The sequence below is a fragment of the Hymenobacter armeniacus genome, assembly GCF_014699055.1.
Classification (GTDB): Bacteria; Bacteroidota; Bacteroidia; order Cytophagales; family Hymenobacteraceae; genus Hymenobacter; species Hymenobacter armeniacus.
The window spans coordinates 227,948-285,618 of the sequence record NZ_JACXAC010000004.1 but is presented as its reverse complement, the minus strand read 5'-3'; the positions used below and the strand labels follow the sequence as shown (position 1 = coordinate 285,618).

At 64.3% G+C, this 57,671-nt stretch carries 45 protein-coding genes and 1 riboswitch (2 of these 46 running past the window's edge); of the genes, 23 read left to right on the top strand and 22 right to left on the bottom strand.

Going from position 1 to position 57,671, the window contains the following annotated elements:
• Together IC234_RS12750 and IC234_RS12745 are read left to right on the top strand one after the other, a co-directional pair.
• Positions 1-423: the end of a glycoside hydrolase family 3 C-terminal domain-containing protein gene (locus tag IC234_RS12750; RefSeq protein WP_190925167.1), read on the top strand. It extends 1,998 nt beyond the left edge of the window; only the last 423 of its 2,421 coding nucleotides appear in the window; its start codon lies off the left edge, out of view; the stop codon is at positions 421-423.
• Positions 424-647: 224 nt separating this feature from the next.
• Positions 648-3,971 carry a cyclic nucleotide-binding domain-containing protein gene (locus IC234_RS12745; RefSeq protein ID WP_190925165.1) on the top strand — a complete coding sequence of 1,108 codons (3,324 nt, stop codon included), beginning with the start codon at positions 648-650 and terminating at the stop codon, positions 3,969-3,971.
• 55 nt (positions 3,972-4,026) lie between these two features.
• Here the strand turns inward: IC234_RS12745 and IC234_RS12740 are convergent, their stop codons facing one another.
• From IC234_RS12740 to IC234_RS21840, 8 genes are all read right to left on the bottom strand, one after another.
• A complete protein-coding gene (locus IC234_RS12740) occupies positions 4,027-5,073 on the bottom strand; it encodes an adenylate/guanylate cyclase domain-containing protein (protein WP_190925163.1) in 1,047 nt (348 codons plus the stop codon).
• A 34-nt stretch (positions 5,074-5,107) separates the two neighbouring features.
• A complete protein-coding gene (locus IC234_RS12735) occupies positions 5,108-5,488 on the bottom strand; it encodes a response regulator (RefSeq protein ID WP_190925161.1) in 381 nt (126 codons plus the stop codon).
• Between the two features lie 52 nt (positions 5,489-5,540).
• Complete coding sequence (locus IC234_RS12730; RefSeq protein WP_190925159.1) at positions 5,541-7,478, bottom strand: ATP-binding protein; 1,938 nt, start codon at positions 7,476-7,478, stop codon at positions 5,541-5,543.
• A 205-nt stretch (positions 7,479-7,683) separates the two neighbouring features.
• Positions 7,684-9,834, bottom strand: coding sequence for a sensor histidine kinase (locus IC234_RS12725; RefSeq protein WP_223827662.1), 2,151 nt, complete (start codon positions 9,832-9,834; stop codon positions 7,684-7,686).
• Positions 9,835-9,851: 17 nt separating this feature from the next.
• On the bottom strand, positions 9,852-12,221 hold the full coding sequence (locus IC234_RS12720; RefSeq protein WP_223827661.1) for an ATP-binding protein: 2,370 nt from the start codon (positions 12,219-12,221) through the stop codon (positions 9,852-9,854).
• A 13-nt stretch (positions 12,222-12,234) separates the two neighbouring features.
• The gene (locus tag IC234_RS21845; RefSeq protein WP_223827660.1) at positions 12,235-14,394 is read right to left on the bottom strand and encodes a sensor histidine kinase; all 2,160 of its coding nucleotides are present in this window, start codon (positions 14,392-14,394) and stop codon (positions 12,235-12,237) included.
• Between the two features lie 69 nt (positions 14,395-14,463).
• Entirely contained in the window at positions 14,464-15,846 is a 1,383-nt protein-coding gene (locus IC234_RS12710) for a sensor histidine kinase (RefSeq protein ID WP_190925157.1), read from the bottom strand.
• Between the two features lie 102 nt (positions 15,847-15,948).
• The gene (locus IC234_RS21840) at positions 15,949-18,174 is read right to left on the bottom strand and encodes an ATP-binding protein (RefSeq protein ID WP_223827659.1); all 2,226 of its coding nucleotides are present in this window, start codon (positions 18,172-18,174) and stop codon (positions 15,949-15,951) included.
• Positions 18,175-18,535: 361 nt separating this feature from the next.
• On the opposite strand from IC234_RS21840, the gene IC234_RS12700 reads away from it, so the two are divergent.
• Positions 18,536-19,144, top strand: a complete 609-nt coding sequence (locus tag IC234_RS12700; protein ID WP_190925154.1) for an HD domain-containing protein — start codon at positions 18,536-18,538, stop codon at positions 19,142-19,144.
• A gap of 20 nt (positions 19,145-19,164) precedes the next feature.
• A complete protein-coding gene (locus IC234_RS12695; RefSeq protein WP_190925152.1) occupies positions 19,165-19,770 on the top strand; it encodes a thiamine phosphate synthase in 606 nt (201 codons plus the stop codon).
• Here the strand turns inward: IC234_RS12695 and moeB are convergent.
• From moeB to thiS, 7 genes are all read right to left on the bottom strand, one after another.
• The gene (moeB, locus tag IC234_RS12690; protein WP_190925150.1) at positions 19,756-20,859 is read right to left on the bottom strand and encodes a molybdopterin-synthase adenylyltransferase MoeB; all 1,104 of its coding nucleotides are present in this window, start codon (positions 20,857-20,859) and stop codon (positions 19,756-19,758) included. The two genes, IC234_RS12695 and moeB, sit on opposite strands and share 15 nt — an antisense overlap.
• Before the next feature lie 124 nt (positions 20,860-20,983).
• On the bottom strand, positions 20,984-22,105 hold the full coding sequence (gene thiH, locus IC234_RS12685) for a 2-iminoacetate synthase ThiH (protein WP_190925147.1): 1,122 nt from the start codon (positions 22,103-22,105) through the stop codon (positions 20,984-20,986).
• A gap of 99 nt (positions 22,106-22,204) precedes the next feature.
• The gene (locus tag IC234_RS12680) at positions 22,205-22,984 is read right to left on the bottom strand and encodes a thiazole synthase (RefSeq protein ID WP_190925145.1); all 780 of its coding nucleotides are present in this window, start codon (positions 22,982-22,984) and stop codon (positions 22,205-22,207) included.
• A 5-nt stretch (positions 22,985-22,989) separates the two neighbouring features.
• Positions 22,990-23,613 carry a thiamine phosphate synthase gene (locus tag IC234_RS12675; RefSeq protein WP_190925143.1) on the bottom strand — a complete coding sequence of 208 codons (624 nt, stop codon included), beginning with the start codon at positions 23,611-23,613 and terminating at the stop codon, positions 22,990-22,992.
• Between the two features lie 6 nt (positions 23,614-23,619).
• Positions 23,620-24,381 carry a bifunctional hydroxymethylpyrimidine kinase/phosphomethylpyrimidine kinase gene (gene thiD, locus IC234_RS12670; protein ID WP_190925141.1) on the bottom strand — a complete coding sequence of 254 codons (762 nt, stop codon included), beginning with the start codon at positions 24,379-24,381 and terminating at the stop codon, positions 23,620-23,622.
• A 118-nt stretch (positions 24,382-24,499) separates the two neighbouring features.
• Positions 24,500-26,377: a phosphomethylpyrimidine synthase ThiC gene (gene thiC / locus IC234_RS12665; RefSeq protein WP_190925139.1), complete on the bottom strand. Its 1,878-nt coding sequence runs from the start codon at positions 26,375-26,377 to the stop codon at positions 24,500-24,502.
• 126 nt (positions 26,378-26,503) lie between these two features.
• Positions 26,504-26,707, bottom strand: coding sequence for a sulfur carrier protein ThiS (thiS, locus tag IC234_RS12660; RefSeq protein ID WP_190925136.1), 204 nt, complete (start codon positions 26,705-26,707; stop codon positions 26,504-26,506).
• 80 nt (positions 26,708-26,787) lie between these two features.
• Positions 26,788-26,885, bottom strand: a riboswitch (TPP riboswitch).
• 94 nt (positions 26,886-26,979) lie between these two features.
• Here thiS and IC234_RS12655 point away from each other — a divergent pair.
• From IC234_RS12655 to IC234_RS12630, 6 genes are all read left to right on the top strand, one after another.
• Positions 26,980-28,047 (top strand): acetamidase/formamidase family protein, encoded by a 1,068-nt coding sequence (locus IC234_RS12655; protein WP_190925134.1) that lies wholly within the window; start codon positions 26,980-26,982, stop codon positions 28,045-28,047.
• Positions 28,048-28,235: 188 nt separating this feature from the next.
• Positions 28,236-29,309, top strand: coding sequence for a tetratricopeptide repeat protein (locus IC234_RS12650; protein WP_190925132.1), 1,074 nt, complete (start codon positions 28,236-28,238; stop codon positions 29,307-29,309).
• 190 nt (positions 29,310-29,499) lie between these two features.
• Positions 29,500-31,554, top strand: coding sequence for an OmpA family protein (locus IC234_RS12645; protein ID WP_190925130.1), 2,055 nt, complete (start codon positions 29,500-29,502; stop codon positions 31,552-31,554).
• Positions 31,555-31,699: 145 nt separating this feature from the next.
• Positions 31,700-35,341 (top strand): hybrid sensor histidine kinase/response regulator, encoded by a 3,642-nt coding sequence (locus tag IC234_RS12640; protein WP_190925128.1) that lies wholly within the window; start codon positions 31,700-31,702, stop codon positions 35,339-35,341.
• A gap of 55 nt (positions 35,342-35,396) precedes the next feature.
• Positions 35,397-36,122 carry a LytR/AlgR family response regulator transcription factor gene (locus IC234_RS12635; RefSeq protein WP_190925126.1) on the top strand — a complete coding sequence of 242 codons (726 nt, stop codon included), beginning with the start codon at positions 35,397-35,399 and terminating at the stop codon, positions 36,120-36,122.
• A 20-nt stretch (positions 36,123-36,142) separates the two neighbouring features.
• Positions 36,143-36,766, top strand: coding sequence for a PKD domain-containing protein (locus IC234_RS12630; RefSeq protein ID WP_190925124.1), 624 nt, complete (start codon positions 36,143-36,145; stop codon positions 36,764-36,766).
• Positions 36,767-36,866: 100 nt separating this feature from the next.
• Here the strand turns inward: IC234_RS12630 and IC234_RS12625 are convergent, their stop codons facing one another.
• Positions 36,867-38,282 (bottom strand): hypothetical protein, encoded by a 1,416-nt coding sequence (locus tag IC234_RS12625; RefSeq protein ID WP_190925122.1) that lies wholly within the window; start codon positions 38,280-38,282, stop codon positions 36,867-36,869.
• 476 nt (positions 38,283-38,758) lie between these two features.
• On the opposite strand from IC234_RS12625, the gene IC234_RS12620 reads away from it, so the two are divergent.
• The 5 genes from IC234_RS12620 to IC234_RS12600 all read left to right on the top strand — a co-directional run bounded on the left by IC234_RS12620 (position 38,759) and on the right by IC234_RS12600 (position 43,677).
• Positions 38,759-39,250 carry a hypothetical protein gene (locus IC234_RS12620; protein WP_190925120.1) on the top strand — a complete coding sequence of 164 codons (492 nt, stop codon included), beginning with the start codon at positions 38,759-38,761 and terminating at the stop codon, positions 39,248-39,250.
• 76 nt (positions 39,251-39,326) lie between these two features.
• A complete protein-coding gene (locus tag IC234_RS12615) occupies positions 39,327-41,075 on the top strand; it encodes an ABC transporter substrate-binding protein (RefSeq protein WP_317173375.1) in 1,749 nt (582 codons plus the stop codon).
• 3 nt (positions 41,076-41,078) lie between these two features.
• A complete protein-coding gene (locus tag IC234_RS12610) occupies positions 41,079-42,137 on the top strand; it encodes an ABC transporter permease subunit (protein ID WP_190925116.1) in 1,059 nt (352 codons plus the stop codon).
• The gene (locus IC234_RS12605; RefSeq protein WP_190925114.1) at positions 42,125-43,108 is read left to right on the top strand and encodes an ABC transporter permease; all 984 of its coding nucleotides are present in this window, start codon (positions 42,125-42,127) and stop codon (positions 43,106-43,108) included. The genes IC234_RS12610 and IC234_RS12605 overlap by 13 nt, the downstream gene beginning before the upstream one ends.
• Before the next feature lie 365 nt (positions 43,109-43,473).
• Complete coding sequence (locus IC234_RS12600) at positions 43,474-43,677, top strand: hypothetical protein (RefSeq protein ID WP_190925112.1); 204 nt, start codon at positions 43,474-43,476, stop codon at positions 43,675-43,677.
• 178 nt (positions 43,678-43,855) lie between these two features.
• Here the strand turns inward: IC234_RS12600 and IC234_RS12595 are convergent, their stop codons facing one another.
• From IC234_RS12595 to IC234_RS12570, 6 genes are all read right to left on the bottom strand, one after another.
• A complete protein-coding gene (locus tag IC234_RS12595) occupies positions 43,856-44,761 on the bottom strand; it encodes an SDR family oxidoreductase (RefSeq protein WP_190925110.1) in 906 nt (301 codons plus the stop codon).
• 24 nt (positions 44,762-44,785) lie between these two features.
• Entirely contained in the window at positions 44,786-45,433 is a 648-nt protein-coding gene (locus tag IC234_RS12590; protein ID WP_190925108.1) for a peptidylprolyl isomerase, read from the bottom strand.
• 47 nt (positions 45,434-45,480) lie between these two features.
• A complete protein-coding gene (gene hemC / locus IC234_RS12585; protein WP_190925106.1) occupies positions 45,481-46,407 on the bottom strand; it encodes a hydroxymethylbilane synthase in 927 nt (308 codons plus the stop codon).
• A 65-nt stretch (positions 46,408-46,472) separates the two neighbouring features.
• Positions 46,473-47,603: a DNA polymerase III subunit gene (locus IC234_RS12580; RefSeq protein ID WP_190925104.1), complete on the bottom strand. Its 1,131-nt coding sequence runs from the start codon at positions 47,601-47,603 to the stop codon at positions 46,473-46,475.
• Positions 47,600-48,811, bottom strand: a complete 1,212-nt coding sequence (locus IC234_RS12575; protein WP_190925102.1) for a GlmU family protein — start codon at positions 48,809-48,811, stop codon at positions 47,600-47,602. The genes IC234_RS12580 and IC234_RS12575 overlap by 4 nt, the downstream gene beginning before the upstream one ends.
• Before the next feature lie 182 nt (positions 48,812-48,993).
• Positions 48,994-49,263 carry a type B 50S ribosomal protein L31 gene (locus IC234_RS12570; protein WP_190925099.1) on the bottom strand — a complete coding sequence of 90 codons (270 nt, stop codon included), beginning with the start codon at positions 49,261-49,263 and terminating at the stop codon, positions 48,994-48,996.
• Positions 49,264-49,464: 201 nt separating this feature from the next.
• Between IC234_RS12570 and IC234_RS12565 the strand changes: the two genes are divergently transcribed.
• The 8 genes from IC234_RS12565 to secDF form a co-directional block, all read left to right on the top strand.
• Positions 49,465-49,923, top strand: coding sequence for a hypothetical protein (locus IC234_RS12565; RefSeq protein WP_190925097.1), 459 nt, complete (start codon positions 49,465-49,467; stop codon positions 49,921-49,923).
• 140 nt (positions 49,924-50,063) lie between these two features.
• Positions 50,064-50,651 carry an RdgB/HAM1 family non-canonical purine NTP pyrophosphatase gene (gene rdgB / locus IC234_RS12560; protein WP_190925095.1) on the top strand — a complete coding sequence of 196 codons (588 nt, stop codon included), beginning with the start codon at positions 50,064-50,066 and terminating at the stop codon, positions 50,649-50,651.
• Between the two features lie 121 nt (positions 50,652-50,772).
• Positions 50,773-51,399 carry a uridine kinase family protein gene (locus IC234_RS12555; protein WP_190925093.1) on the top strand — a complete coding sequence of 209 codons (627 nt, stop codon included), beginning with the start codon at positions 50,773-50,775 and terminating at the stop codon, positions 51,397-51,399.
• A gap of 202 nt (positions 51,400-51,601) precedes the next feature.
• A complete protein-coding gene (locus tag IC234_RS12550; RefSeq protein ID WP_190925091.1) occupies positions 51,602-52,009 on the top strand; it encodes a hypothetical protein in 408 nt (135 codons plus the stop codon).
• Between the two features lie 201 nt (positions 52,010-52,210).
• A complete protein-coding gene (locus tag IC234_RS12545; RefSeq protein WP_190925089.1) occupies positions 52,211-52,672 on the top strand; it encodes a DUF4268 domain-containing protein in 462 nt (153 codons plus the stop codon).
• A gap of 457 nt (positions 52,673-53,129) precedes the next feature.
• The gene (locus IC234_RS12540) at positions 53,130-54,305 is read left to right on the top strand and encodes a hypothetical protein (protein ID WP_190925087.1); all 1,176 of its coding nucleotides are present in this window, start codon (positions 53,130-53,132) and stop codon (positions 54,303-54,305) included.
• Entirely contained in the window at positions 54,224-54,595 is a 372-nt protein-coding gene (locus IC234_RS12535) for a hypothetical protein (protein ID WP_190925085.1), read from the top strand. Before IC234_RS12540 ends, IC234_RS12535 begins: the two co-directional genes overlap by 82 nt.
• 134 nt (positions 54,596-54,729) lie before the next feature.
• Positions 54,730-57,671, top strand: the 5' portion of a protein-coding gene (gene secDF / locus IC234_RS12530) for a protein translocase subunit SecDF (RefSeq protein WP_190925083.1). Its footprint extends 40 nt past the window's final position; 2,942 of the gene's 2,982 nt are visible here — the first part of the coding sequence; it begins with the start codon at positions 54,730-54,732; its stop codon lies off the right edge, out of view.

Here is a 57,671-nt window from a genome sequence, read left to right as displayed (position 1 = left end):
TACGCTTTCAACGTGGGCAGCGCCTCCGATAAACTGCCCCTGGGCGGCGCCTTCACGCTGCAGGCTGGCGCCACCAAGCCCGACCTAAAGGTGACGCAGGTGTTCACCGTGCCCCGCTTCCCCAAGCCGGGCCAGGCGGTGACGTTCTACGCCATGGTGAAAAACATGGGCACCGCGCCGGTGGCTACCGGCAGCAAGCTGGGCGTGAATTTCACCATCGACAAAGCCGTGGTGGGCAGCCTGCAGGGCTTGCCGCAGCCGCTGCAGCCCGGCCAGGCCCGCCTGCTGGCCGCCACCACCAACAACTGGAAACCCACCGCCCGCGGCACCTTCACGGTGGGCGCCGTGGTAGATGGCACCAACGCCATTGCCGAGTGGCTGGAAAGCAACAACAGCTTCAGCCGGCCCATTCGGGTGTACTAGGGCCGACTGCTTTCTCGGTTTAAAATAGAACGTCATGCTGAGCGCAGCCGAAGCATCTCGCGTGGGGTAGTAATCATTTACTCTTGCACGCGAGATGCTTCGGCTGCGCTCAGCATGACGTTCTTCTTTTCTTCCCCTGCCTTACTCCTGTTGCCCCGCATAGCTTCCCGCGGCCCGTATCTTTGGCAACGGCCGTGCCCGGTGGTGCCGGCCGCCCTTTCCTCATGCTCTCGGCCACCTCTCTTCAACGCCTGTTCGGCATCAAAGCCGGCGAAGCCCGCACCGTGGGGCTGTTTTCGCTGCACAACTTTCTGCTCGGCATCGGCTCGGTGCTGGTGTACGTGGCGGCCAACGTGCTGCTGCTGGAGCACGACCCCGCCCAAAGCCTGCCGCTGGGCTACGTAGCCGGTGCCCTGGCCATGATGGCCGTGGGCAAAATCTACACCCACTTCGAGCACCACTTGCTACTGCGCAAGCTGGCCGTGCGCGTGCTGCTGGCCGTGGTGGCGCTGGCGGCCGTACTGGGCGTGCTGGTGTACGTGGGGCATTCCGTAGCGGCCGCGGTGGCCATCATGGCGGGCTACCGGGTCATCTACCTGCTCACCAACCTGGAGTTCTGGGGCGTGTCGGCGGTGGTATTTGATGTGCGGCAGAGCAAGCGCCTGTTCAGCGTCATCAGCTCCGGCGACATGCCGGCCAAGGCGCTGGGCGCCATCTTGGCGGCCCTCATTCACGGCGACGCGCAGCTGCCGGTGCTGCTGGGGCTGTCGTTTGTGGCGTACCTCGGGGCGCTGTTCACGCTGCGGGCCACCCTTAGCTCGCACGTGGTGGAAGCCACGGCGCGGGCGGTGCGGCGGGTGCGGCGGCCGCCGGGCCGGCTGGTGCAGCAGCTTTTCGGGGGCAGCGAGCTGGTGCAGGCCATGTGCCTGAGCTTGGTGGCCATAGCGGGCGTCGTCACGGGCGTGGAATACATGTTTTTCCTGAACGTGAAGCACAAGTTTCACGCCTCGGCCGACGTCATGCAGTCGGTGGGCTGGGTGCTGGCTGCTACCTACGGCGCCGCTACGTTTTTCAAGCTTTTGGTGAGCCGGCAAGCCCTGGAGCGCTACGGTGTGCAGTGGTCGTTGCGGCTGCTGCCGGTGGTGGCGCTGGTGGCGCTGGCCATTTTTGGCGGCCTGCAGGTGGCCGGCGGCTACAGCCAGACCGGGCAGCTGGCCTTTTTCTGCGGCCTCTACCTGTTGCTCGAAGTGCTGCGCCGCACCGTGTTCGACCCCGTTTTTCTGGTGCTGTTTCAGCCGCTGGCGCCCACGCAGCGCCTAGCCGCGCACACGCTGGCCAAGGGCTTTTACGAGCCGCTGGGCATGGGCCTCACCGGCTTGCTGTTTTTCGTGCTGGGCTACCTGGGCCGCCTCGACGGCGGCCTGCCCTTTGCCTGGATGGGCGCGCTGCTGCTGCTGGCGCTGCTGGCGCTGGCCCGCACCTACCGCAGCTACCTGGCCGAGCTGAAGGAAGGCCTGGGCCGCCGTTTCGCCGAAACGGCCGAGCTGGCCCTGCCCGATGCCGCGCGCCACGTGGTGCTGGCCCAGCTGCGCAGCCCCCACCCCACCGAAGTGCTGAATGCCGTGGCATGGCTGCGCCAGCGCGAGCCCGCCACCTTGGCCAGCCACGCGCCCACCCTGCTCGAACACGCCGACGAGCGGGTGCGCCTGGCCTTGCTGGCGTCGGCCGAAGCCGCGACGCTGCCCGTAGCAGCCCTGCAGGCCCTGGCCCTGCGCGACCCCGTCCCGGCCGTGCGCGCCGCCGCCGCCCAGCAGCTGGCCGCCACTGCGCCGGATGCGCCGGAGGTGGGCCTGCTGCTGGCCGGCCATGACTGGGACGCGCGCCAGGGTGCCATCCGGGGCAGCCTGAGCGCGGTGCCGCAGCACGCGGCGGCCCAGTCCAGCCTATTGCAATTACTGCCGGGCTCCAATGCCCCGTCAACAGCCATCGAAGTGGCATTGCGCCTGTTGGCGTTTTTCCCGCCCGATGTGCAGGCCCAGCTCGTGGAGCGCGGGCTGGCCAGTCCCGACGCCGACATTGTCCGGGCCACCCTCACGGCCCTGGGCACGGTGGGCCATTTGCAGCTGGCGGAGCACCTGCTCACGGCCCTCAACGACAAGCACCTCTGGGAGCCGGCCGCCGACAGCCTGGTGGCCCTGGGCCCGGCCGTGGTGCCGCTGCTGCGCGAGGCCCTGCGCCGCGAGCCCGAGCCGCTACACCCGCAGCGCACGGCCCTGGTGCTGGAGCGCCTCAACACCGGCGCCAGCCGCGCCGCCCTGGTCGAGCTGGCCCAGCACCCGCACCTGTTCACCCGCGGCGTGGCGTTGCGCTCGTTGCGCCGCTTCCCGGCCCGGCCGGCCGACCGGGCCGTGTTTGAGCACCTGCTGCGCGAAGAATTTGCCCTGGCCACGCACTTGCTGCAAGGCTTGGTGGCCGATGGCCGAAGTGTGTTCCAGGCCACCATCGACTACGAGCTGAGCCTGCTGCACCAGCGCGTGTTTGGGCTGCTGGCCCAGCTCTACGACGCCGAATCGGTGGCCACGGCCCAGCGCAACGTGGCCCACGCCGCCCGCGAACGCCAAGCCAACGCCCTCGAAATCCTCGACAACCTCATTCCCCGCCCGGTGTACCAGGGCCTGCAGGCGCTGCTCGACGACTCGCCCTTGGCCGAAAAAGCCGCGCTGTTTGCCCGCCTCACGGCCCCGGCGCAGCCCGCCCGGGCCCACGTGCTCACGCCGGCCGGTCCGGCCGCGGTGGCCGGCAGCGACACAGTAGCCCCGCCCCACCCCGCGGCCGTCGCCGCCCCGCCCGCCGAGCCGCTGCCCACGCTGCTGTTGCGGCGCGGCCACATGGCCTTTACTTCCTGGACGCTGGGCTTGGCTCTGCGCCACTGGCTTCCCGCCGAGCCTGATGCCGCCGACATTCTGCGGCCTTACCTCACTTCGCCCTACCAGCTGCTGCGCGAAAGCGCACGGGTGGCCGCAGCGGCGCTGGCCGCCACTCAGCGCCAGCCCATTTCTTCTCTCGCTTTGCCCGACATGAGCCAGCATTCCTCTCATCAGCCCGAAGCCCGCGTCTCGTCTCTGGAGCGGGTGATGATACTCAAAAGCACCGCCCTGTTTGCCCAAACGCCCGAAAACGTGCTCAGCAGCATCGTGCCCATCATGAAGGAGGTGACGTTCCGCGAAGGCGAGGAGATTTTCGCCCAAGGCGATATCGGCACCTCGCTCTTCATTCTGCACGATGGACAGGTGGGCATCTTCACGGGCACCCAACAGCTGGCCACCTTTGGCCCCGGCGATTTCTTCGGCGAGCTGGCCCTGCTCGATGCCGAGCCGCGCTCGGCCACGGCCGCTGCGCTGAGCGAAGTGCTGGCCTTCCGCATCGACCAGGAAGACTTCTACGACGTGATGGAGGAGCGCGGCGAGGTGCTGCGCAACATCCTGCGCATTCTCTGCCAGCGCATTCGCCTGCAGAACGAGAAAATGCGCGGGCTGACGGCAGGGTAGTTTATCTGTCATCCTTCGCTGCGCGGACGCCAGATGAGGATGACAGGCAGAGGGTTTACTCCACCACCTCGTAAATCTTCACCGGCAGCGCCTTGTTTTTCAGCATGACTTCGCTCACGAACTGGCACTGAAAGGACTCTTTCACCTTCAAATAGACGGCTTCGCTGATGATAATCTGGTCGGGCTTGGCGGCCGACTGCAGGCGCTGCGACATGTTCACCACGTCGCCGATAACGGTGTAATCCAGGCGCTTGAGCGAGGCCGAGCCGATGTTGCCCGACACCACTTCGCCGGTGTTGACGCCGATGCTGACCTGTGGGCGGTACTCGAAGCCGGGGGGCAGCGGGGCGTCGCTCTGCTGCAGGGCCTGGCGGGCCGAAAGCGCCGCGTCGATGGCCCGGTCGAGGTGGTGCTCGCCGCGAAACACGACCATCACGGCGTCGCCCATGAACTTGTCGACGTGGCCGCCCTGGGCAATGAACTCCTTCACCACCAAGTCGAAGTACGTGTTGAGCAGGCTCACCACGTCGGTGGGCGCCAGCTTTTCGGCCAGCGCCGTGAAGCCGCACACGTCCAGAAAAACTACGGTGGCTTCCACGGTTTCGGAAGCGGTGAGGCGGTTTTCGAAGTCGGGCCGCGTCATGAAGTTGAGCACGGTCTCGTCGACGTACATCTTCAGGATGTTATTTTCCTGAATGGCCTTAAGGGTTTCGCGCAGCTGGCGCACCTGGTCGGCGGTTTTCTCGATGGTGACTTCCAGGTCGGTGAAATCAACGGGCTTCACCACGAAGTCGAAGGCGCCGCGGTTCATGGCGGTGCGCAGGTTGCCCAGGTCGCCGTAGGCCGACACGATGACCGTTTTCATGGCCGGGTGCTGGGCGTGGGTGTGGCTGAGCAGCGTGAGGCCGTCCATCACCGGCATGTTGATGTCGGACAGAATCACGTCCGTATCGGGGTGCTCGTTGATGCGCGTCAGGGCCTCCTCGCCGTTGGTGGCGAACACAAATTCGTAGGTGGCCTCCCGAATCTTGCGCCGAAACTTCTGCTTGATGAGCAGTTCGAGGTCGGTTTCGTCGTCGACCACCAGAATTTTCGTTTTCATGACACGGGTTGTGGTAGAACGGTTGGCTACGCGCTTAGGAAGGTAGCAAATGTGCTAATTTATCTTTGAGCACCGCAAAATCCACCGGCTTGGTGAGGAAATCGTGGGCGCCCAGGGCCAGCGCTTTCTGGTGGCTTTCATCGTCGCCGTACGCCGTTATCATCATCATGGTGGTGGGCGGCATTTCAAATTCCTCCTTCACGTGCCCCAGCAGGTCGAGCCCGCTCATGCCGGGCATGTTGATGTCGGAGAGAATGATGAGCACTTCGGAGTGGTGCGCCCGCAGAAATTCCAGAGCCTCCTCACCCGAGAAGGCAAAGCTGAAGGTCCACTGGCCGCTGCGGATTTCGCGCCGGAAACGCTGTTGAAACAAGTCGCGCACATCGGTTTCGTCGTCAACTACCAGAATTTGCATAGGGTCAATTTTGCAGCGTAAAAGTCGGGCCCAAAGGTAGGCCCGGGCCAACTTAAGCCGGCAGGCGCACCACAAATTCGGTGCCCTCGCCTTCGCGGCTTTCCACGGTGAGGGTGCCGCCGTGGCTCGTGGTCACGATGTCGTGGCTCAGGCTCAGGCCCAGGCCCGTGCCCTCGCCCACGGGCTTGGTGGTGAAGAAGGGCTGGAAGATTTTCGCCTGCACGCTTTCCGACATCCCCGTGCCGTTGTCCTTCACCCGGATTTCGACCGCGCCCGGCACGGCATGGGTGCTCACGGTCACGGTGGGCCGATAGCCTGAGCCCGGGCTTTGCCGCTGGCGCTGCTGCACGGCATGGAAAGCGTTGGTAAACAAGTTTATCAGCACGCGGCCCAGGTCCTGCGACATGGCCTCGATGTGGGGCAGCTCGGGGGCTAGTTCGGTCACAAGCTCGGCCGTAAATTCCTTGTCTTTGGTGCGCAAGCCTTGGTAGGCCAGGCGCAGGCTGTCTTCCACCACGGCATTCAGGTTGGTGGGCACGCGCTGGCTGGTGCCGGCGCGCGAGTGCTCCAGCATGCCCTTGATGATGGACGTGGCCCGCTGGCCGTGCTGGCTGATTTGCTGCAGATTCTGCTTCAGGCCGGTCAGGATTTCCTGCTCCAGGCCGGTGCTGCGGGTGGGGTCGCGGTGCTCGCCGGTGATTTCGTCCACCAGGTCGGTGCTGACTTCGGCGAAGTTTTTCACGAAGTTGAGCGGGTTCTGCAGCTCGTGGGCAATGCCGGCCGTGAGCTCGCCCAAGAAGGCCATCTTCTCGCGCTGCACCAGCTGGTCCTGAGCAGTTTTGAGCTCGGCCAGCGACTGCTCCAGGGCTTCGCGAGCGCGCTCCTGCTGGCGGGCGTGGCGAGCCAGCAGCAGGGCCAGCGCCAGCAGCCCCACCAGGCCCACCACCAGCGCGTAGGTCCGGTAGCGCGCTTTGAGGCGGGCCTGGCCGGCGGCGGCCTCCTGGGCGCGCTGCTGCTCGCGGTAGTTGAGGTTTTGCAAGCGCATCACCTTTTCCTGCCCAAACAGGGTGTCCTTCATCACCAGCATCAGGCTTTGGTACTTGAGGGCGCTGTCGGCGTTGCGGCGGGTTTTGTAGTCCTGGGTGAGCAGGGTGCTGGCGTTGAGCACGCCGCGCAGGAAGCCGTTGGTCTGGGCGGCCTGGCAGCCCAGCCGGGCGTAGTAAACACTGGAGTCGAGGCGGCCCTGCTGCTGGTAGAGCGTGGCCAGGCCCACGTAGGCAAAGTTGAGGCTGCGCAGGTGCTGCACCTTCTTCGACTCCGTGATGCTGGCCCGGTAAAACGCCTTGGCCTGCGCCGTGCGGCCCTGCTTGCGGGCCACGTTGCCCAGCCCGTAGAGAATGTAGTTGGTGGGCGTGCGCAGGCGGCGGGCCAGCGCGTAGGCCCGCTCTTGGAAGATGCGCGACGAGTCGAGCTGGTTGAACAGGTCGTAGGCTAGGCCAATGTTGCTGAGCTCAATCACCACGCGGCGCTCGTCGCGCAGCTCCTCGCCAATTTTCAGCGCCCGGAAGTAGTAGGCCAAGCCCTGGCGCTGGTCGCGCAGGTACACGTAGATGATGCCGATGCTGCGCAAGTTTTGGGCAGCCAGGGCGCGGTCGTGGGTGACTTCGGCAATGCGCAACGACTTCTGAAACACCTCCAGCGCACGGGCCAGGTTGCTTTCGCGCAGGGCGGCGCCCAGGCGGTTCAGGGCCTCGCCTTCGCCGTGGCGGTAGTGCACGCGGCGGGCCAACGCCAGGGCCTTGTAGGCATACACGGCGGCCGAGTCGGTGCGCTGGGTCCAGAGCTGGTCGCTGAGCTGGCACAGCAGCACCACGCGGCTGGTGTCGGGCAGCGGGCGGGCCAGCAGGTGGCGCAGGCTGTCCACGGCGCGGCTGGGCGGCGGCACCACCCGGCCTTGCCCCGCCCGCGGCACGGCCAACAGCGCTGCCACGACCACCCATGCCAACCAAACCGCCCTGACCCGAAAAAGAGAAATAAATGTGCGCAATAGAGAAGGTACCAAGCCGGGGGTAAAATTCAGCGAATTCCGAATCGGGGACGCATTTCGATGGAAGCGGACTGGGGGTTTCCCTACCAGCAACCGCTCGTGCGCCCCTGAGCAAACGAACTCGTAAGCTGGCCGTTAGCTGGCTTACTCAATTAATCGGCAAGCTAATCAGAAACTCGGTGAATTTCCCCTCCTGAGACGCCACCGTGAGCGCGCCGCCGTGGCCCTGGGCGATGATGTCGTGGCTGAGCGACAAGCCCAGGCCCGTGCCCTCGCCCGTGGGCTTGGTGGTGAAAAAGGGCTGGAAGATTTTCGCTTTGATGTCGTCCGGGATGCCCGTGCCGTTGTCCGCCACCCGGATTTCCACCCGACCATCAATCTGCCTGGTGCTCACCAAAACGGTGGGCTGGTAGCCGGCTTCGCTCGACTGCTGGCGCTGGCGCACGGCGTAAAAGGCGTTGCCCAGCAGGTTGAGCAGCACCCGGCCCACGTCCGCCCCCACCGCTTCGACCAGCGGCAGGCCCGGCGCGAAATCCGTTTCCAAAGCTGCGTTGAAACTTTTGTCCTTAGCCCGCAGGCCCTGGTAGGTCAGGCGTAGGTACTCGTCGCAAAGGGCGTTGAGGTCGGCGGGCGTCCGCTCGCCGGTGCTCGTGCGCGAGTGTTCGAGCATGCCCTTCACGATGGCCGCCGCCCGTTTGCCGTGCTCGGTGATTTTGCCCAGGTTCTGCGTCACGTCGTCGGCCAACGCCCTCACCTCTTCCGTGTCGCCGGCAGCCTGCGCTTCCCGCAGTTCCGCCATCAGCTCGGCGCTCACTTCCGAGAAATTGTTGACGAAATTGAGCGGGTTCTGAATCTCGTGGGCGATGCCGGCTGTGAGCTCGCCCAGGCTGGCCATCTTCTCCTTCTGGATGAGCTGCGCCTGCGTAGCCCGCAGGTCGGTGAGGGAGCGCTGCAGCTCGCCGGTGCGCTCGGCTACTTGGTGTTCCAGCGTCTCGTTCTGGCCCTCCAGCAGGGCTTGCTTTTCCTGCTCCTGGGCCAGGGTTTGGGCCGAGAGGCGTTCGACCTCACCCAGCTTCACCAGCAGCAGCTCGGCCCCGAGGGCAAACTCGCGGGCCAAGAAAAAAGAGATGCCCAGCGGCGGCAGCAGGATGGCGGGCACGAACAATAAGTTGCTGCCTATACCGTCCAGGGGCACGCCCAACACCAACAGCGTCAAATTAAGCAAGATGAAGAGCAGGCCCCCACCAAAGCCGGCCGCAATGATGGGTGCCCCGCGCCGACGCGCACGTAGCGCCCGCCCCGTCAGGCGCAACGACTCGGCCAGCACCAAAACCGCGAAAACCAGGTAGGGAATCAGATACCAGGGCGAAAGCAGCGTGAGCCACTGCGCCAGCAGCAGCAACCCGCCGCTCAGCGCCAGTCCCCGGTATACCCGGCCGGGCGCGAAGCCGAATAAGGTGTAGAGCGCCCGCACCCCCCACAAGCCGCCCAGCGTCAGCAGTCCGTACGACACCACGGCAATGGCAACGCTCCAGGCCCAGGACGGAAATTCGACGCTCCCCGTGATGGCGTACGGCACGCTGGCCATAAACAGGCAATACGCCAGGGAATAAAGGGCAAAGTAGCGGTTGGCGCGCTGCGTGGGGTTGTAGCGGTAAAAGACCCAGTGCAGCAGGGCCAGCAGCAGAAACATCGCCGCCATTACCCGCCAGAGCGCGACCTCATCAGCCCAGCCACGCTCTATCTGCACCAGCTGCGCCATGGGCCGCAGCCGCAGTTGGAGGGCAGTAAGCCGGTCGGCGCCCAGCAGCAGCGGCGCGGGGTGCCAGGGAGCCACGCGCAGGGCCAGCACCTGTTCGGCCGGCCCGTTGGCGGGCACTTCCAGCACCCCCGGCGCGATGCGCGAGCCGCGCACCCGCGCCCGGTGGGTGCTGTCGCTGAGCAGGCGGCCGTTGAGGTACACGTCGGCCGTGCCCCGCCGCCAGAATTGCAGGGCCAAGGTGCGCGAGCGCAGCGAGTCACTGAGGTGAAAGCGCAGCCGCAGCCAGTACACGCCCGTTTGGGTGGCGCGCGGCATTTCGCGTCCGGTTAGGCGCAGGGCGAGCGTGTCCCAGGCGCGGTCGTCGAAGTTGGGGCGGGCCCGAGCGGAATCGTCGCCGGGGCGGTAGCGCCAGCCTTTTTGCAGCAGCAGGCCGTCGGCGGGCAGGCGGTTGATTTGCAGCACGGTCGCGTCGGGGGCTTGGGCGCGGCCGGGAGTTCCCAGCAGCAAGGCCAACAGCAGAAGTAGCGCGTGTTTCATGGGCAAAGGGCGTTGAGCTAGCGGGGGAGCGTGATGGTAAATTCGGTGCCCTCGCCCTCGCGGCTTTCCACGGCCAGGCTGCCGCCGTGGCCCTGGGCGATGATGTCGTGGCTGAGCGACAAGCCCAGGCCCGTGCCTTCGCCCGTAGGCTTGGTGGTGAAAAAGGGCTGGAAGATTTTTTGCTGGATTTCTGGGGATATCCCGCCGCCATTGTCGCGCACCTGCAGGTGCACATGGTTGTTGGCCACGTGCGTGCTCACCCCCACAATGGGCTGGTAGCTGGCCTCCCCGGTCTGCTGCCGCTTGTGCACGGCGTAAAACGCGTTGCTGAACAGGTTGAGCAGCACCCGGCCCACGTCGGGCCCCACTGCCGACACCAACGGCAGGTCGGCGGCGAATTCCGTTTCCAGGGCGGCGTTGAAGCTTTTGTCTTTGGCGCGCAGGCCCTGGTAGGCCAGGCGCAGGTACTCGTCACACAACTGGTTCAGGTCCGTGGGCGCCCGCTCGCCGGTGCTCGTGCGGCTGTGTTCGAGCATGCCGCGCACGATGGCCGCCGCCCGCCGCCCGTGCTCGGTGATTTTGCCTAAGTTTTGCGTCACATCCCCGGCCAACGCCGTCACTTCTTCCGCGTCGCCGGCGGCCTGCGCTTCCCGCAATTCCGCCATCAGCTCGGTGCTCACTTCGGCGAAGTTGTTGACGAAGTTGAGCGGGTTCTGAATCTCGTGGGCGATGCCGGCCGTGAGCTCGCCCAGGCTGGCCATTTTCTCCCGCTGAATCAGTTGGGCCTGCGTGGCCCGCAGCTCGGTGAGGGAAGTATTGAGCTGGTCGCGCTGGGTTTGCAGCTCCTGCTTCTGCTGCGTCACGGCTTCGTTGAGGCGGTTGAGGGCGGTGTTGGCTTGCCGCTGGCGGCGGTTGCCGCGCCAGAGCACAAAGCCCAGCCCGGCCAGCAGGGCCAGCACGGCCAGCGTGGAAAACAGCAGCAGGCGCTGGCGCCGGGCGCGGGCGGCCGCCTGCACCTGGGCCAGGCGCAGGCCCTGGATGCGGGCCTGCTGGGCCTGCTCGGCGCGCTCGGCCTCATAGCCGGCCACCTGAAACGCGCCCTGCACGGCCCGGAGCGAATCGGCCAGCACTAGTCCGGCGCGAGCGTAGCGGCCGGCCAGCTCCGTTTGCCCCTGCTGGGCATAGAAGTTGGCCAGCGCGCGCAGGTAGGCCAGACGCAACGGCACGGACTTGATTTGGCGGGCCTGCTGCAAGGCTATAAGCCAGGCCTGTTCGGCGCGGGCTGGTTCGTGGCGGGCGGCGTAGTAGCGGGCCCAAGTCGCCTCCAAGTCAAGGTACCCGCCCCCTTGGTTATGGAGTTTAAGTCCGAGCGAGTCGGCCAGCTGCCGCGCCCGCACCAGCGGGGGGTCTGCTTCGGCCTCGCGGCCCATGTCGAGCAGCACGGCGCTTTTCAGCGTCAGGCCATAGGCTTGCACTCTCGGCACATCGGCGGCGTAGCGGCGGGTGGTATCAGTAGGGATGCCGGCCAGGGCCAGCGTGGCGTAGCGCAAAGCAGCAGGGTAGTTGTGCAGCTGGCGGTAGGCCAACGTCATGCCCCGGTAGGTGTAGGCGTACCAGTCGTAGCCATTGCGCCGGGGCAGTGCAGCGTGCACGGCCAACGACTGGCGCAGGTAATACAGGGCCTTGGTGGGGTTGCCCCAGTCGGCGTAGGTATACCCGACTACTTTCAGCTGGTTCTCCTGCGAATAGCGGTTGTAAGCGCGGGCCAAATCGGCCGAGCGCAGGTAGTGACTGATGCCCTGGTTGTAGTCGCCCTGAATCACGCAAGGCGCACCCATCGCAAAGTGGCACTGGGCGATGTTCACCTGCGCCCCGCGCGCCTGGTACTGGGCCAGTTTGGCTCGCAGATAGGCCAGCTGGGCAGCCGGACCTTTTTGTTGTCTAAGCAGCCGGATGACGCTCGGCAATGGCAATGCCGGCCACCCCACGCGGTCGAACGCCTCCACGGCCGCCCGCGTGCTGTCGAGGGCGCGGGCCGGCTCTTTGCCGGTTTTGTCGAGCTGCGACGCGGCGTACCACAACCGAAAAGCGCCGGCCTCGGGGCGCCGTAACCGGCGCGTAAGCTGCACCAACTCCCGAAAGCTGGCTTCCTGGTCGGCCGCCGAATAAAAGCCAATGCCCCCTAAGTCGGTCAAGTGCAGCAGGGTGCGCAAGCGGGCGGTGTCGGCGTGCTGGTTATTAAGCACCTGGCGCAGCGAGTCGGGGTTGGCTTCCCAGTAGCGGCGGCTGGGCGTAGTTTGGGCCCGCACTGGGCCCACTCGCAGAAACAGCAAGGCCAGCAAGACCACCAGCAAACCAGACCGTTTTAGCAATATAAACGTCAGCATAAGCACTGAGGGATTAACTAGTGGGCAGAGAGATGATGAACGTGCTGCCCGCTCCGGGCTGGCTTTCCACGGCGAGCGTACCACCGTGGCCCTGGGCAATGATGTCGTGAGAGAGCGAAAGACCCAGGCCCGTGCCCTCGCCCGTGGGCTTGGTGGTGAAAAAGGGCTGGAATATCTTGGCCTGCACCGCGGTCGGCATGCCCGTGCCGTTGTCCGTCACCCGGATTTCGACATGGCCGTTCACGCGCGCAGTGGCCACACTGACCGTGGGCGCGTAGCCCGCCTCGCCGGTTTGCTGGCGCTTTTGCACGGCGTAGAAGGCGTTGCCGAATAGATTCAGCAGCACCCGCCCCACATCGGCCCCTACCGCCTCGACCAGCGGCAGACCCGGCGCGAAATCGGTTTCCAGCGCGGCATTGAAGGACTTGTCCTTGGCGCGCAGGCCCTGGTAGGCCAGGCGCAGGTACTCGTCGGCCAATTGGTTCAGGTCCGTGGGGGCGCGCTCGCCGGTGCTCGTGCGCGAGTGTTCCAGCATGCCCTTCACGATGGCCGCCGCCCGCCGGCCGTGGTGGCTGATTTTGCCCAGGTTCTGCCGCAGGTCGCCCACCAACTCGGCTTCCAATTCGGCGTCGCGAATGAGTTTGGCCTGCTCTTCTTCCAGCTCCTCCAGCAGTTCGGTGCTCACTTCCGAGAAGTTGTTGACGAAGTTGAGCGGGTTTTGAATCTCGTGAGCAATGCCGGCCGTCAGTTCGCCCAGGCTGGCCATCTTTTCCTTCTGAATCAGCTGCGCCTGCGTGGCCCGCAGCTCGGTGAGGGAGCGTTGCAGCTCGCCCGTGCGCTGGGTCACCTGGGTTTCCAAGGTTTCATTCTGCTGGGCCAGCAGGGCTTGCTTTTCCTGCTCCTGGGCCAGCGTTTGGGCCGAAAGCTGCTCGACTTCGCTTAGTTTGACTTGCAGCAACTCGGCATCAAGGGCAAATTCGCGGGCCAGAAATAGCGAGATGGCCAAGGCGGGTAACAGCAAGCCCACCAATATGAGGCCGTTGATTACCAATAAGGGCAGGATGGCTCGTAGCAGGAATCCGACCGCAACCAGCCAAATCAACAAACTGCCAGCAAACCCGGCCCCGATGATGAGCCCGCCCCGGCGGCCCTGTCGGATTGCCCGCGTCGTCAACCGGAGCTGCTCGGCCGTGATAACGACAAAAAGCATCCCTAGTACCGGAAAGGTCGCCGGATGGTAGTAGGCAACGACGACTTCCACCCCCACCAGCCCGTAGCAGGCCCACAGGCCCGTGTATACCCGGCCAGGACGGGAATCAAACAAGGCGTATAAGGCGCGGATGTTCCAGAGGCCGCTCATGCTTGCCAGTAGGCTGCTCAACACCAGCAGCGTGATGTTGGGCAATTGCGTGGCGAAGGGCAACGTCGCGCCGCAGTAATAACACAACCCACAAAGGGCCAGGGTTAGGGCGAAGCGCGCAAAGTAGAGATTAGCCCGTTGGGCCGGATTATAGCGAAAAAAGGCTACGTGCAGCAGCGTAAGCAGGCCGGCAATGCCGAAGAGCAGCAAATACACCGGGGCCGAACCGCCTCCGACCACTTGGGTTTGCCAAAACCGCGCGGGCGAGTACAGCCGGAAGGATAACTGCGGCTTATAGTCCACGCCTAGCAGCCACGGATGCCAAGGCGCGTAGCGGATGGCCAGTACCTGCTCGGAAGGTCCATTGGCACGAATTTCTACTGGCTGGGGCAACAAAGATTGGGGAAGGAGTTGAGCAGCGGTGGCACCTATCCTGCCTTGGCGCGTAAGTCGTTTTCCGTTGAGATATACCTCGCAAGCCCCCAATAGAATTGCTCGCCCCGCCAGTTCGCGCTGGTGCAGACTGTCGCCGAGCCGGAAGCGCAGGCGCAGCCAACTGATGCCCGTACCCAAGGCCGGCGGCAGTTCGCGCCGGGGCCGGGTGGGATTGAGCGTGTCCCAGGCGCTGTCGTCGAAGTCGGGGCGGGGCCAGGCCGGGTCGTCGCCGGGGTGGTAGCGCCAGCCGTGGGCCAGCAGCAGGCCGGCAGCGGGCAGGCGGTTGATGCGCAGCACCGCCGTATCGGCCGGCAGCGGCGCGGCGGTGGCAACCCCAAAAAGCAGCCCCAGGGCCGCGAGCAGTAGAACTAGACGCATAGGCAAACGCCGGCACCATGCCGCTGTTCACCGTTCGCGGTTGGAATTAATTCCGGTTAAAATTGACTTTTAGGCCGGCAAGCTAATCACAAATTCGGTCCCCTCGCCCTCGCGGCTTTCCACGGCCAGCGTGCCGCCGTGGCCCTGGGTCACAATGTCGTAGCTCAGCGAAAGGCCCAGGCCCGTGCCTTCGCCCGTGGGCTTGGTGGTGAAAAAAGGCTGGAAGATTTTCGCCTGCACGCTTTCGGGCATGCCCGTGCCATTGTCTTTCACGCGCAGCTCCACTTGGTCGCCCACGCGGCGGGTGCTCACGCTCACGGTGGGCGCGTAGCCGGTCTCGCCGCGCTGCTGGCGCTGCTTCACGGCGTAGAAGGCGTTGGTGAGCAGGTTGAGCAGCACCCGGCCCAGGTCCTGCGAAATGACTTCGACGGGCGGCAGGTTGGGGTCGAAGTCGGGCTTGAGCGTGGCGTTGAAGCTCTTGTCTTTGGCGCGCAGGCCGTGGTAGGCCAGGCGCAGGTACTCGTCGGCCAGCTGGTTGAGGTCGGTGGGCACCCGCTCGCCGGAGCTGGCCCGCGAGTGCTCCAGCATGCCCCGCACAATGCTGGCCGCGCGCCCGCCGTGCTGGTGGATTTTCTGCAGGTTTTGCTTGAGGTCGGCCAGCAGGTCGGCTTCCAGCTCCAGGTCGCGGTCGGGCTTTTCGCGCTCCTCTTCCAGCTCGGTCACCAGCTCGGCCGAGACTTCAGCGAAGTTGTTGACGAAGTTCAAGGGGTTCTGAATCTCGTGGGCAATGCCGGCCGTGAGCTCGCCCAGGCTGGCCATCTTTTCGCTCTGAATGAGCTGGGCCTGCGTGGTTTTGAGCTCGGTGAGGGCCGTGCGCAGCTCCTCGGCCTGGTGGGTAAGGGCAGCGGTGCGCTCGTTCACCAGGCGTTCCAGCTCGGCGTTCTGCGCCTCGATGAGGCGCTTGGCCTTGTCTTCCTCTTCGCGCAGCAGCCGCTCTTTTTCCAGCTGCTTTTTCTGGCTGCGCGCGATGAAAATAAAGGTAATGAGCCAGATAATGGCAAACCCTTGCGTCGTATCGAGGGCGGCGTCGTACTGCTTGGGCACCTTGCCCGTGGGCGATTCCACCACAAATTCGACCAGCTTGTAGAGCAAAAACGGGCTCACGGCCAGCAGCAGCGAGCGGGCCGGCCGGTAGTCGCGCACGGCCACCACCACGGCCACCACCACGCTCAGCACCAGCAGCAAATAAGCGTCGTCGAGGTTGGTACTGCGCACGTCGAGCGCGCGGGCACCGAGGTACAGCAGCACGCCGGGCACCCAAATCCAGTTCAGGGCTTTGTTACCGCGCGGCAAGCGCCGAGGCAAGTCCAGGAACTTGCGCAGTGCCCCCACCACGCCATACGCCAGCGGGGCTATGATTAGAATGTCGCCAAAGCTTGAATAGTTTGCCATGAAAGTCGATGCAGCGCGCAGTCGGGACCCGGCCCCGACGAAGTGCGCGGCAATGTTAATCAGCAGCCGCCGAACCATTGCCGGCGCCGCGCCCGCGAGCCCCTACGCCGGCAGGCGCACCACAAACTCGGTGCCCTCGCCGGGCCGGCTTTCCACGGTGAGGGTGCCGCCGTGGCCTTTGGTCACGATGTCGTGGCTCAGGCTCAGGCCCAGGCCCGTGCCCTCGCCCTCGGGCTTGGTGGTGAAGAAGGGCTGAAAGATTTTCGCCTGCACGCTTTCGGGCATGCCCGTGCCGTTGTCTTTCACCCGGATTTCGACCGCCCGGCCGCCGGGGCGGTGGGTGCTCACGGTCACGGTGGGCTCGTAGGCCGCGCCGACGCCCGCCACCAGGGCTTCGCGCTGGCGCTGGCGCACGGCGTGCAGGGCGTTGGTGCACAGGTTGAGCAGCACCCGGCCCAGGTCCTGCGCCACCACGGGCACCGGGGTTAGCCGGGAGTCAAAGTCTTTGCCCAGCGTGGCCCGGAAGGTTTTGTCCTGGGCGCACAGCCCTTCGTAGGCCAGCGTCAGCGACTCGTCGGCCAGGGCGTTGAGGTCGCTGAGCTCGCGCGGGCCCGTGCCGGAGCGCGAGTGCGCCAGCATGTCTTTGATGATGGACGACGCCCGCTGGCCGTGCTGGCTGATTTGCTGCAGGTTCTGCTTCAGGCCGGTCAGGATTTCCTGCTCCAGGCCCGCCGACCGGACCGGGCCGCGGCCGTTCATGTCCTCGACGAGGTCGGTGCTGACTTCGGCGAAGTTTTTCATAAAATTGAGCGGATTCTGCAGCTCGTGGGCGATGCCGGCCGTAAGCTCGCCCAGAAACGCCATCTTCTCGGCCTGCACCAGCTGCGACTGCGTTTGGCGGAGCTGGTGCAGCGTGCGGCGGTTCACGCGCAGCTGCCGGTAGATGAAGGCGCTCAGCCCCGATACCACCAGCACCGCCACCAGCGCCCCCAGCAGCAGCCAGTTGCCGAGGCGCAGCCGCTCGGCCTGCACGGCCTGGGCCTGCCGCAGCTCGTTGATTTGCGCGTTTTTGGCCTGTTCCATGCGCTCGTTTTCGTACTGGGCCACGTGAAAGGCGGCCTGCGCCGCGCTCAGGGTATCGGCGAGGGCGATGTAGGCGCGCGAGTAGCGCTGGGCTTCCACCAGCTGGCCGCGGGCGTCATAAAAGGCGGCCAGCTCTTGCAGGTAGCGCGGGCGCAGCTTGTCGAGCCGGGCAGCGGTGGCTTTTTGGTAGGCGCGCAGCCAGTAGTGCTCGGCCTGGCGGTGGTTGCCTTGGGTGGCGTAGTAGCGGGCCCATGTGGCGTCCAGCTCAAACTCGCCCGGCCCGCTGGAGGTGGGCAGGTCCAGGGAGTCGTCGAGCTGCTGGGCGCGGCGCAGCAGCGGCTGGGCCTGGGCTGGCAGGCGCATTTGAAGCAGCACGGCCGCTTTTTGCACCAGCGCAAAGGCCCGGTCCAATTGCCGCTCGTAGGGTTCGTCGACGCGGGCAGCCAGGGCCGAATCGGCCGAATGCAGCGCGTCGGGGTATTTGCGCAACTGCACAAACAGCTTCGAAAGCGCCAGAAACGTGAACACGCGGTTGGTGCCCTGCACCCGTCGGAACTCGGGCAGCGCCTGGGCCTGGCTCAGGTACTGCACGGCCTTGGCGTGGTTGCCCCAGTCGGCGTAGATGCCGCCCGTCACGATGATTTCGTTGATGTAGAGCTTGCGGCTGAAGCGCAGGGCCACGTCGGCCGCGCGTAGGGTGTTATTGATGGAACGGTTGTAATCGCCCAGGCGCCGATAGTACGCGCCTTGCGACACGTAGCAGGCGGCCACGTTCTCGGTAATGCCGCGCACCCGGTAATAGGCCAGCTTTTCGTCGTAGTACTGCTTGCGCTCCTTCATCTGGTTCAGCTGGTTGTAGAGGCCCACCAGGTTCATCAGCAGCCACGGAATGGGGCGGCCCGCGCGGTCAAACTCGGCCACGGCGGCTTTCATGGCGTCCAGGGCGGCCGCGTTGGGAGTGCGCTGCCACAGGGCCAGCCCCGCGCGCAGGCGGCGGTAGGGCTCGTCGTCGAGGGTTTGGAGGCGCTGGTTCAGGGTCAGCAACTGGTCGAGCAGGGGCAGCGCGGCAGTGTTGGTGGGGCGCAGGTCCAGCAGGTGCACCAGCGTGCGCAGCCGGGCCGAATCGGACGGCTGCTGCGGCAGCAAGCGGGCCAGCGAGTCGGCGTCGGCGTCCCAGTAGCGCCGCTGGGCGTGCGCCGCCCCGCTCAGCGCCCACACCGCCAACACCGTAAAAATCCATTTCATGGGTAGAAACCAGCGTGAAGGCGGCAGGCAAACGCCGCAACGATGCCGGCCGTGGCGGGGCCCGCCGCCGGCTCCTGGCCCGCCGCGCCCCGCCCGCTGCCGGGCGCCGTCGCAATACACAAAAACCGTGCAAGCAACGCCCTAAGCCGAACGCCGGCCCGGGCAGCTGCCTGCACAACCCCCAAAGCTACTGCCTGCATTGTCATGTCGTAAAGATGAAAGAATTCTAGGCATCGGCCCAAGCCCGACCCAGGAATTGTCGACCCGTCTTATCCGTTGGCTACCAATTGCTTTCCCGATTCGTATTTTACGTAGTTGCTTTGCGCCGCTCCGGGCCATTCCGGGCCACGCCTCCCGCCGCATGAACCACCACGCCGCCGAAAATTTTATTGTAAACGAGCTGCGGCGCGGCCTCTCCCCCACGCTCTATTACCACGGCCTGCACCACACCCTCGACGTGGCCGAGGTGGCCCTGGAGCTGGCCACCGCCGAGGGCCTGACCGACCCCGAGGCCCTGGCCCTGCTGCGCACCGCCGCCCTCTACCACGACGCCGGCTTCCTGCAGGCCTATCAGGGCCACGAGGCGCAGGGCTGCGCGCTGGCCCGGGCCACCCTGCCCGGCTTTGGCTACACGTCCGACCACATTGAGCAGATTTGCGCCCTGATAATGGCCACCCAATACCCGCAGGAGCCCCAAAGCCATTTGGCCGAAATTCTCTGCGACGCCGACCTCGACTACCTGGGCCGCGACGATTTCGAGCCGATTTCGACCAGCCTGTTTCACGAGCTGACCGCCCGGCAGCTCATCGCCGGCGAGCACGCCTGGTTTCAGCTGCAAGCCAATTTTCTCACCGGCCACCGCTTCTGGACGCGCACCACCATTGCCCGCCGCGCCGCGCCCAAGCAGGCCCGGCTCGACCACATTCTGGCCCTTCTGGCCAACTGGCCCGCATCCGGCCCCGCGGCCTGAGGCGGGCGCTTCAACCATCCATGCAGCTCCTTGTCATTTCGCCCCCGCATCCCGTTCCCCACGAAACCGCGCTGGTGAGCCAACTGCTGGCCGCTGGCCTGGCCCGCTTCCACGTGCGCAAACCTGGCTGGGAGCAGGGCGAAATGGCAGCTTACGTGGCCGATATTCCGACCCGCTACCGTTCCCGGCTGGTGCTGCACTCGCACCACGCGCTGGTGGCCGAGCTGGGCCTGGGCGGTGCCCACCTCACCGCCGCCGGCCGCGCCGCGAAGGCCCGGCCAACTCTGGCGCCGGGTCAGACGCTGTCCACGTCTTTCCACACGCTGGCCGAAATCCGGCAGCACCGGCGCCGCTACGACTACGTGTTTCTGAGCCCAATTTTCGACAGCCTCAGCAAAGAGCAGTACGCCGCGGCTTTCGACCTAGCCGCCGTGGCGGCCACGCTGCGCAAGCTGCGGCAACGGGCCGGCTACGCGCCGCAGGTGCTGGCGCTGGGCGGCATCGAGGCGCACCGCCTGACCACCGTGCAGCAGGTCGGGTTTGGGGGCGCCGCCGTGCTGGGCGCCGTGTGGCAAAGCCCCGACCCGGTAGCGGCTTTTCGGGCGTTGCAATCAATAATCGGCTAGCCCGTTGCGCAGCGAGTACACTTCCCCAAAACCCTGGGCCAGCAGCAGCTGCGCGGCTTTCTGGCTGCGCACCCCGCTGGCGCAATGCACCACCACGGGCACGTCGGCGGCTATTTCGGCCAGCTGCTCACTCAGCTGCCCCAGCGGAATGAGCCGGCCGCCAATGCTGCGCCGGGCGGCCTCGTGGGGCTCGCGCACATCCAGCAGTTGCAGCGGCCGGCCACTCTGTTGCCAGGCCTTCAGGTCATCGGCCGAGAGTTCGGGCGCGCGCCGCGGGGCGGCTTCCAGGGGCGCTTCGCCGCAGAAGGCGGCGTAGTCAGGCGCTAGCGCCGTGAGCTGCTGGTTGGCCGCCACGGCGCGAAACTTGACGCTTTGGAAACGCATGCCCAGGGCATCCACCAGCAGCAGGCGGCCGCTCAGCACCTCGCCCAGCTCCAGTATGATTTTCAGCGTTTCGGTGGCTTGCAGCGTGCCCACCAAGCCCGGCAGCACGCCTAATACCCCGATTTCGGCGCAGCTGGGGGCGTCGCCCGGCGCGGGCGGCTCGGGGTAGAGGCAGCGGTAGGTGGGGCCATTCTGGTAGTTGAAAACCGACACCTGCCCCTCAAACTTGAAGATGGCCCCGAACACCAGCGGCTTGCCCAACATGACGCAGGCATCGTTCACGAGGTAGCGCGTGGCGAAATTGTCGGAACAGTCCACCACCAGGTCGTAGGGCGCAAAGAGGTCCAGCACGTTGTCGCTCGACAGCAGCATTTGATGCGTTTGCAGCGTGATGAACGGGTTTTGGGCCGCCAGCTTCTCGGCGGCGACAACGGCCTTGGGCCGGCCCACGTCGGCAGTGGCGTAGAGCACCTGGCGCTGCAAGTTGCTGTCGTCCACGGTGTCAAAATCGAGCAGGCCCAGCGTGCCCACGCCGGCCGCGGCCAGGTACTGCAGCACCGGGCAGCCCAGGCCGCCGCAGCCCACCACCAGCACCCGCGCGGCTTTCATACGCTGCTGACCGGCTGGGCCGATTTCGGGCAGCAGCAAGTGGCGGCTGTAGCGGTTGTTTTCGGCGGGGGAAAGCGGGGAATAGGTGGGACTCATGGAATAGCTGAACGTCATGCAGAGCGCCGCGAAGCATCTCGCGTGCTAGCACTAACTCACAATTTCATGATTTTGATTTACGACTGCACGCGAGATGCTTCGCGGCGCTCTGCATGACGTTCTTCTAGCGGGCCAGGCCTACCAGCGTGGCGTCCCAGTCTTTCCAAACCGGTTCATACCCCTGCCGGCGCAGCATGGCCGCAATTTCGGCCGGGCTGCGCTCATCCGAAATCTCGAACTGCTCCAGCGACTCCGGTGCCACCACGTAGCCACCCGGGTTGGTCTTGGAGCCCGCGCTGATGCTGGTGATGCCCAGCTTCACCACGTTGTCGCGGAAAACCGGGCTTTCACGGGTCGAAATTGACAGCTCCACTTCCTCGTTCAGCAGGCGATAGGCGCAGATGAGCTGCACCAACTCCCGGTCGCTCATCTCCACTTTGGGCTGCAATAGCCCCTCCGCCGGCCTCAGGCGCGGAAACGACAGGCTGTATTTGGTTTGCCAGTACGTGCGCTCCAGGTAGTCGAGGTGCAGGGCAGTGTAAAAGCAGTCCGTCCGCCAGTCCTCCAGCCCGATGAGCACGCCCAGGCCCATTTTGTGGATGCCGGCCCGGCCCAGCCGGTCGGGTGTATCGAGGCGGTAGTTGAAGTTCGACTTCTTGCCCTTGGGGTGGTGCTTTTTGTAATCGTCGCGGTGGTAAGTTTCCTGGTACACCAGCACGGTGTTCAGGCCCTCGGGGATGAGACGCTCGTAGTCTTCCTGGTCGAGTGGCTGCACTTCCATGGAAAGGTGCGCGAAGTGCGGCCGCAGCGTGCGCAAGGCTTTTTCGAGGTAGTCGACGCCCACGGTCTGGTTGGCTTCGCCGGTCACCAGCAGCACGTGCTCATAGCCCCAGTCCTTTAGCACGGCCGCTTCCTGCAGCATTTCCACGCTGCTCAGGGTGCGCCGGCGGATTTTATTATCGAGGCTGAAGCCGCAATACGTGCAAATATTCTGGCACTCGTTGCTCAGGTACAGGGGCACGTACAGCTGCACCGTATTGCCGAAGCGCTTGCGCGTGAGCTGGTGGCTGAGCTGCGCCATCTGCTCCAGGTAGGGCACCGCAGCCGGCGAAATCAACGCCTTAAAATCTTCCAGCGTACGCTGCGGCGCGCTCAGGGCGCGCTCCACATCGGCCGAAGTCTTGGCGTAGATGCTGGCCTTTACGTCGTCCCAAAGGTGGGCCTCGAAAATGGGTCGAAAGCTCATTTTTGGTAGTGATTAACGGTTAGTGATAAGTGGTTAATGAAGAAGGTGACAGCAATAATGGCCATTGGTTACTAACCACTTATCACTAACCGCTAACCACTAATCCAGAAACGCCGTGAGCGGCGAGCTGGCCACCGCTTCGGCGTGCGCTACGGGGGCGGCCAGCCGCGCCTCGTAGGCCATGCGTCCGGCTTCCACGGCCAGTTTGAAAGCCGTGGCCATGGCCACCGGGTTGCCGGCCACGGCAATGGCCGTGTTCACCAGCACCGCGTCGGCGCCCATTTCCAGGGCCGCCGCCGCGTGCGAGGGCGCCCCAATGCCGGCATCCACCACCACCGGCACCTTGCTCTGGCCGATGATGATTTCGAGGAATTCGCGCGTCAGCAGGCCTTTGTTCGAGCCGATGGGCGAGCCCAACGGCATCACGGCCGCCACGCCCACTTCTTCCAGGCGCTTGCACAGCACGGGGTCGGCGTGGATGTAGGGCAACACCACGAAGCCCAGCTTCACCAGCTCCTCGGCCGCTTTTACCGTCTCAATGGGGTCGGGCAGCAGGTATTTGGGGTCGGGGTGAATTTCGAGTTTGAGCCAGTTGGTTTCCAGCGCCTCGCGGGCCAGCTGAGCGGCAAAAACCGCCTCCCGGGCCGTGCGCACGCCGGACGTATTGGGCAGCAGGTGGAACTGCGGGTGCGACAGGTGGCGCAGGATGTCGTCATCGGCGTCGGCCACGTCCACCCTTTTTAGCGCCACCGTCACCAGTTCCGAACCCGACGCCAACAGCGCTTCTTCCATCAGCACCGACGAGCTAAATTTGCCCGTGCCAGTGAACAGCCGAGAACCAAACGTGCGGTCGGCAATGACTAAATTTTTATTTAACATAATAATTAAATGGGGTTTACGGCCGACAACTCCCTGACAAACAGACGCGCCGATTCCTCGGGGTCGGCCGCGCTGCCGATGGCCCCGGACACGGCCACGCCGTGCAGCCCCGTTTCGAGCAATGCCGCCACATCGTCCAGCGCAATGCCGCCGATGCCAATTACCGGCACCGCAAGGCCCGCGGCCCGGCACTGCCGCATGATTTCGGCGTAGCCGGCCAAACCCAAAATCGGGCTCAGCTTCTCTTTGGTGCTGGTGAAGCGAAACGGTCCCAGCCCCACGTAATCGACGCCGGCGGCCGCCAGGAGCTGCACGTCGGCAAAGGTGTTGGCCGTGCCGCCGATGATGAAGCGTGGGCCCAGCATTTCGCGGGCCTCGGCGGGCGGCATGTCGGTGGCGCCCACGTGCACGCCGTCGGCCCCGATTTCCTGCGCCAAGCGCGGGTTGTCGTTGATGAGCAGCGTGGCACCGTGCCGGCGGCACACGGCCTGCGTGTCCAGCGCCAGCTGCTTCCAGATGGCGGGGGGCTGGTTTTTCACCCGAAGCTGCACCCACCGCACCCCGCCCCGGCAGGCCAGCTCGGCCGCTTCGGGGTTGGTGGTGATGTAGTGCAGAGCGTTAATTTTCATGGTTGGTTAGCTTTTCGAGTGATACCCCAGCAGTGTGTCGTTGCTGGCCAAAAAGGCGGTGGTGTAGTCCTTGGCCGCGCGGCAGGCTTCTACCAGGCTTTTGCCCTTGGCCAGGTTGGCCAGCACCGCAGCCGAGAGCACGCAGCCGCTGCCGTGCTTTTCACCGTGCGGCAGCCGCGGCGCCGTGAACGAGTGCCACTTGCCGCTGTCAAACAGCACGTCGGTGGCCTGGGCGCCTTCGTCGTGCCCGCCCTTCAGCAGCACGGGGCAGAAGGAGCTTACCGCCTGGGCTGCGATGTCGGCGGCGGCTTCGCCGGGCCACATGCGCAGCATTTCGGGCTTGTTGGGCGTCACGAGGGCCATTTCGGCGCACAGGGCTTGCAACAGGTTGCGGTCGGTTTTGCGGTGAAACTCGTAGCCGGCCGAAGCCTTCAGCACCGGGTCCCACACAATTTTCAGCTGGGGGTTTTGCACTTTCAGCCAGCCCACCAGTTCCAGCAGCTGCGGCAGACTTTCCACCAGACCGATTTTGATAAAATCGACCTTGAACCGCGCGAACAGAATGCGAATCTGCTCCCTGATTTCGGCGGCCGGCACCCAATTCACCCGCTCAAACGACACGTCGTTTTGCAGCGTGAGGGCTGAGCACACGCCCAGCCCGTACACGCCGTTCATCTCTAATGTTTTCACGTCGGCCAGCAGGCCGGCGCCGGCGCTGGGGTCGAAACCGGCAATGCTGAGGGCGTGGGGACGGAGGGGTTGGGGCATGGGGTTGAACGGTGTAGAGACGCAACATTTTGCGTTTCGTCGTTGAACAATGACGCTGGAACGGGACCTGCCGGCACGGCACCGGTCGTTCAACGACGAGACGCAAAATATTGCGTCTCTACAGATAAATCTCGCTGCCTTTTTCCACAAATTCACGCGACTTATCCACAAGGCCCTGGGCCAGCACCTCGCTGGCGGTCAGGTCCTGCTTGGCGGCGTAGTCGCGCACTTCCTGCGTGATTTTCATCGAGCAGAAGTGCGGGCCGCACATCGAGCAGAAGTGGGCCACTTTGGCGCCTTCGGCCGGCAGGGTTTCGTCGTGGTACTCGCGGGCCGTGTCGGGGTCGAGGCTCAGGTTGAACTGGTCTTCCCAGCGGAACTCAAAGCGGGCCTTGCTCAGGGCGTTGTCGCGGTACTGCGCGCCTGGGTGGCCCTTGGCCAAATCGGCGGCGTGGGCCGCGATTTTGTAGGCGATGACGCCGTCTTTCACGTCCTGCTTGTTGGGCAGGCCGAGGTGCTCCTTGGGCGTCACGTAGCACAGCATAGCCGTGCCAAACCAGCCAATCATGGCCGCGCCGATGGCCGAGGTGATGTGGTCGTAGCCGGGCGCAATGTCCGTGGTGAGCGGGCCCAGCGTGTAGAACGGCGCCTCGTGGCACTCCTTCAGCTGCTTGTCCATGTTTTCCTTGATGAGGTGCATGGGCACGTGGCCGGGCCCCTCAATCATCACCTGCACGTCGTGCTTCCAAGCAATTTTGGTGAGTTCGCCCAGGGTTTCCAGCTCGGCAAACTGGGCTTCGTCGTTGGCATCGGCAATGGAGCCGGGGCGCAGGCCGTCGCCCAGCGAGAAGGCCACGTCGTAGGCCTTCATGATTTCGCAGATTTCCTCAAAATGCGTGTACAGGAAGCTTTCCTTGTGGTGCGCCAGGCACCACTTGGCCATGATAGAGCCGCCGCGCGACACGATGCCGGTCACGCGCTTGGCGGTCATGGGCACGTAACGCAGTAGCACGCCGGCGTGGATGGTGAAGTAGTCGACGCCCTGCTCGGCCTGCTCAATCAGCGTGTCGCGGAATAGCTCCCAGGTCAGGTCTTCGGCCTTGCCGTTCACCTTTTCCAGGGCCTGGTAAATGGGCACGGTGCCCACCGGCACGGGGCAGTTGCGGATAATCCACTCGCGGGTTTCGTGGATGTTTTTGCCGGTGCTCAGGTCCATCAGCGTGTCGCCGCCCCAGCGGCAGCTCCACACGGCCTTATCTACCTCTTCCTCAATGGATGAAGTCACGGCCGAGTTGCCGATGTTGGTGTTGATTTTCACCAGGAAGTTGCGCCCGATAATCATGGGCTCGCTCTCCGGGTGGTTGATGTTACTGGGAATCACGGCGCGGCCTGCAGCCACTTCCTGGCGCACAAATTCGGCCGTGATGTGGCCCTCCGGCGTGTTGGCGCCGAAGCTGTGGCCGCGGTGCTGGGTTCGCAGCGGGTCATCGGCGGGCAGCTCGTCGAAGCGCTGGTTTTCGCGAATGGCGATGTACTCCATTTCGGGCGTGATAATGCCCTTTTTGGCGTAGTGCATCTGGCTCACGTTGTAGCCCGGCTTGGCGCGCAGCGGGGCCGCGATGTGCTCGAAGCGCAGGTGGTCGAGGCCGGCGTCGGCGGCGCGCTGCTGGCCGTATTCGGAGGTGGTGCCGCTGAGCTGCTCCACGTCGCCGCGGTCGAGAATCCACTGCTGGCGCAGGCGGGGCAGGCCTTTTTTCAGGTCGATTTCAACGTTAGGGTCGGTGTAGGGGCCGCTGGTGTCGTACACCGTCACGGGCGGGTTCTGCTCGGAGGGAAAACCGAAATCGAACTTACGCTCGGTATCGGCCAGGGCGATTTCGCGCATGGCCACCCGGATTTCGGGGTGTAGCTTGCCTTGCACGTAAATTTTACGGGAGCCGGTGAGCGGCTGGCGCTCCACCAGCGTCTGCTGCGGGGCCTGGTCTTTCTTTTTCATGACGGGGTTAGTTGTCAGTTGTTTGTTGTCAGTTGTTAGAAATCAGCTGTCAAAAAACCTGCTGTCGTTGCGTCAACAAAAGACCTAACAACTGACAACGAGTAACTGACAACTAAGCGTAAAGCCTCACCCGCCCTGCGTGGCGCGAATAATCGTGACCCGGTCGTGCTCGCGCAGCTCGTGTGCGGCCCAGGCGGCGCGGGGCACCACCTCGTCGTTCACGGCCACGGCGAGGCCGCGCTGCCCGGCCAGGGCTAGGTCGGCGAGCAGCTGCGTGAGCGTCTGAGTATCGGAAGTTTCTTGGGGCGAATTGTTTACGTAGCAAATCATGGCAACCGGGGCGGGTGGCGGTGAAATCAATCCATAAACAATAGGGGCGCCGGCGACGGACTACCCCAAAGACAGCCGCGATGCGGACCATTACTTTTCCCTTCGCTGGTATTATCCAGAATCAGGTTCCAAGGGTATTTCTCAGCCGCGCCGAAGCGAAGCACCCCTAAAGTTTACGGGCCAAATCTACGGGATGAAATCCTATAATCGACATGAATTTTATGTGGCCGCCTTTTCGGCGTCCATCCCTGCGCAGGTGCGTACTTGCTGCCATGAAATTCCACGAATCATTCGCTCCGCGGGCCCGCCTGCTGGCGCTGTGCCTGGGCTTGGCCGGAGCTGCGCACGCCCAGAAAGCCACGCACCAGTTGCCCATCACGCCCGCCACTGCCGCCTGGGGCTACTACGATGCCGCCGCGCCGCCCGTGCTGCGCATCAAATCCGGCGAAACCGTGGAAGTGCACACGCTCATCACCTCCACCCCCACCCGCTTGGAAGGCGCCGGCCTGCCTCCCGCGCAAGTGGAGCCCAACCTGCGCGAAATCGTGGAGAAAGTCACCAACAAAGGTCCGGGCGGCCACATCCTCACCGGCCCCATTTTCATCGAAGGGGCCGAGCCCGGCGACGTGCTGGAGGTGCGCATTCAGTCCGTCAAGCTGGCCATTCCTTACGCCTACAATGCCTTCGGGGCCAAGAGCGGCTTTATTCCGGAGGATTTTGGCTACGCCAAAATGCGCATTATTCCGCTCGATAAGAAGAAGATGGTGGCGCACTTCCTGCCGGGCATCGACGTGCCGCTGCGGCCGTTTTTCGGGAGCATGGGCGTGGCGCCGCCGGCCGCGGCGGGCCGCGTGAACAGCGCGCCGCCCGGCATCCACGGCGGCAACCTCGACAATAAGGAGCTGGTGGCCGGCACCACGCTGTATTTGCCGGTGCACGCGGCGGGCGCGCTGTTTTTTGTGGGCGACGGCCACGCCGGGCAGGGCAACGGCGAGGTGGACATTACGGCGTTGGAAACCTCGCTTTCGGGCCAGCTGCAGTTCATTGTGCGTAAGGACCTGCACCTGACTTTGCCCCGCGCCGAAACGCCCACGCACTACATCAGCATGGGCCTGAACGAGGACCTAACCTTGGCCGCCAAGGATGCCGTGCGCGAAATGATAGCCTTCCTGGTGGCCGAAAAGCACCTGACGCGCGATGACGCCTACATGCTGTGCAGCGTGGCCGGCGACCTAAACACGACGCAGGTGGTGGACGGCACCCGCGGGGCCCACATGCTGCTGCCAAAGAGCATTTTCGGGAAGATAAAAGCGGAGAAGCAGAAAACAGAGAAAAGGTAAGAGGCGACCCTCAGCACGTCATGCCGAGCGCAGCGCAGCACCTCGCCTGTCACCACTAAGTAGTGACCGCGGGCGAGGTGCTGCGCCGCGCTCGGCATGACGTTCTTTTTATTGGCCCGACTATTGGCTAGAAGTAAAAATCCTATATCTTCGCTACATACGCTTCTGTTTTAGCTTATCATCTAGCTATGATACAAAAACCTCTACTTTTTATCGTGTTGCTCACGGCGCCTTTTGCCGCCCGCGCGCAGGTCGATACGGTGCGGGCCAGCACCCTGCCGGGCCCCCAGCTGGCGGAGAAAGCGTATAACAGCGGCCTGGCCAGCTTCCAGGCCCAGAGCTACCCGGCGGCGCTGCGTAGCTTCGACCAAGCCATCGCGGCCAAACCTGATTTTGCGGCCGCGTACACCAACCGCGCCGCCACCCGCTTCGAGCTTAAAGAATACTCCCAGGCCCAGGCCGACTACGACCAGGCCCTGAAGCTGGAGCCCGGCAACTACGCCGGCTACTTTGGCCGCGCCCGCGCCCAGGAAGCCCAGAACCACCTGACGGAGGCCGAACAGGACTACAGCGAAGCCGTGAAGGCCAAACCCGACTATGCCCCGGCCTGGTACAACCGCGGCGTGCTGCGCTTCGAGAAAGGCGACTACCAAGCCGCCCGCGACGACTTTGATGGCGCCCTCAAAGCCGACCCTAAGCTGGCCTACGCCTACCACGACCGCGCCAGCACCCAGCAGAAGCTGGGCAACTTTGCCGCCGCCACCCAGGACTACACCCAGGCCCTGGCCCTGCAGCCCGACCTGCTGCCGGCCCTGCTCAACCGCGCCACCACCGAGCGCCGCACCGGCCAGCTGCCCCAGGCCCTGAAAGACTACGACGCCTACCTGGCCAAAAAATCTGACAACGCCCTGGCCTTCAACAACCGCGGCAACGCCCGCTTCGAGAACAAGGACTACGCCGGCGCCATTGCCGACTTCACGCAGGCCATCAAGCTCGACGCCAAATACGCCTACGCCTGGAACAACCGCGCCGCCGCCCAGCTCAAGCTGGAGAAATACGCCGAAGCCGCCGCCGACGCCAGCGAAGCCCTCAAGCTAAAAGCCGACTACGCCGAAGCCTACCTCAACCGCGGCCACGCCCGCGAAATGCTCCGCCAAGCCGACGAAGCCTGTCAGGACTGGCGCAAAGCCGCCGAGCTGGGCCTGAAAGTGGGCAACGACTACGCGGCCGCCGCTGGCTGCGCGGGCGAGGCTACGGAGTAATTGGCATAATCCATACGGCGCGGCCGTAGCCCCTCCCTCCCCGGCCCCGATTCGCTTGAAGCGCAAAGCCCAAAGCAGAGGGGGAGCCTAACGATTCCGAGAGGAGCCTAACCGGTGCCCCCTCTCCTTTGGGAGTAGGGGCCAGGGGGTGAGGCGCCCGACAGAACATTCCCTAAACTATCTATCCACGATGTTATTACGCCTGTTTTTCCTGCTCCTCGCCAGCGCCGCCCTACCCGCGGCTGCGCAAAGCATTGCCTTCACCAAAGACAATTTTGGCGATAACAAAGAAGGCCTGCGCGAAGCCAACCGCGAGCTGAAGGACGGCGACACCGAGTACAACGCCGACCCGGCGCGCTACGCCCAGGCCCTACCGCACTTCCTGGCCGCGCAGCAGTTCAACCCCAACAACGCAGGCCTGAACGTGAAAATCGGCGACTGCTACCTGCACTCGTCCACCAAAACCGCCGCCCTGCCCTACCTGCAGAAAGCCGCCAAGCTCGACGCCACCGCCGACGCCCGCACCCACTTCCTGCTGGCCCGCGCCCTGCACCTGAGCGGCAAGTGGCGCGAAGCCCTGGCCGAGTACCAGCAGGCCCAGCCCGTGGGCGGCAACACCCGCAACGGCAGCGCTGAAACCCTTACGGCCAACGACTTGCAGCGCTACATGCAGCAGTGCCGCACGGGCCAGCAGCTGGCGGCCCGCCCGGTGCGCGTGTTCATCGACAACGCGGGGCCGGAGCTGAATTCGGCCGACTCGGACTACGGCCCGGTGGTATCGGCCGACGAGTCGACCATCCTCATCACCTCGCGCCGGACCGGCTCGACGGGCGGCAAGAAAGACCCCGAAGGCAACGGCTTTTTTGAAGACATCTACCAGGCCTCCTGGCAGGGCAAAAAGTGGAGCCGCGCCACCAACCTGGGCACGCCCGTGAACACCGACGACCACAACGCCACCGTGGGCTTAGCGCCCGACGGCCAGCGCATGCTGGTGTACGTGGGCACCAACGGCGGCGACCTGCTCGAAGCCAACCTCGCGGGCAGCGCCTGGACCAAGCCCAAGCAGCTGGGCTCGCGCATCAACACCAAGTACCACGAATCGTCGGCCAGCTACTCGCCCGATGGGCGCTGGCTGTACTTCGTGAGCGACCGGCAGGAAGGCAGCCTGGGCGGCTCCGACATTTATAAGGTGGACATGGAAGGCCGCACGCAGCCCGTTAATCTGGGCTCGGCCATCAACACGGCCTACGGCGAAGAGGGCGTTTTTATGGCGCCCGATGGCAAGACGCTGTACTTTTCGTCGGAAGGTCACAACTCCATGGGCGGCTACGACATCTTCAAATCGGTGTTTGAGAACGGGAAGTGGGGCGAGCCGGAGAACCTAGGCTGGCCCATCAACACGCCCGACGACGACGTATTTTTTGTGACCTCGGCCTCGGGGCGGCACGGCTACTATAGCAGCGACCGGCCCGGCGGCCTGGGCGCCAAAGACATCTACCGCATCACCTTTCTAGGCCCCGAGAAGCCGCCCGTGCTCAGCGAGGAAGACCAGTTGCTGGCCTCGCGCCTCAACCCCGTGAAGCAGACCGTGCTGGCGCCCGCCGTGGCCGTGGCCACCGCCCAGGTCACCATTCTGAAAGGCACCGTTACCGACGACGCCACCAAGCAGCCGCTCGACGCCGCCATCGACCTCATCGACAACGCCAGTGGCCAGACCATTGCCACCTTCCGCAGCAACGCCACTTCGGGCAAATACCTCGTAAGCTTGCCCTCGGGCACCAACTACGGCATCGTGGTGCGGCAGGACGGCTACCTCTTCCACTCCGAAAACTTCGACCTGCCCGCCGGCGCGGCCTACGCCGAAGTGGTGAAGGACATTCCGCTGAAGAAGCTGGAAGTGGGCACCACCATCGTGCTGCGCAACATTTTCTTCGACACCGGCAAGGCCAGCCTGCGCCCCGAAAGCACCGCCGAGCTGGAACGCCTGCAAAAGCTCCTGACCGAAACTCCGGCCCTAAAGCTGGAAATGGCCGGCCACACCGACGACGTGGGCGAGGCCGCCAAAAACCAGGACCTGAGCCAGCGCCGCGCCCAGGCCGTGGTGCTCTACCTCACGCAGCACGGCATTGCCGCCGCCCGCCTCACGGCCGCCGGCTATGGCGAAACCCAGCCCGTGGCCCCCAACACCACCAAAGCCGGCCGCCAGCTCAACCGCCGCACCGAGTTTAAGGTGACGGCCAAGTAGGCCCGGTGCGGCCGGGAAAATTCCGCTGTTGGCCGCGAAACGGCCATTGATAATCGGAATGCCAAACCGCAGCCCAGCCCGGCCTTCTACCTTGTGCGCCGAAACGACCCGGCCCCAGCCCGCCGGCCCATCCGGCTGCCTCTGCTTGAAACCTCTTTTTCACATTTTGTACGTGCGGCGGCTGGGCCTGCTGTTGCTCGCGCTGCTGGGCTTGTTGTTGCTGCTGGTGCGGCCGACGCAGGCGCAACAGGCCTATGTGCGCCAGTTTGGGCCGGCCGAAGGGCTGCGGGCCCCGTTCATCTACGCTTTGCTGCAGGACCGGCAGGGCTACCTCTGGCTCGGCACCGGCGACGGATTGGTGCGCTACGACGGCACGCGCTTCGTCACCTTCACCCAAAAAGACGGGCTGGCCGAAGACTTTGTGGTGTCGCTGCGCGAAAATCCGGCCACGGGCGCGCTGTGGGTGGGCCATTACCAGGGCGGCGTTTCGGTGAGAAAAACGCCCACCAGCGCCTTCGCCCCGGCCGACCGCGCCACCGTGCCCGCCGGCCTCAGGCTGCCCGCCGACGGCCCGCCGCCCGTCGACACGGCTGCCATTGGGCGCTACCTGCGCCGCTACCAGCTGCGCCTGCCCGCCGGCACCGAAGTCATTTCCCTGCTCGAAGACCGCGAAGGCAACGCCTGGCTGGGCACCGCCGGCCAGGGCCTGTGGCGGCATTCTGACCGGCATTTGCGGCTGCTGCCGCGGCCCGCCGGCCCGCTGGGCCAAACGCCGTCCCTGGCCACTCTTTCAGCTAACAGCAACCTCGAAGCTTGGGCCACTTTCGGCGGCAACCGTTTCTTTCAGCTCCCGCTCGCAGGCTCGGCGCCGCTGCTTTATGCCGGCAATGGGCGCGTGCCGCCCCTACCCGGCGAACCCGTCAAAGCCCTACTGCCGCACCCGACCCGGCTGGGAGGCGGCTTTTGGGTGGGCACGTCAACGGGCGTTTACATCGTCCCCAGACCTGGCTCGGGCGGCGTGGCAGTGCCTGGGTTATCAAACAATACCGACTACAACGTCACCGCCCTCGCCTACGCCCCCACCAGCGGCTTGTGGGTGGGCACCGCCGCCGATGGCATCTACTTAGTTCCGACCGATTCCTCCAAGACCGTTCGCCACTTCACCACGGCCGACGGCCTGCTGCACAACACCATCACCGCCCTGCTGGCCGACCGCACCGGCCGGGTGTGGGTGGGCACGCGCGGCACCGGCCTGGCCGTGTTTCAGCCGCGCACCCGCACTTTCGAGTACGCCCGCCTCACCGCCACGGGACTCGACATCAGCTGCTTCGCCGAAGACGCCGACGGCGGCCTCTGGGTGGGCACCGAGGGGCAGGGCGTGTTTTATCACCCGCCCACTGGCAAATGGGAGCAGTTTGCGGGCGGCGCCCTGCCGTCCGACTACGTGTATGGCCTGCTGCCGCTGCCGGCCCCACCGGCCCGGCCCGAGCTGCTGCTGGTGCACCGCCAGGGCCTCACCCTGCTCGACGTGCGCCGGCTGCGCTTCGCCGCCCTGGCCGCGCTCGACAACCCGCTGGTGCGCGAATGCCTGGGCACCGGCGCCGTGGCCGCGCCGGGCCCTGATGCCGCCGTGGCCTGGCTGCCCACCCGCGCCGGGCTGCTGCGCCTCGATGTGGCGGCGGCCCGGCGCTACGCCGCGGTTCGTCCGCCGGGCCTGGCCTTTGTCGCGGCCGAAGTAGACGGCGCCCCGCAACCCGTGGATGCGCTGGGGCAGCTATCGGCCACGCGGCACCGGCTCAGCTTTGCCTTCCAGGGCATCAGCCTGAATCCGAACGAGGACCTGGCCTACCAATACCGGCTGCGCGGCCTGTCCGACGAGTGGAGCCGGCCCAGCGCGGCGGGCGAAGCCCAGTTTCCGGGCCTCGACGCCGGCCGGTACGTGTTTGAGGCGCGGGTGCGGCGCGGCGCGGCGGGGGCGTGGAGCCCGGCGGTGGCGGCGGCGTTCGGCATTGCCACGCCGTTTTGGCGCACGTGGTGGTTTGCCACGTTTGCCGCGCTTGGCCTGGGCGGCCTGGTGTTCGGGGTGGTGCGGGCCCGGGAGGGACGCCTGCGCCGCACCCAGCTGGTGCTGGAGCGCACCGTGCGCGAGCGCACCGCCGAGCTGCGCCAGCAGAAAGCCCACATCGAGCACATCAACGCCGACCTGGTGGTGGCCCGCGACGCGGCCGAAGCCTCGCGGCGGGCAAAGGCGCAGTTTCTGGCCAACATGAGCCACGAAATCCGCACGCCCATGAACGCCGTCATCGGCCTCACCAACCTGCTGCAGGCCACCCGGCCCACGCAGGAGCAGGGCGAATACCTCACGGCCATCGAGTCGTCGTCGCAAAACCTGCTGGTTATTATCAACGACATCCTCGACAGCTCCAAGATGGAGGCGGGCAAGCTGTCGCTGGAGCAAGTGCCCTTCCGCCTGCCCGAAGCGGTGCGCCGGCTGGGGGCCATGTTCAAGTTTGCCACCGAGAGCAAGGGGCTGGCGCTTTACATTAACGTGGCCGATAACGTGCCCGCCGCCGTGCTCGGCGACCCGGTGCGCCTGAACCAGATTCTGGTCAACCTGGTCGGCAATGCCATTAAGTTTACGCGGCAGGGCGGCGTCACGGTGGCGGTGGAAGCGGTGCCCCAAACCGACCAGCCCACCACCCCACCGGCCCACCAGCTCATCCGCTTCGCGGTGCGCGACACGGGCATTGGCATTCCGGCCGACAAGCTGGGGGCCATTTTCGAAGATTTTTCGCAGGCCAATACGTCCACCACGCGCGAGTTTGGCGGCACGGGCCTGGGCCTGAGCATTGCCCGCAACCTGGTGCAGCTGCACGGCGGCCAGCTCGGCGTAACCAGCGAGGAAGGCCAGGGCTCGGAGTTTTTCTTTGAGCTGCCCTACGAAGTGGCCGACGCCAGCGCCGCCCAGCCCGACGCCCACGCCGGCCCGCTGGCGCCCTTCGAGCCCGCCCTGCGCGTGCTGGTGGCCGAAGACAACGCCCTGAACCAGATGGTGGCGCGCAAAACCCTGGAAGCCTGGAACGTGCAGGTCGTCATCGCCGAAAATGGCCGCCTGGCCGTGGAAACCGCCGCGGCCGCTGCCCTGCCCTTCGACGCCGTGCTGATGGACGTGCAAATGCCCGAAATGGACGGCTACGAAGCGTCGCGCCGCCTGCGCGCCCTCTTCCCCGACGCCCTGCAGCTGCCCATCATCGGCCTCACGGCCTCGGTGCTGCCCGAAGACCGGGTGCTGGCCCTGGAAGCTGGCATGAACGACACCCTGGCCAAGCCCTTCGAGCCGGCCGTGCTGTATGCGCGCCTGGCCCATTTCACCGGGCGTAGCGCCGGGCCGGCGAGCGAGCGGCCCGGCAGGCGCGAGGGCAACGACGCTAGTGCCGCCCCTGCTGCCTTCAAAATCAAACCCGACTGGCACTTGCTGGAAGAGTTGGCCGGTGGCAATGAGGGCTTTCTACGCCAGATTGTGGGCACCTTCTTGACCGAGGCGCCGGCGCTGGAAGCGCTGCTGGCCACCGCCTGCCCCCACGACCCCGCCGCCCTGGCCAGCACCGCGCACAAGCTAAAAGGCCAGGTGGCGTACTTTGGCGTGCCGGTGCTGCACGCCCAGCTCGACGAGTTGGAGCGGGCCGCCCGCCTCCCCGACTGCCCCTACTGCCCGCCGCTGGTCGAAGCCATTCGCCAGCAATTGGGCGAGCTATACCCGCAACTGGAAGCGCGAACCCTCAGTTAGTAAATCGGTTGACGGTCTTACATTCGTCAAATTAACGTTCCTCGTAACTGCTTTTATGTCTACATCCGTACTTCGCTGCCTGGTCGTCGACGACGACCCGCTTTCGGTGCAAGTGGTGCTCAACTGCATCGCCAACACCCCTTTCCTGACCGCAGCCGGCAGCTACACCAACCCCGTGGAAGCCGCCGAAGCGCTGCGCACCCAGCCGGTGGACTTGCTGTTTCTGGACGTGGAAATGCCGCTCATGTCGGGCATCGAGCTGCTGCGCACCCTGCAGCACCCGCCGCTGGTGGTGCTCATCACCAGCAGCAAAGACTACGCGGTGCAGGCCTTCGAGCAGGCCGTGGTGGACTACCTGGTGAAGCCCGTGAGCTACGCCCGCTTCCTGCAGGCCGCGCAAAAAGCCTTGGAAATGACCGAGCGCCAGACCGCCGACGACCCCGATGCCATCCAGGCGTCGGCGCCCAACGCCGCCTTCACCTTCGTGAAGGTGGACAACAAGCTGGTGCGCGTCACCTTCGACGACGTGCGCTACGTGGAGGCCCTGGGCGACTACGTGCACGTCATCACCGACCGCAGCAAGCTCATTGTGTACAGCACCATGAAGGCCGTGGAAGAGAAATTTCCGGCCACCCGCTTTGTGCGAGTGCATCGCTCGTTCATCGTCAACCTCGACCACATCCAGGCCCTCGAAGACAACTCGCTGGTGGTGGAATCCAAGCACATTCCGGTGGGCCAAACCTACCTGCGCGACGTGATGCAGCGCCTCAACAAATTCTAATTTTGCTTATCGTTCTATCTATGCGCTTTCTCCCAGCAGCTTCCCGCGGCCGCGCAGCCGCCCTGGCCTTCTTGCTGAGCCTGGCCGCACTGGCCGCCCGCGCCCAGCAGGCCGGCGACACCACCAGCGTAAACTGCGGGCCGCCGCTGCCGCGCATGCTCTGCGTCGACCTCGACGGCCGTCCTTCCGTCGACGAGGCCGCCGGCCCCTTCACTTACCAGTGGCAGATGGGCGACGGCACCACCCTCACCGGCCCCACCGTGACGCACTGCTACAAGGAGCGCAAAAACTACGTAGTGCAGCTCGACGTCATCGTGGACAAAACCGGCGAAATACGCCGCGGGCAGAAATACATTCCCATCAACCTCGTCCAGCAGGACGTCGTCGACTTCACCGCTTCCACCACCCGCGTGCGCGTGGGCCAGCCCGTCAGCTTTGCTTCGCCCGAAGCCCAGTTGCTCAGTTGCAACAACGTGCAGTACGTATGGGATTTTCGCGACGGCACCGTGCAGCAGGGCCGCACGGCCCAACACGTGTTCCGGCGGCCGGGCACCTACCAGGTTCGTTTCAGCATGCGCGGCTACGGCTCGGCGGCCTGCATCGCCAGCCATTGCGTCTCGCGCGAAATTGTGGTGGAGCCGTAGCGCCTAGTATCTACTGCCTAAAGGCCACAGTCTCTCTTAATGGCAAGCCCCCGCCGCGCAACTACTTGTGCGGCGGGGGCTTGCGCCGTTTTTCCAGGACCTAGGCGTCAGCTTCTGTGGCCATGGGGCGGCCTTCGCGCAGCAGCCCCAGCACCAGCTTCCACAGCTGTTCGTAGGGAATGATTTCGACCTCGGCAAAGGCCTCGCCGGGCGGCGGCGTATCCTGTAGCTGCAGCAGCATGTTTTTGCCGCGCTCGGCGGCGGCGGCGGCGTCGAAATTCTTTTCCACAATCACCTGCAGCAGGCGCAAAAACAGGCGGCTGCGCAGCGTGCTGGCCTCGTAGAGGTGGCGCTGCTGGTACTTGCGCAGGCGCTCGAGGCGCAGCAGCACCTCTTCCAGGCTGCGCTCGCGCAGGAAGTGCAGCAGCTGCAACACCAGAATGGCCACGTTGTGGCCGCGCTTGTCGCGGCTGTACTCGGGCAGTTGCAGCACCCACTGCGCCATTTGGCGCTGCCGGGCGGTGGCGCGCTGGGGCGGCAGCACAAAGTCGATATAGGCCTTGTATAGGTCCCAGCGTTCGAGAGCGGCCTCGCGCTGGATGAGGTAGGCGGGGTTTTTGGTGATGGTGGTCAGCAACTGCTGGGCGCGCTCGTACTGCTCGGCGTGCAGGGCCAGCAGCACGTGGTGCTCCTGAAAATAAAACCAGTTGCTCGACGACGGGTGGAAGTCACGGCTGTACTGCTCGGCCAAGCGCAGGCCCTGCACCGGCTGCCGGCTGCGCAGGTAAGCGTAGATGCTCACGAAATGGTTGAAGCGCAGGTCGAAGCGCCGGGCATTGAGCTTGCCCTCCCGAAAGCGCCGCGAGGCGTCGGCCGTCACTTTAATCATCTCCTTGAAATTGCCCTGTAGTTCCTCGTAGGCCAGGCGCAACCGGTAGAGGTGGTTGTAGGTGCTGAAGGTGCGGGCCTTGCGGTGCAGGGCTTCCAGCTGGGCAATGTAGGTGGGCAGGAGGGGCAGCACGGCCCGGCGGCTGCGCACGGTGTGGGCCAGCGCCATCTGCGTGTCGGAATAGATGCGCTCGGCCTCATCTTCCCAGGCCAGGGTCTGCTGCAGCTTCAAAAGCTGGCTGGTGGCTTTCTGGTAGCGCAGGGCCTGGCGCTGCTGCGAGTACACCGTGCACATGAGCCGGGCGCACTCCACGCTGTAGTTGGTGAAGCTACCGGCCTCGGCCAGGCGCTTGCAGCGGTAGAGGAGGCGCTCGGTGAGCACATACTCGCCTTCTGCAAACAGAATGTTTATCTTGTGCAATAAGTCGAGGCACTCCATCTGGTAGCGGCGCGACACCAAGTGGCGCGGGTCCGAATGGTCCAGGAAATAGAGCTGGTTGAGCAGCTTGTTTTTCACCCGCGACTGCAGGCGTTGCAGGGCGCGCACGTTAGCGGCGGTGGGTTTGCCATACAGCGCCTTCACTACTTGCAGCTGCGTGGCCCCCGGCGTAGCGGTCAGGGTGGCCACGAATTGATTTTCCTTGTTCGGCCGGGTGCTCGCCAGGTCCAAAACCGGCAAAGAAGTCAAGCTGCGCGATGTCACAATTCGCGCCAAATTTGAAATTTCATTCATTGCAAAAGCGCTCTATGAGTTCAAATTCGGCCTTTATGGGAAAAAGGCCTTTGTAAACCCGATGTCGCAAACAGAGCCCTTCTTTCCTTTTTTACTGGAATACTCCCCTCCACCTTTGTATCGTGATTTGTTACGGTCATTTTCATGGCTTGACGTCGCAAATAGCATATTTTTTCTAAAACTGTTGCTTTAAAAACTTTTAATACAATTCAGAAAAGCATATGTTAATTTCTACTTCTTTTAAAAATCATTTTAAATATTAGCTTTACACAAGTCTGATTTAGAACAACATTGTCCTTTTGTAGGGTGGTCGCCCCCCCCAACTTTGTGTCAATCAATCGCCTGACACACTCTTTATAAACCAAATAGACATGTTGAACCTCTTCGCCATCGCCCTGTTCCAGTTTGCCAGCTTTGCCACCAGCGCCCCCCAAAAAGCGCTTGCCCTGCAGGCACCTGTAAGCAGCACTTCGACTACTTTCGGCGGTACTGGCACCAGCCTTGACGGCGGCACCGGCGGTTGGGGCAACGACATCGATGGCGCCGACGGTGGCACCGGCGGCTGGGGCAACGACATCGATGGCGCCGACGGCGGCACCGGCGGTTGGGGCAACGACATCGACGGCGGCACCGGCGGCTGGGGCAACGACATCGTTGCGTTCGGTGGCACGGGTGGCTGGGGCAACGACATCATCAGCACCAGCCTTGACGGTGGCACCGGTGGCTGGGGCAACGACATCGACGGTGGCACCGGCGGCTGGGGCAACGATATCGATAGCGCCGACGGCGGCACCGGCGGTTGGGGCAACGATATCGATAGCGCCGACGGCGGCACCGGCGGCTGGGGCAACGACGTAGCCTAATTCCGCTGCAGGTCGCGTTTCGTGCCTATATTGCCTGTTCACCGCCACGGGGCGACTTTCAGGCTAGGTGTACCGCGTGAAGCATCCTCTCCCAGCTAATTTTCTGCTGCGCATTGCAATCGCCTTGTTGGCATGCAGTTGCGGCGGCCAACATGCCCAACGCGACACCGTGCGCATCCGCTGGGCTCGCGACCCGGAAACGCTCGACCCGCTTTTTGCGCCTAATCTGGCGGCCTTCGACGCCAACAACCTGCTTCACGTCAGCCTGCTGCAGGGCGATATTGCTACCCAGCAGCTGGCACCGGCGCTGGCCGAACAACTGCCCACCGTCCAGTTGGTGGGCGACTCGCTCACCCGGCTACAGTACCGCATCAGGCCCGCCGCCACCTGGGACAACGGCCGGGCCGTACTGGCCAGCGACGTGGATTTTACCCTTAAGCTGATGCTTTGCCCGGGCCTGCCCAACGAGGCCGCCCGCAATCAATACAGCTTCATTCGGGCCGTGCTGCCCCATCCTCAGGACCCCCGCCGTTTCACGCTGCTGTGCCGAGGCCAGAGCCTGGAATTTGCGCAGGCGTCGGGCGACTTTTTCATTCTGCCCGAGCACAGCCTCGACCCGCGCGGCCTGCTGCGCCGGTGGTCGCTGGCCGACCTGCAGCGCCAGCCCCTGCCCCTCCCCGCCGACTCCGGCGCCCGGGCGGTGGCCCAACAGTACCTCGCGGCGGTGGCCAGCCGCTCGTCGAACCGCCTATCCGGCTGTGGCCCCTACGAACTGTTGAAATGGGAAAAAGACCGGTTTCTGTCGTTTCGGCGCAAGCCGCGCTGGTGGGGCAGCCGCCTGCAGCCAGCGCCGCTGGTGTTGCAGGCCAGACCCCAGCAGCTTGAATACGTCATCATTCCGGACGTGGCCACGGCCGCTTTGGCTTTGCAGCGCGGCGACGTAGACGTGTTTCCGCAGATGCCGGCTCGCGAGTTTGCGCGGCTGCGTGCCGCGCCCGCCGCCCGCTCGGCGCTGCGCTTTTACACGAGCCCGTCGTACGACGTGGCCACGGCCGGCTTCAACACCCGGCACCCGGCCCTGGCCGATGCCCTGACCCGACGGGCCCTCAGCCGCTGCTTCGACGCGGCGGGCCTGTTGCGCGCCACTCAGCTGGGCGAGGGCCAGCGCACGGTAGGCATCATCAGCCCCGCCGACCGCGCCAACTACAACGACAGCCTGGCCCCCGTGCCCTTCGCCCCCGACTCGGCGGTGGCGCTGTTGCGCCGCGCCGGGTGGCAGCGCCGGTCCGCCCCCCACGAAGGCTGGTTTCGTAGCACGGGCCGGGGCGCCGACCAGCAGCTGCGCCTGCTGGTGCGCTACCGCGCCGAGGAAGTGTTGTTTGGCACGGTGGCGCTGCAGTTTCAGGCGGCGGCGGCCAGCATTGGCGTGCCGGTCACGCTGCGACCCACCGAACCGGGCACGTTTGCCACGGCTATGCGCAGCGGCGACTTCGACGTGTACCTGCGCGTGCTTCGAGGCAACCCGTTCATGTTCAACTTTACGCAGCTGCTGCACTCGGCAAGCGCCAATAACGTCACGAAGTTTGGCACGCCGGCCAGCGACCGCCTCATCGCAGCCATTGCCAGAGCCGACAACCCCGCCCGGCGCACGGCGCTGCTGCGGCAGTTTCAGGCCCTGCTACAGGCCGAGGCCCCCATTGTGCCCTTGTTTTACCTGCCCAACCGCGTTGCGGCCAACCGTGCGCTTACGGGCTTGCACGTGGGCAGCCTCAGGCCGGGCTTTGCCGCAGCCACCATTGAGCGGGTTGCCCAGCCGGCGCCCTAACCCATGGCCCTGCGCATAGCCTGGCATTTGCTTCGCACGGGATTGGCGGCGTGGGCGCTGGTTTCGGTGGTCTTCCTGCTCATTCACCGCGACTTGGGCGCCGTGCAGTTGGGCTCGCCCGATGCGTCGGAGCAGCGCGGCAGCGGCGTGCCCCTCTCTGCCGCAGCCCAGGCGGCCACCGAGCAGGCCATCGACCAGCGCCTGGGCCTCGATGAGCCGCTCTTTTACGTGAGCCCGCCCGCCGAAGCCCGCGCGTCCTGGCGCTGGAACGGCCTCCGCAACCAATACCACCGCTGGGCCACGCAGCTCCTGCGCGGCAACCTTGGCCAGTCCTACCGCACGGGCCGCGCCGTCGGCGCGGAGCTGGCCGACGCGCTGGCGTTCACGTTGCCGCTCACTGGCCTAGCGGTGGCGCTTTCCGTGGGCGGCGCCTTGCTGCTTGCCCTGGGCTTGGCGGGCAGGCCGTGGTGGCAACGCCCGGTTCGGGCCGGGCTGGTGGGGCTCCAGGCGCTGCCGCTGTTTGGGGTGGGGCTCCTGCTGCTGCTGGCATTTGCCAACCCCGAGGCGCTGGACTGGTTTCCGGGGTATGGCCTGGGGCAAACCACCGACCAGCCGCCCGGCACCTGGGGCTACCTGGCGGCCTACTTATGGCACCTGGTGCTGCCAACTGCCGCCCTGGTTCTCAGCGCCCTTCCGGAGCTCACCCTGCAGCTGCACGCCAGCCTTGTGCAGGAGCTGGGCTCCCACTACGCCGTAACGGCCCGCGCCAAGGGACTGGCCGAGCCGGCCGTTATCCGCCGCCATGCGTTGCGCAATGCCTTGCTGCCTTCGCTGGCCCAACTGGCCGAGCTGCTGCCGGCGCTGGTGGCCGGGGCCGTGGTGGTTGAAGTGGTATTTGCGCTGCCGGGCATGGGCCGCCTGCTGGCCGGTGCCGCCGTCGCGCGCGACGCGCCCGTGCTGGTGGGCGGCGTGCTGCTGGTGGGCGCGGCCCGCATGCTGGCGCTGCTGGCCACCGACGTGTTGAATTTTTGGGCCGACCCTCGCATCCGGTGGCAGTCCTGACCTCGCCTTCCCTTTCGTGGACGCAGAAAGTGGCGGCCGCCTGGCTGGGCCTGTTGGTGCTGGTGGCCGTGGCGGCCCCATGGCTGCCCCTGCCCTACCCACCCAACGTGCCCGACTTGGCGCATGTGGCGCAGGCCCCGCTCAGCCCCGGGCAGCACTGGCTGGGCACTGACGCACAGGGGCTCGACGTACTTAGCCTGCTGGTGTACGGGAGCCGCACTGCTGTATTCATTACGTTCCCAGCCGCCGTTCTGGCGGCCATGGTGGGCGGGGTACTGGGCGGTGCGGCCGGGTTTTGGGGCAACCGGGTGCGGGCCGCTGCCGGCTACTGGCTACTGGCCCTCGGCGCGGCGTGGTGGTTTCTGCGCCTGCCCATGTTTGGGTTGGGGCTGCTGATGGCCGCGGCAGGTGTAGCGCGCCTGCTGTGGCGCCCGCGCCGGGGCGCTGCTTACAGCACTTCGGTGCCCCTCGATGCGGCCGTGATGGGGGTCGCCACGGCCCTCGACACCATTCCGCACTTGGTGCTGGTGCTAGCCATTGCGGCGGGCACGGGCGGCGTTTCGGCTCTGGGGCTGCTGGCGATTCTGGCGTTTACCGCTTGGTCGACGCCCGCCCGGCTGGTCAGGGCCCAGATGCGGCGCACGCGTGCGCTACCGTTTACCGAAGCCGCACAGGCCGCTGGCATTCCTGCTTGGCAAATCTGGCTGAAGCATGCCATGCCACACGCCATCAGCCCATTACGCGCTGCATTACCCTTGAGCCTTGCCCGGCTGCTGGGCCTGGAAAGCACCTTGTCGTTTTTGGGTGTCGGCTTGCCGCCTGAGGTAGCCAGCTGGGGCCGGCTCATGGCCTCGTTCCGCTATGACACGAGCGCATGGTGGGTGTTCGTTTTTCCCATTACAATACTTACATTCAGTATGTTAAGCCTGCATTTTCTGTCTTCAGCGCCCCGAAGGCAAGCTGCAAGATAATTCAGACAGGCGCCCTGAAACAGGCAGGAAAACGCGCACTGGCCGGGGGCAAATGCCCAGGTTTCAATGTCTCAATTCGGCCTTTTTTTCTAAAATTAAAATTAGAAAATACTAGCAGCGTTAGTTTATAAACCATTATTATACAAATAGTTAAAAATGTTATGAACTGGACAGCAATTCACATGAGCTGTACTTTTCAGCCATTTATTTGATTTTTCTGCTAAAAAAGGCAAGCTTCCTGATGTCTCACTCGTAGCGGATATGTCCTTTTAAAGGGTAAAATGAGGTGGTAACATTGTATTGCTTTTCAGCACAAAGCAATTTCGACGCTCTCCCAACTCCTCTTTTTCTCTACCCCGTTCTGTATGTATCTGCTCGTTTACCCATCATTGGGCTCCTCCCGTCGCCCCAAGGCTACCTCACAGGCGGCTCGCCCCATATCGGTGGGCATTGATTTCGTGACTCCCGACGGCATGGTTGTGCCGCGTGCATTGGGCGAAGCTGCCCTGCTGGGCCGCACCGCCGTACTGGTGGGTGGCCTGCTGGTAGGCGTATGGCCGCAGTCCTGATTCCTCCTTTCCGCTCTAACGCTTAGCCATCGCATCCAGTCGATTACCCATTACCTATCAACTTCCCGCATTTGGTATAATACCCTTACCCTATCTACCCACTCATTACTTCTACCGCTCGCCGGCTACCCCTGCCGAGTTTTAACCCGCCGTCTACCCCGGCGGGTTTTTTTTGCCCTTACCGCTCGTCGCTCTGGCGGCCCACCAGCTCGATGCCCTGAGCAAAAGTGTGGGGGCGGTAGCCCAGTTCGCGCTTGGCTTTATCGATGATGAAGCCGGTCCGGGCCGGCCGCCGGGCCGGCTGCGTAAACGTGCCGGCGTTGGCTTCCTCGATGAGGCCGTGGTCGAGCCCAAAAAAGTCGGCCACCTGTAGGGCCATGGCATGGGGCGTGAGCATTTCGTCGCTGCTGATGTGGTAGATGCCCTGCGCCGAGTGAAGGGCCAGCAGCCAGCAGCCCTGCGCCAAGTCTTCGGCCAGGGTGGGCGTGCGCCACTGGTCCGACACCACTTTGATGGCTTTGCCGGCGCGCAACGAGTCGCGCACCCACAGCACGATGTTGGTGCGGCCGTACTCGTGGGCCACGCCGTACACCAGCACGGTGCGGGCAATGGCCCAACGGCCGGGGCTGGCCCGCACCAGCTCTTCGGCGGCCAGCTTGCTGTGGCCGTAGAAATTGACCGGCCCAGGCGTGGCGTCTTCGGCCAGGGGGCCGGCCTCGCCGCTAAAAATAAAGTCGGTGCTGAGGTGGGTGAGGTGAATGTCAAACTCGGCGCAAGCGTCGACGAGGTGCGCCACGGCCGTCACGTTGTGCAGCCAGCAGGCTTCGTGGTTGAGCTCGCACTCGTCCACGTTGGTCATAGCGGCCGTGTGGATGAGGTGGGTGGGCCGCTCCTGGGCCAGCACCTGGCGCACCTGAGCGGCATCGGTCACGTCGAGGGGCACGAAGTGCAGGCCGGGGTAAAGCGCAGCCAGCTTGTTGGCGCCGCGGGAGGTGGCCACCAGCTCCACTTCGGGCTGCGCACGCAGCAAGGCAACTAGCTTTTGGCCCAGCAGGCCATTGGAACCGGTGACGAGGATTTTCATACGCTGGCAGTGGGCGCCGGGTGGCTATTCGTACTTGTACCCGTAGAGCTTGCTGATTTTCTTCCGCTTCAGCTTCTCCACCTTCATGGTCATTTTCACGTCGGCAAGGGGCCGGTCGCGGGCGTCTTTGCTCACCTTGGCAATTTTGTCGATGACATCGAGGCCCTGAATGACTTGGCCGAACACGGTGTACTGCCCATCGAGAAAGTGGGTGCCCTCGTGGTTTTCGACCAGGTAAAACTGGGAGTTGCTGCTGGGCGTGCCGCGCGGGCCGCCCATGCGGGCGGCGGCCACGGCGCCGTACACGTGCGGGTGGCCGGGCGTGAGCTCGGCCGGGATGGTGGGGTCGTTGGGCTGGCCCAGGCCGTCGTTGCTGGGGTCGGCGTCTTTGGTGTTGGCGTCGCCGCCCTGAATCATAAAGTTGTCGATGACGCGGTGGAAGGTGGTGCCGTTGTAGAACCCGCTTTTGGCCTTTTGCAGGAAGTTGCCTTTGTGCAGGGGCGTGTCGTCGAAAAGCACGAGGCGGATGACGCCCTGCGGCGTGGTGATGGTCACGACTTCGTCTTTGCCGCTCTTTTTGGGCTTGCCGGGTTTATCGGCCGCGAAAACGGGGGCCGCAGCCCACAGCAGCACCAGCAAAAACGCCGCAGCGCGCAGAATGGAATGTTTCATAGAGGAGAGAAAGTAAAACGCCCGACAAAACTAACCGCCAGCCCCGGCTACCCGCGCTGCTCGCGGATACTGGCCAGAATTTCGCGGCCACCGCAGCCCAGAACGGCATCGGCCACGGCCACGCCCAGGGCATGAGCCTCGGCAGGCGAATCGGCGGTCTGGATTTCTTCCACGTATTCTTCGCCGCTCAGGCTAATGAGGCCGCCGTGCAGGCGCAGGTGGCCATTTTCGAGCGTGGCCAGGGCAAAGGAGGGAATGCTGCAGCCGCCTTCCATGGTGTGCAGAAAGGCGCGCTCGGCCAGTAGGCAGGTGTGGGTGGCGGGGTGGTCGAGGGCAGCCTTCAGGCGGGTTTTCAGGTTGGCGTCGAGGTCGGCGGCGCACTCCACGGCGATGCTGCCCTGGCCGGTGGCGGGCACAAACTGGGTGGCGGGCAGCGTGTGGCGCACCAGGTGCTCGTAGCCCATGCGGTGCACGCCGGCGTAGGCCAGCACGAGGGCATCGAACTGACCTTCTTCGAGCTTGCGCAGGCGAGTCTGGAGGTTGCCGCGAGCTTCGGCGGTTTCGGCGTGCGGGTAGAAGCGGCGCAGCTGAGCCTTGCGGCGGGTGCTGCTGGTGCCCAGCACGATGCCCGGCTTGTCGAGTGAAAACTGCTCATCGAAGCTCAGCACCACGTCGTTCACCTGCTCGCGCTCCAGGAAGGCCAGCAGCTCCAGCTCACGCGGGATGCTGCTTTGCACGTCCTTGGCCGAATGCACTGCCAGGTGGGTTTCGCCGCGCAGTAGGCTGTTTTCCAGCTCTTCAGTGAACACGCCTTTGGAGCCGATTTTGGCCAGGCTGCGGTCCTGCACGGCGTCGCCGGTGGTTTGCATCGGCACGATTTCGGTTTCGAAGCCGGCTTTTTGCAGCAGCGCGGCCACGTGTTCGGTTTGCCACAGGGCGAGGCGGCTGGCGCGGGTGGCGAGGCGGATTTTCATTATCAGGCGGTTATCATTTAAAACGTCATGCTTCGGCTGCGCTCAGCATGACCGTGCTTTTTCATTCAGGCGCGCAAAAATCCCCCTAGCCGCAAGGAGCTGTCCACAAACACCATTTTGGCGTTGGCGTTGCGCTCGATGTGGTAGTGGGCGTCGGTGAGTTCTTTGGTTAACAGGTCGGCATTGCGCGGCGTCACGAAACGGGCGAAGCCGGTTACGAACTGCTGCTCGCCGCTGGCCAGGTGGGGCACAAATTTCGGGTCGATGCCAAACAGCAGCACCTTGCGCAGCAGGCCCAGCGAGTAGCTCAGCAGTTCCTTCTGGTTTTCGCGGCCCAGCTTTTGGAATTCGTCGCTTTGCTTGAGAATGTCGGCCGCTTTCTGGCTGTAGCACTGGCGCATCCACTTCGCAAAAAACTCAAAATAGTCGTGGTCGGCGTTGGCGTCGCGGCTGGCGATGGCGGCGCCCAGGCTGCCCTCGGCCAGCTGCGCCACCTGGCGGGCCTTCACCTCGGGCACCTGGTAGGCGGTGTGCAGGAAGCCGGTTATGTCATCTTCGGAAAACGGGCGCACCACCACCGGCTGCACCCGGCTGATGATGGTGGGCAACAGCTGCTCGGGCGCGTGGCTCACCAGCAGGAAGATGGTGGCGGGCGGCGGCTCCTCCAGCAGCTTGAGCACGGCATTGGCGGCCGCCGGGTGCATGAGCTCAGGCAGCCAGACGATGACGATTTTGAACCGCGCCTCAAAGGCCTTCAGGCTCACCAGCTTCAGAATCTGCACGGCCTCGTCCTTGCTGATGTTGCCCTGCTTGTTTTCGGCCCCGATGTGCTGCATCCAGTCGTTGAGGCCCTGGTAGGGGTTGTCGAGCACGAAGGTGCGCCACTCGGCCATGAACTTGCTGCTCACCGCGTCCTTGGTCACCGTTTTGGTGGTGGTGACGGGCACGATGAAGTTCAGGTCGGGGTGGGCCAGCTTGGCTATTTTGGTGCAGGCCGGGCAGTGGCCGCAGCTGTCGGCGGCACCGGGCGCGCGTTCCTCACAGTTCAAAAACTGCGCGTAGGCCAATGCCAGCGCCAGCGCAGCGCCGCCCTCGCTGCCGCGAAACAGCTGGGCATGCGCCACGTGCTGCCGCTGCACCGACTGGCGCAGGAGCTGCTTGACGGCGGTTTGGTTGGGAATTTCGGCGAAGGTCATGCTTTAGCCTTTTCCCAGATTCTATCGCCTTCCGTAGCCGCAAATACTTCCTGCATGATGCCTTGCTCCACGGCATCATACGGCAGGTTGCGGCGGGCCATCACGCGCTCGGCCACCTCCCCTACTTTGGGCAGCTTGAAGGTTTCGAAGCCCGCCGCGCCACCCCAGCTAAAGCTCGGGATGAAGGTGCGCGGAAAGCCGGCCCCGAAAATGTTGGCCCCCACGCCCACCACCGTGCCGGTGTTGAACATGGTGTTGATGCCGCACTTGCTGTGGTCGCCCATCATCAGACCGCAGAAGGTCTGGCCGGTGTCGACGAAGCGACTGGCGGCGTGGCTCCAGATTTTGACGGGCGCGTAGTTGTTCTTGAGGTTGGAGGTGTTGGTGTCGGCCCCCAGGTTGCACCACTCGCCGATGACGGAGTTGCCCAAGTAGCCGTCGTGGCCCTTGTTGCTGTAGCCCAGCAAAATGCTGTTGCCCACTTCGCCGCCCACCTTCGAGAACGGTCCCACGGTGTTGTCGCCGCGCATTTTGGCCCCGGCGTTGATGTGGGCGCCCTCGCACAGCGCCAGCGGCCCCTTGATGATGGCGCCCTCGTGCACCTGCGCGTTTTTGCCCAGGTAGATGGGGCCGTCCTCGGCGTTGAGAATGGCCGCGCGGATTTTTACGCCTTCCTCAATGAAGATATTCTCGGCGCCATACACAATGGTGTGGGCATCGCCGACGGGCTGCGAGGTGCGGCCCTGGGTGAGCAGGGCAAAGTCGCGGCGGATTTCCACGCCGTTGCGCAGAAACAGCTGCCACGGGCGGTCAATCACCGTCACGGGCTCGGCCACCTGCCGGGTTTCGGGAATGCCGTCCTGAATGAGTTCGGCCACCAGCGAGGCGTCGGCCACGTGGGCGGCCACCAGCAACTCGTCGCAGTACAGGGCCTGGCCGGGCAGCAGGGCCTGCACTTGGCGCGCGAGCAGGTCGTCGGGGCACACGGCGCCGTTGACGATGAGGGCCGCGCCGCGCACGTCACCCGCCGGGAACTTGGCCTGCAGGTACGGCTGCGTGAGGTAGCCCACGGCCTCGACGCCCAACCGGCATTGCCACTTTTCGGCCAGCGTGAGGATGCCGCAGCGCAGCGCCGCCACCGGCCGCGTGAACGTGAAAGGCAACAGGTGCGGCCGGATGGCCGGGTCGTCGAAAAGCAGAACGTGCATGGAGGTAGTTGTCAGTTGCTTGTTGTCAGTTGTCGGGGCCGGACCAAAGCCGGGGCAGACAACGCCGGGGCAAAGTTCGGTTATCGTAAAAAGAAAAGCTCCCGGCAGCTGGGCTACCGGGAGCTTTTGGCTGCCCGCTCATCAGCTTAATAACTGACAACAAGCAACTAACAACTAAAAAGCTATTCTTTGTTGGCGCTGCTCTGCTCCTTCTTGGCGTAGCGGCTGCGGAATTTCTCCACGCGACCGGCCGTGTCGATGAACATGTTTTTGCCGGTGTAGAAGGGGTGCGAGGCCGAGCTCACTTCAATTTTCACCAGCGGGTACGTCTTGCCGTCTTCCATCGTGATGGTGTCGGTCGGCTTCATCGTGGAGCGGGTGATGAACTTGAAATCCGAAGAGGAGTCCTGGAATACGACTTCCTGGTACTCGGGGTGGGTGTCCTTTTTCATATCGAGGGTCAGTTTTACCGGTTGAACCCTGCCGATTTTGCGGAAGGGACTGCAAAAGTACAGCTTAGCTCCGAAATACCCAACCCTGGCGCCAACATTTTCCGCAGCTTCGGGCCGGGCAAGCCGTGCTCCTGAGGTTGTTGCCTTTCCGAAAAGGTTGTACATTTGAATTCGGCCCTCACTCGGGGCCCGCTGCTGCGTGTGCTGAAACTTGTACCCGTCCGTCGCCTGATTCGCCGCTCCGGCCCCGCAGCCCTGCTGCTGGTGTTGTGCAGCGCCGTGCTGGCCGTGGCCGCGTCGCTCACCATGTTCACCGCCGCCTACGAAGGCACTCGGGTGCGCATAGACTGGGAAGTGAACAGCGAAGCCGACGTGACGGGCTTCGAGCTGGCCCGCAAGTCGGCCACCGAAACCAGCTACAGCACGGTGACCAGCGTGGTGCCCAACGGGCAGCGCCGCTACCAGTACTACGACGCCAACGTGTTTCGCACCACGCCCGGCAGCACGCCCGGCACGCCCGCGCCCTCGGCCGGGGGGCCTTTCACCTACCGCCTCACCGTGCACAGCCCCACCGGCGACCAGAGCTACCTCACGGTGCTGGCCGGCACGCCCAGCGCCGTGCAGCGCTCCTGGGGCACCATCAAGTCGATGTTTAGGTAAAGGATTTGCCATTACGTAGAACGTCATGCTGAGCGCAGTCGAAGCATCTCTCCCGCGCAAGTAATAATTCCTGCTGCACGCGAGATGCTTCGACTGCGCTCAGCATGACGTTTTGATTTAAACCCAACATACTTTCTCCCTTGCTTACCCAACTTTGCTTCGCTTCCAACAATGCACACAAGCTCGACGAAATCCGGCCACTGCTGCCAGCGGGCCTCACGCTGCTGAGCCTGGCCGACATTGGCTGCCACGAGGAGCTGCCCGAAACCCAGGACACCCTGGAAGGCAACGCCCGCCAGAAGGCCGAATACGTGCGCCAGCACTACGGCGTGGCCTGCTTCGCCGACGATACCGGCCTCGAAGTAACGGCCCTCAACGGCGAACCCGGCGTGTACTCGGCGCGCTACGCCGGGCCCCAGCGCCGGGCCGAAGACAACGTGGCCAAGCTGCTGCAGGAGCTGCGCGGCGCCGCCGACCGCTCGGCGCGCTTCCGCACGGTGGTGGCCCTGGCCCAGGCCGATGGCAGCGTGCACGAGTTTGCCGGCGAGGTGGCGGGCCACATTACGGAAGAAGCCCACGGCACGGGCGGCTTCGGCTACGACCCGGTGTTTGTGCCCGCTGAGGGCGACGGGCGCAGCTTCGCCGAAATGAGCAGCACCGAGAAAAACCGCATCAGCCACCGGGCACGGGCGGTGGCGGGGCTGTTGGCGTTTTTGAAGCAGGAATAAGAACAGGTCGGAACAGACCGGTCATGTCGAGCTTGCCGAGACAGCTCAGGATGATTGCCGGGTTCAATTCTTCGCTTCTCTTTTTCCTTCCTCAGTGCGCCGCGCGTTATCTTTGCCTGCTATGCACACCCCGTATCTAATTGGCATCACCGGCGGCAGCGCTTCTGGTAAAACCACGTTTTTGCGCCGGCTCCTGGCGTCCTTTCCCGAAGAGGAGATTTGCCTGATTTCGCAGGACAACTATTACCACCCCCGCGAAAAACAGCTGCGCGACGACCAAGGCGTGGAAAACTTCGACCTGCCCGCCAGCATCGACGCCGCGGCCTACGCCGACGACGTGCTGCGCATCAGCCAAGGCCACGAGGTGCGCCGCAAGGAGTACACCTTCAACAATGCGGCCGTAACGCCCAAGGAGCTGGTGTTTCGGCCGGCGCCCATTGTGGTGGTGGAGGGCATCTTCGTGTTTCACTTCGAGGAGATTGCCAAGCTGCTCGACCTCAAGGTGTACATCGACGCCCAGGAGCACGTGAAGCTGCACCGCCGCATCATCCGCGACCGCGACGAGCGGGGCTACGACCTGGCCGACGTGCTCTACCGCTACACCCACCACGTGGCACCGACTTACGAGCAATTCATCGCGCCCTACAAGCATTACGCCGACATCGTGATTCCCAACAACCGCCACTTCGAGAAAGGGCTGGAGGTGCTGGTGGGCTTTCTGCAGGGCAAAGTAGCGGCGCAACGCTAGCCGCGCGCCGGCCATTTCGGTAGCGGTCGCTCCGCAGCCTGCCCGGGCTGCGGAGCGGCCTTTTTTTTGCCTGTGTTGCGCAATAGCAGTAAAAATGGATTATCTTGGACCTGCAATCTCCACCTTACCGGAAGCGGGCCGCGGCTAGCTGAGCCGCCGCAGCCGGTTCAGCGCCACCCAGTCACCCTTTGCTTTGCTGCTTATGAAACGCACACCTTTACTCTTTTCCCGGCTAGCCTCCGCCGCCGTTGCTTCGGCGAGCTTGTTGGGCTTGCTGAGCTGCGACAAAAACGGTCAGGCCGGCATCATGCAGCACCCGGCCGGCAACGCCGCCTACCGCGTGGAAGTGACGCCCGACAAAGCCTACGGCGAGGTGTTCGACGCCAGCCTGGGCAAGCTCAACGACACGACCTACCTCATCATCACGAAGGCCGAGCGGGGCAGCGTGTTTGCCATGCACACCGGCCCGCTGCCCACCGCCGACCACGCCGTGTGCTTCGCCAGCACCAACAACCCCGGCTTTAAAGAGTGTGTGGAAGAATACTACCACAACGCCGGTGGCGTGGCCATTCAGAGCAACGAGGCCGGCTGGTGGGCCACGCCGCTGTAGTTCTATTGGGGAATCTGGGAGAAGGTGGGGAGAGGGGAAAAGGAGCAGCATGTCATGCTGAGCGCAGCCGAAGCATCTCGCGTGGGGTAGTAATCCAATCGATTGGGTTTACTATTGCACGCGAGATGCTTCGGCTGCGCTCAGCATGACGTTCTTTTTCTACCTTTTCCCACCTCCCTTCCTACCCTTCTCCCCAAAAAAATGTATAGCAAAGCGGAAGCTACCCAACTGCGCCAGGCTTTCTGGACCGCCTTTGGGCAATACATGGCCCCCGTGCCCTCGGCCGAGGGCGAAACCACCAACTGGATTAACTACAAGACGGGCATCAAGCACCTGTATTTTCGGATGCAGGCCGACAACCGGCAGGCCAAAATCGCCATCGAGCTGAACCACCCGGACCCGGGCATTCGGGAGCTGTTTTTTGAGCAGTTCCGGGAGCTGAAAACCTTGCTGCACGAAACGCTGGGCGAGGAATGGATTTGGGAAGAAGAGGCCCTGGACGCCCAGGGCCTGCCGCTGAGCTGCATCTACACGGAGCTACAGCCGGTGAACCTATTCAACCGCGACGACTGGCCCAAGCTCATCTCGTTTTTCAAGCCCCGCATCGTGGCGCTCGATGCCTTTTGGGCCGATGCGCAGTACACGTTTGAGGCGCTGAAATAAGCAATTACATGCGCCGCCGACCTGGCCGCGCGTGTATCAGTAAAGCTCTGGTTGCCGTTGCAGCCGGAGCTTTGCGCTGTTGTTACGGCAACGCTTTTTCTTGCACCGGGAAGGCCTGACAAGCCTACATAATTCTCGATTAGGCCTTCCGCTGCACTAAGCCTGCCGGTATATATTTGACCTACTGGCCAGCACCTTTCCACTGCGGCCAGCTTGGGGCGCCTTCCACCGCCCCACCACCCTGAGTTTTCACCCGAACTCTTGGCTCTCTGCGCCTTTTGGCAGAGCACTCGGCGTTCGTGCACCTCGTTGGTTTTGCACGCTGCTTGTCGGCTTCCGACCCGTAACGTTTTTCTTTTCTGGGTTCTTTTCAGCGGCACTTCTGGGGTTGCTGTTGCGCGTCACGATTGCGCTGCCAGCGTCGCTGTATGGCTCTTGCCAACTTTCACATCATCTTATGGAACGGGTACTCATTGCTTTATTTTCAGTGATTTTGCTGGCCGGCGGCTGCCAAAAGGCGCCGGCCGGCCCCGCCGAATGCGCGCAGGTGGCCCGGGCGCCGGCCGCCTTCCTGGCCTACTGGTATTTCCCCCGGGGCTCCTACTGGGTCTACCAGAAGCGCGGCGCCAGCCCCGTGGAAGTGGACACGGTCACCGTCATCGGCAGCCGGGTGCGCGTGTTCCAGCCGGGTCAGACCACCTACGGCCTGCCCACCTGCACCGAGCTCTACGACTACACCTGCTGGCACTCCAACCGCCGCTACTTCCCCGGCGTCAGTCCTAACAGCGGCTTCCGCGGCTTGGAATTCTTCGAAAGCCAGGAAGAAAGCGGCCACTGGTTTGTCACGCAAAGCACCGAAAATATGTATGATATCGGCTTTCTGTGGTCATACCCCCAGCTACCGGTGGGTCAGCCCATTGCTAACACCGGCCCCACCCTGCTCGACACTCTCCCGGTGAGCGTGCCCGCTGGCCGCTTCGCCCGCTCGGTGCATCTGCGCATTGACGCGGTTCATGATTCCACTAAAGGGGCTTTCGTTCGCTCCTACCACCTCACGCGGGGCATCGGCTACACGCGCAAGGTCTACGCCAACCTGGGCACCTGGGAGTTGGTCAAATACCACTTGGCCCCCCCGGTAACGGCTTTGTTTCGTTTGGATTCAGCCCCTGCGCCTGGAGAAGCTTTAGCTGCTGGTGTTTCTATTTTGCCTTGGCTGGCCCCTGTTATAGGGGCCTTTTTTATGTTGCCGGCAGACGGATGTAAGCTCGTTGAGCCGGCGTGCGAGCTGCCCAAACCGGTGTGCAAGTTTGTCAAACCGCATGGCAAGTTTGTCAAACAAGGGTGCGACTTCGGCATACACGCGTGCGAATTCATCAAACCGGGTTGTGAGTTCATCCTACGCGCATGTGAGCGGCCCAAACCGGGGTGCGGGTTCGGAATACCGGCCTGCGAGCGGGCCTTACACGCCGGCGAGGGCATTTTGCGGGGCGGAAAACGGGCCTTGCCTGCATTCCCGCCAAATGGGTATCTTTGCAGACCCCGTCCATACCCATGCTGGCTCTGCTTTCCCGTTTTTGGTTCTCGCTCCGCTTTGCCCTGCTCGCCGCCACGGTGCTGCTGGTACTGGGCCTGAACCAGCGCGCCGTGAGCGTGCTGCGGCCCGTGGGCAAGGGCGAAACGCGCTGGGCGCAGCCCACCCGCGTGGCGGTGGTGAAACAAAAAGTACTGCTGGAAGCCACCACGGCCCTCGACCACTTTGTGGCGCCGCCGATGGTGGCCTGGCTGCCCAGCGCCGTGCCGGCCGTGTGGCTGCCCAGCCTGCGCCAGGCCCTGGCCGTGCCGCGCCTGCGGGCCGGCATCCGGGCGGGCGAGGTGTTTCGGGCGCGGCTGCTGGCCGTGGTCCTGTCGCCGCAGGCCCCTTAAATTCAGTTGGCAGTTAGCAGTGAGCAGTTAGCAGTTGGTGGGCGTGTCCCTGAGCTGCCGGCTGGTGGCTGCTTGCATGCCCCTTCCCGCCTTCATTGCTCACAGACAACTACTAACTGATAACTGATTTTCACATGCGTAACAAAGGATTAATCATCGCGCTCACCCTCGTCGTCACGGCGTTGTGCGTGTACTTCCTGTTCTTCACCTACGTCTCGCGCGGGGTGCAGACCAAGGCCGTGGCCTACGCCACGCGCAACGGCAAGCTCGACGAAGCCGCCCGCCAGCACTACCTCGATTCGGTGTGGCGCGCGCCCGTGTTTGGCCCCTTCACCTACCGCGAAGTGCGCCAGAGCGAGCTCGGCCTCGGCCTCGACCTGAAAGGCGGCATGCACGTGACGCTGGAAGTGTCGCCGGTGGAAATTGTGCGCGCCATGAGCGGCAACAGCAAAGACCCCGCCTTCAACCGCGCCCTGGCCAACGCCCAGGAAGCCCAAAAGACCAACTCCAGCACGCCGTTTACGGCGCTGTTTGCCCAGGCCTACCAGCAGCTGGCGCCCAGCAAGCCGCTGGCCACCATCTTCGCCAACACCACCAACAAGAGCCGCGGCATCGACATCAACTCCTCGAACGAGAAGGTGATTGGCGCCATCGACAAGGAAGTGGAAGAAGCCATCGACCGCTCGTTCAACATCCTGCGCACCCGCGTCGATAAGTTCGGCGTGAACCAGCCCAGCATTCAGCGTGTGAAAGGCACCGGCCGCCTGCAAATCGAGCTGCCCGGCGTCGACAACCCCGACCGCGTGCGCAAGCTGCTGCAGGGCCAGGCCAAGCTGGAGTTCTGGGAAGTGTGGAACCAGAACGAAGTGGGCCCTTACCTCGTGACCCTCGACAAGCAGCTCTCGGCCAAGCAGGCCGCTGCCAAAGCGGCCCCCGCCGTGGCCTCGGCCGCCGACACCACGGCCGCCGCCGCTGGCGATTCGACCTCGCTGGCTTCGCAGCTGGCCAAGAAAACCAAGGATGCCACGGCCGACTCGGCTGCTAATTCTACTCAGGGCGGCGTGCTCGCCAAGCTCTTTACCATGCCCGGCCGCCTGGGCGTGAACCTGCGCGACACCGCCCGCATGAATACCCTCCTGCGCTCGCCGGAGGCCAAAGCCGTGCTGCCCCCCACCCTGGCCCTGCTCTGGAGCCTGAAGCCCACCACCATTGAGAAGCAGGAGTACCTGGAGCTGATTCCGGTGCGCAAAACCCGCGACGGCGTGCCCATGCTGAGCGGCGAAGCCGTGAACGATGCCCGCGCCGACATCGGCCAGAACGGCCAGCCGGAAGTGCTGATGAACATGACCCCCGCCGGCTCGCGCAAGTGGGCCAAGATGACGGCCGCCAACATCGGCCGCCAGGTGGCCATGGTGCTCGACGACTACGTGTGCTCGGCGCCGGTGGTGCAGGGCGAAATCACGGGCGGCGGCACCAGCATCACGGGCAGCTTCCAGATTGAAGACACCCAGGACTTGGCCAACCAGCTGAAGGCTGGTAAGCTGCCCGCCCCCACGCGCATCGTGGAAGAAGCCGTGGTAGGCCCCTCGCTCGGCAAGGAAGCCATCAACCAGGGCCTGTACTCGTCGCTGGCCGGCGTGGTAATTATCATGCTGTTCATGGCCTTCTACTATGGCCGCGCCGGCATCGTAGCCGACATCGCCCTGCTCTTCAACATCTTCCTGATTCTGGGTGTGCTGGCCCAGTTCGGCACCGCCCTCACCCTGCCCGGCATCGCCGGTCTGATTCTGGTGATGGGCACCTCGGTGGACGCCAACGTACTGATTTTCGAGCGGATTCGCGAAGAACTCGACCACGGCCTTAGCCTCACCGATGCCATCAACAAAGGCTACTCGCGCGCCTTCTCGGCTATTTTCGACTCGAACGTGACCACCATGCTGATTGCCGTGATTCTCGGCTTCTTCGGCACGGGCCCGGTGCAAAACTTCGCCATCACGCTCGGCATTGGTGTGCTCACCTCGTTCCTGTCGGCCGTGTTCGTGTCGCGCCTCATCATCGAGTGGATGGTGAAGGGCAACGAAAACCACCCGATGACCTTCAGCACGGTGATTTCGCGCAACCTGTTCAAGAACCTGAATTTCGACATCGTGGGCAAGCGCAAGCTGGCCTACACCTTCTCGACCCTCTTCATCGTCATCGGCTTCGTGCTGATGTACGTGCAGGGCGGCCCCAACCTGGGCGTGGACTTCAAAGGCGGCCGCGCCTACGTGGTCGACTTCAACAAGACCATGGAAGCCTCGGCCGTGGGCGACAAGCTGCGCCCCGTATTTGAAGGCGCCGGCTTGGAAGTGAAGCAATACGGCTCGCCCGACCGCCTGCGCATCACCACCGGCTACCTGGCCGAAGACGAAAGCCCCGCCGCCGACGCCAAAGTGGTGGCCGCCCTCAACAAAGGCCTGCGGCAGTACAGCGCCGACGCGCCGGTGATTAAGTCGACCTCGAAAGTGGGCGCCACCATCGCCGACGACATCAAGCGTACTTCGGTGCTCTCGCTGGGCCTCACGCTGCTGGGCATCTTCGTGTACGTGTTGTTCCGCTTCGAGCGCTGGCAGTACTCCATGGCCGCGGTGGTGGCCCTGTTCCACGACGCCCTGCTCGTGATTGCGGCTTTCCCCATTGCCCGCCTCTTCGGCCTGAACTACGAGATGGACCAGATTTTCGTGGCCGCGCTGCTCACGGTTATCGGCTTCTCGATGAACGACACGGTGGTTATCTACGACCGTATCCGCGAGTACCTGCGCGAGAACCCCAAGCTGACCTTCGCCCAAGTGGTGAACCCGGCCCTGAACTCGACCTTCTCGCGCACCATGATTACATTCACCACGGTGTTTCTGGTGGTGTTTGTGATGTACGTGTTCGGTGGCGAGACCCTGCGCTCGTTCTCCTTCGCCATGATTATCGGCGTGATTTTCGGCACGTATTCGTCGCTGTTCATCGCCACCCCGATTATCCTCGACACCTACGGCAAGAAAGAGGAGCGTGAGCGCCTGGCCCGCGGCGAAGACGTGACCGGCGT

Coding starts and splice junctions, on each gene's coding strand:
- IC234_RS12570 (WP_190925099.1), bottom strand. CDS start 49,263: ATGAAAAAGGACACCCACCCCGAGTACCAGGAAGTCGTATTCCAGGAC.
- IC234_RS12710 (WP_190925157.1), bottom strand. CDS start 15,846: ATGGCAAACTATTCAAGCTTTGGCGACATTCTAATCATAGCCCCGCTG.
- IC234_RS12545 (WP_190925089.1), top strand. CDS start 52,211: ATGTATAGCAAAGCGGAAGCTACCCAACTGCGCCAGGCTTTCTGGACC.
- IC234_RS12725 (WP_223827662.1), bottom strand. CDS start 9,834: ATGAAACACGCGCTACTTCTGCTGTTGGCCTTGCTGCTGGGAACTCCC.
- IC234_RS12680 (WP_190925145.1), bottom strand. CDS start 22,984: ATGTTAAATAAAAATTTAGTCATTGCCGACCGCACGTTTGGTTCTCGG.
- IC234_RS12555 (WP_190925093.1), top strand. CDS start 50,773: ATGCACACCCCGTATCTAATTGGCATCACCGGCGGCAGCGCTTCTGGT.
- IC234_RS12595 (WP_190925110.1), bottom strand. CDS start 44,761: ATGAAAATCCTCGTCACCGGTTCCAATGGCCTGCTGGGCCAAAAGCTA.
- IC234_RS21845 (WP_223827660.1), bottom strand. CDS start 14,394: ATGCGTCTAGTTCTACTGCTCGCGGCCCTGGGGCTGCTTTTTGGGGTT.
- IC234_RS12540 (WP_190925087.1), top strand. CDS start 53,130: ATGGAACGGGTACTCATTGCTTTATTTTCAGTGATTTTGCTGGCCGGC.
- thiS (WP_190925136.1), bottom strand. CDS start 26,707: ATGATTTGCTACGTAAACAATTCGCCCCAAGAAACTTCCGATACTCAG.
- IC234_RS12575 (WP_190925102.1), bottom strand. CDS start 48,811: ATGCACGTTCTGCTTTTCGACGACCCGGCCATCCGGCCGCACCTGTTG.
- IC234_RS12610 (WP_190925116.1), top strand. CDS start 41,079: ATGGCCCTGCGCATAGCCTGGCATTTGCTTCGCACGGGATTGGCGGCG.
- IC234_RS12695 (WP_190925152.1), top strand. CDS start 19,165: ATGCAGCTCCTTGTCATTTCGCCCCCGCATCCCGTTCCCCACGAAACC.
- IC234_RS12720 (WP_223827661.1), bottom strand. CDS start 12,221: ATGCTGACGTTTATATTGCTAAAACGGTCTGGTTTGCTGGTGGTCTTG.
- IC234_RS12700 (WP_190925154.1), top strand. CDS start 18,536: ATGAACCACCACGCCGCCGAAAATTTTATTGTAAACGAGCTGCGGCGC.
- IC234_RS12655 (WP_190925134.1), top strand. CDS start 26,980: ATGAAATTCCACGAATCATTCGCTCCGCGGGCCCGCCTGCTGGCGCTG.
- IC234_RS12620 (WP_190925120.1), top strand. CDS start 38,759: ATGTTGAACCTCTTCGCCATCGCCCTGTTCCAGTTTGCCAGCTTTGCC.
- IC234_RS12650 (WP_190925132.1), top strand. CDS start 28,236: ATGATACAAAAACCTCTACTTTTTATCGTGTTGCTCACGGCGCCTTTT.
- IC234_RS12580 (WP_190925104.1), bottom strand. CDS start 47,603: ATGACCTTCGCCGAAATTCCCAACCAAACCGCCGTCAAGCAGCTCCTG.
- IC234_RS21840 (WP_223827659.1), bottom strand. CDS start 18,174: ATGAAATGGATTTTTACGGTGTTGGCGGTGTGGGCGCTGAGCGGGGCG.
- IC234_RS12550 (WP_190925091.1), top strand. CDS start 51,602: ATGAAACGCACACCTTTACTCTTTTCCCGGCTAGCCTCCGCCGCCGTT.
- IC234_RS12630 (WP_190925124.1), top strand. CDS start 36,143: ATGCGCTTTCTCCCAGCAGCTTCCCGCGGCCGCGCAGCCGCCCTGGCC.
- IC234_RS12635 (WP_190925126.1), top strand. CDS start 35,397: ATGTCTACATCCGTACTTCGCTGCCTGGTCGTCGACGACGACCCGCTT.
- IC234_RS12740 (WP_190925163.1), bottom strand. CDS start 5,073: ATGAAAACGAAAATTCTGGTGGTCGACGACGAAACCGACCTCGAACTG.
- IC234_RS12535 (WP_190925085.1), top strand. CDS start 54,224: ATGCTGGCTCTGCTTTCCCGTTTTTGGTTCTCGCTCCGCTTTGCCCTG.
- thiD (WP_190925141.1), bottom strand. CDS start 24,381: ATGCCCCAACCCCTCCGTCCCCACGCCCTCAGCATTGCCGGTTTCGAC.
- thiC (WP_190925139.1), bottom strand. CDS start 26,377: ATGAAAAAGAAAGACCAGGCCCCGCAGCAGACGCTGGTGGAGCGCCAG.
- IC234_RS12735 (WP_190925161.1), bottom strand. CDS start 5,488: ATGCAAATTCTGGTAGTTGACGACGAAACCGATGTGCGCGACTTGTTT.
- IC234_RS12590 (WP_190925108.1), bottom strand. CDS start 45,433: ATGAAACATTCCATTCTGCGCGCTGCGGCGTTTTTGCTGGTGCTGCTG.
- moeB (WP_190925150.1), bottom strand. CDS start 20,859: ATGAGTCCCACCTATTCCCCGCTTTCCCCCGCCGAAAACAACCGCTAC.
- hemC (WP_190925106.1), bottom strand. CDS start 46,407: ATGAAAATCCGCCTCGCCACCCGCGCCAGCCGCCTCGCCCTGTGGCAA.
- thiH (WP_190925147.1), bottom strand. CDS start 22,105: ATGAGCTTTCGACCCATTTTCGAGGCCCACCTTTGGGACGACGTAAAG.
- IC234_RS12600 (WP_190925112.1), top strand. CDS start 43,474: ATGTATCTGCTCGTTTACCCATCATTGGGCTCCTCCCGTCGCCCCAAG.
- IC234_RS12645 (WP_190925130.1), top strand. CDS start 29,500: ATGTTATTACGCCTGTTTTTCCTGCTCCTCGCCAGCGCCGCCCTACCC.
- IC234_RS12675 (WP_190925143.1), bottom strand. CDS start 23,613: ATGAAAATTAACGCTCTGCACTACATCACCACCAACCCCGAAGCGGCC.
- IC234_RS12745 (WP_190925165.1), top strand. CDS start 648: ATGCTCTCGGCCACCTCTCTTCAACGCCTGTTCGGCATCAAAGCCGGC.